Raw genomic sequence first — 54,964 nt, 5'->3', positions numbered from 1 at the left:
TTGAATACTTTGATCGTGCCATAGTGTACCTCCGTATTGTCTCTATTATATCATCTTTTTTCAGACTCTACTTTTTGGGGTACACCTCAAGTAGCCATAGAAAATGCTGCTACCGTGACAGATACTTCCGATGAATTATTGTATTTCGACCATTCTGGCGTAAAAGCCACTGGAAAGCGAACCAGTGAGGGCTTTGTAGTATTAAAGGGTAGCCAGATATCTGCAAAACTTACAAAAAGCTGCCCAGATCCAACATTGCGTAACCGCGAAAAGTATGCGTCCAAAGTAGACGAGAACTTTATGCTTACAGAGGATATTTTATTTACCAGTCCTTCTGCTGCTGCCTCATACATCGGCGGAGCCAGCTTGAGTGGAAATGCCACATGGCGTAACGCACAAGGTGTCACCCTAAAAAACATCGAAGAAAAATAATCTCATGCCAACCGGATTCATTTTCGGTTGGCTTTTCATTTAACCACTCTATTCACTCAACCCTACACAAAATCATCTTGTCAACTCAACACTGCCCATTTTCAACCTGTCAACTCAACCCTTGTTTTCTTTGGGGTAGCAACCTCCGAAAACAAAAAAATCCGAGAGCCGGAAGAATACCTCCATCTCTCGGAAATGCTTTATTTTAAGGCTATTTACACGATTTACTTCTGTACCTTTGACATCAAAACTACCGTCTCAACGGTACTTTCGTTGTCCCAACAAAGTTCCTGTGTCTCTCTGTCTCCAAAATACACCGGAAAACGGAACTTTATGTGCTTCAGGAATCTGCCATCCGGCTGCTCCTGCTCGTAAATGTCCACCTGTTCTACAAAGCTGTTAAGAAATTCTTTCTTCTCCAGATCGGTGAACTTATCATATAGTTTATCAAAATATAAAAGAAATTGATAGACGTTTTCTTCTGATATTTTCTGTTGCTCGATATTCAGCAGGCGGTTCTTAACTTCCTCTATACTGTTCTCCACGCCTTCGATCTCATCGTACAGACGGTATAACCTTGTCTCCATATCCTGATATTTCTTCTCATAAAATTTATCCATAATATCCAGACTGTCCATCTGCTGTCCAAGTCTTGCTTTTGCTCCGGTCAGCTGCCTGTGCTGCTTTTCCAATCCGTCAATCTCTTTTTCTATTTCTTCTGTATCTATTCTTGAACCAATTTTATTCAGAATTGCTTCTTCAAATTTAGGATTCTTCACCAGCTTCCGAATAACTTCTTCCACTGCATTGTTAATCTTCTCCTCACTCCATTGTTTACGATATCCACATTTATGACCATCTACCAGACGACGATGTTTACAGGCATAATAGAAATAATCCTTATATAAGGTTCCATCTTTCTTTTTCTTTCGGTTCACGTTCCCATACATACCGCTTCCACATAGCGGACATCTCAATATTCCAGATAAGATATGCTCATGATCCAGACTATGCGTCTTTTCATATTTCACACCTGTTTTTTCCCGTTTTTGATGTGCCAGCTCCCAATCTGTTTCTGAAATGATTCCTTCATGAATACCATCATGCAGCATATAATTTCCCTGTTTTACAATGCGATATTCATTTCTTGTTCCTGAAACTTTCTCGTTCTTCCTTCGTCCATAAGCCAACTTTCCACAGTATACCGGATTATCCAGAACGCCTTTTATAAAGGAAGAGGCAAATGCGTCCAATGTATTATTCTGTCGTTTTTTCTTTTTATATCCATGCTGGTTCAGCCATGCAGCAATCGCAGAGATTCCCATATTTGTATGAATAAATTTGTCATAAATCAAACGAATAATCTCCGCTTCGTCCTCTGCAATCTGTAATTCTCCATTTACCAATTCATAACCATATGGAGCGAATCCTCCGTTCCATTTTCCTTCCCTGGCTTTCTGCTTACGTCCTTCCATTGTCTGAACAAGGATATTCTCTCGTTCAATCTCTGCCACCGCAGACAGAACAGAAATCATCAGCTTTCCACTATCTTTTGAGCTGTCAATTCCATCTTCTACACAGATCAGATTCACTCCAAAATCCTGCATCCTCTGCAAAGAGTTTAATACATCTGCCGCATTACGACCGAATCTGGAAAGCTTGAACACCAGTACAAACTGTACCTCATCTGTTCCATTCTCAATATTATCCAACATTCTCTGAAATTCCGGTCTGCCCTCTACGCTTTTTCCAGACTTACCTTCATCAGAATACTCATTTACGATTTCCATATTCTGAAATTCCGCATATCTCTTGAGTTTTTCTTTCTGAGCATCCAGACTGTAGCCATCTACCTGCATGGTTGTGGATACTCTGGTATATATATCGCATTTAATCTTTTTATTCTTCATAATCTTCCTCGCAGTATAACTCTGTTTTGTTGTCCCAACCTTATTTTAGTGCTTGTTCCAACTATTTTCAATACTTATTTTCCGTATTGACGCATTTCTTCGCCAATCGTATAATTAAGTTAGATACAGAGCATTTCTGTTATCAAAATATTGCCCGCCCACCATTGGCGACTTATAAATGATTGGCTCGAAAATATTGTTCGCTTACCGGAAGCGTCTAATAAATGTCCGGCTTGAAAATTATTTAGAAAGAATTTCTGTTTTTGATATTGTGTTTTTATCACACATTGCATATACTATAAATACACAAAAAAGCCAAAAAAGAGGAGGTGTTAGTATGGCTACTTCAAGTATTACTCATAATTTTGTCGTATCCAATCCAAATAGCGTAAAGCGTTTTGTCGCAGCAATTGACGAAGCCGACCGTGACCGCACACCAAAGCAGACACTTCCCGGACGTCAGTTAACGAACCCACAGGAAATCTTAGCTTTAATGTCAAAAAGGAAGAAAAAACATGTCTGATAAATATTTTACCGTTAATATTCGGGCATATTTGGATAAAGACGAACCGACATATATCGGAGAGGAAAGTCTTTACGACTTACTCTCCGATTTTTCTTGTCCCAAAAATCCCGATGTTGAATACTTTTTATTACATAATGCAATTGAATTTACGAAAAAAGATCAATCCATCACTTATCTGGTATTTGATGCCGAAGATGCTTCATTGGTTGGCTATTTTTCCCTTACAGTAAAGCCAATCTCTGTCCGGGCCTCAAACATCAGTAAAACAATGGCAAAGAAATTGTCCCGTGTCAGTATTCTGGATGAAGAAACACAATCCTATACCACAGCAGCTTACCTGATTGCACAGTTAGGAAAGAACTATTCTCTTCCAAAAGAAAAACGAATCCCTGGAAACATTCTGCTGGGATTTGCACTGGAAACCATATCCAGTCTCAAATATTCCGTAGGTGGCGTTATGGAGTTTCTTGAATGCGAAGATAATGAATTTCTTCTGAACTTTTATACACAGAATCATTTCAAACCATTTGATACTCGTATTACTGCTTCCCAGAATAATGAGCCACACACTCTGCATCAGCTTTTAAAATTTATTTGATTTAAAAATGCATGAAAAAAGCGACAGTCTGATTTACATTTTGTATTTCAGGAAACTGCCGCTTCTTTTTCTTCCTTATTCTGTTTTTCTTCCTCCAACTCCCGGAGGACTTCTTCGCCGTACTTATCAATCATCCGTACCAGAAAATCAATGCACCGCTCAAATTCAATATTCTGTTGCATAAGCTCCTCCCGTTATTGTTTGTTCTGAGCTTATTTTACAGAACCTGCCTGAAAACCACATTGAATAGAAATTGATTGTAAATTGACACAATTACTTTAAAAATATCCGTATTTTCTTGAATCGAATATATGTTCGTGTTATGATAGATATACTCAATCTTAACTACGAAAGGGGAATTTCTATTGAATCGATGCGATTTTTCTTCTATTAGCACTTGCTTAAAAAATCATATCAGCGAAAGTAATCAAATGAGTCAGCCTGATTTTTTATACGAATTATTTGAAGATTTTATGGATGATCCGGCAAATCAGGATTTTTCAATGGATAACGGTCTGGTTTGCCGCTGGATGACTGGTCAGGCTAAAATCAGTCCTAAAATATCCGCTTACTATTCCAAGCCATCCAATCAGGAAAAATTAGCCCATACCATCCACCAGAATCTTCTTCCACTGATGTCTGACTGTAATATGGCTATACAAGATATTTACACTTTATTCATTCAGGATGACAGCATCTCAGATACGAAAAAGAAAAATCTGACTCCCTTATATAAACCAGCCAGTTCAAGACTGCTGTTTCTTGCAAAACTGATTTCTTTTGGCATGGAACGCCAATTCATCAAACGTAATACCAAAAATCAGAAGCTGCTCGCCGGAGGCGCTTTATCCCCTATTGTGCTGGATTATATTATGGACAGTGAGGTTCCGAAACCATGCCGTCATTTTATCGGAAGAGATAAAGAACTAGAAGAATTATATACCATGCTTGAGGAAAACCGTCATGTTTTTCTTTGCGGAATCGCCGGAATCGGAAAAAGTGAACTTGCCAAAGCCTACGCAAAGCGGTACATAAAGCAATACACCAATATCCTTTATGTAGAATATACCGGCAATCTTCATCAGGACATTACTGACATGGATTTTATTGACGATCTTCCGGAAAGCACTGAACAGGAACGGTTTCAAAGACATAACCGTTTCCTGCGTTCCCTGAAATCTGATACTCTGCTTATCATAGATAATTTTAATGTCACTGCCACACAGGACAGCTTTCTGTCAGTAGTATTAAAATATCGCTGCCAGATTTTATTTACGACCAGAAGTAATCTGAATGAATACTGTACTTTTCAATTAAAAGAAATACAGGATATAAACATTCTTTTCCAACTGACATCTGCATTTTATTCAGAAGCAGACAAGTATCGTTCGACCGTCGAAAAAATCATAGAGACCGTACACTATCATACTTTTGCTGTAGAACTGGCTGCAAAACTTTTGGAAAATGGAATTTCAACTCCAGGTCAGTTATTAGCAAAACTTCAGGAAGAAAGAGCATCTCTCGATAATGAAGATAAAATTAAGATAATCAAGGATGGTCAAAGCAGTAAAGCCACTTATTATAGTCATATCCATACTCTATTTTCACTATATGCTTTATCCCGAAAACAGCAGGATATCATGTGCAATTTGTGTTTTCTTCCTTACACTGGTATTTCTGCCCGCATATTCGCCAAATGGCTGAAACTGCCTACCTTAAATGAAATTAACGACTTGATTGAAACTGGTTTTGTGCAGACAACTACACGTCACACAATCTCCCTGCATCCTATGATTAAGGAAATTGCCCTTTCAGAGACAAAACCATCTGTAAGTAGCTGTCACATATTACTGGATTCTTTACAGAAAATATGTTTAATGCATGGAATGGAAGTAGCTTATTACAAAAAGCTATTTCAAACAATCGGAAATATCATAGAATTGATTGAAAAGAATGATATACCAAAGTATCTGCTTTTTCTGGAAAATGCATTTCCATACATGGATAACTATAACTACCACAAAGGTATGAATGGAATCATTCAGGAACTGACGGGGCTGTTAAGGACAAAAAACATTGGAACCGACTCTGACCGGGCATTATTACTAGATTTTCAGGCAACTCTTGAAACCAAACCTGAAAAAGCAATAAAACTAGAAAAGGATGCACTTGCCCAGATAGAAACTATCACTGCTGACAATGCTCGCCTTGTTTCCAACCTTCATGCCAATCTCGGTGGACTTTACCGCATGAACGCTCATCCCGATCTTGCAAGGGAACACATGGAAAAAAGTATCTCACTGCTTGACCAATTTAACCTGCTTCATATAAATGACAGCATACCTCAGATTGCCAATTATGCAATGTTCCTGACAAAACAGCAGGAACCCGAAAGAGGAATCTCCGAATTACAAAAATTATCCGGCATCATCAAGGAATACCATTCCGATGACTGTCTGGATTATGCCAAAGTACAGGAAACCCTTGGAACCATTTATCTGATGACTGCCAATCTTCCGCAAGCCAAAACACATTTTAAAAGAGCTTTCAAAATATATGAAAAGATCTGGGCTGATGAACCAGAAATGATTGAAGCAAAATATCAGGAAATTCAGGAGTTATATCCACAGATTGGATTTTGCATTGGAAAAAATCTATCCGGTCTTTTAACAAAATAAGCATAATTTACGGCGGGCAACTTGCCCGCCGTAAATCTTTAAATTATGCTTTGATTTTTCCAGAAAATATTTTACTTACTTTGTTTTTTATGAGTATGAATACAATTTTTACTTATTTCCGTATCTGCGAAAACTCTTATAAATAAAAGGCAGTAAGGCTATTGCCATCACTGTATACATTACCATTACAAGCGGAATTTGTCGAAATACACAATTCCCAATCTGATAAATAAGTGGGACTTTTACACTTGCCTGTACATTTGTCAAAATTGTTGGTATCAAATTGAAAAGCGTTGTATACCCAGAAAGTGCCCGTCCTATAAATGGCAATAAGCAATATAAAAAGAACGGAATGCAAACAGCGACACTAATTGTATGCATTTTAGCCGCTACTAACATAGACACTACAGCCGCCAGCATACTGGCTATAAATCCACATACAACTGTCAACAAATAGTATTGTCCATATGACATAATGTAAATACTATACGCCTGATACATTTGATAAGGTGTATTCATACCACTGGTTCCCATAATTCCAAAACAAATCACACTAAGTAATATAATTCCCATACAATAAATCATAACTGTCGTAGCTATTCCTGCCAGTATTTTTGTTTTAACAGCTTTTGTACGTCCATACTTTGTAGAGAAAAATACTGCTTCTGCTTTTGTCTGAAAATCATCTGCAAATATTCCAGCACAAATAAAACCAACTATGATTGCCAGAATAATAGAATACGTTTCTACATACATAATCATAGTATCCCATGAACTATAAGATTCGTATTCTACTGGTAATTTTATTTCATTATATTTCTTTTCCAAGTATTTTTTCTGTACAGAAGTCTTTCCATATTCTTCTGCCATCTTTTCCATATTTTTATGATAAGTGTCATAGAACTCTTGCACATTTTCTTCTGTAATTTGATTCAGAACACTTTCATCATATTCTGCATCCGGTGTTAATACCGATATTATAAAACCCCTAATATCATCTATCGGTTGTAATGTCGTTCCGTAAATCGCATTTTCTTCTGAGGATTGTGTCATCGCATTTTTATTTTGTTCTATAACTTTTCCAAGTTCATCTTCTGTCAATGTACCTTTCCATGCTCGTCTGTTATCTGTAAGTTTTCTTGTTGCCATAATTCCAGTACTAGCATTTCCATTCTCATCCACATAGCGATTACTTGTAACTGCAAATCCACTAAAAATGACAGCAAGTATCAATGCCAATCCGATTGCAAATACATTAATTTTCAGGCAAAAATTTTGATTATCCCGAAAAACCCTTGAAATACAAGCACATTCGCAGGATTTCAGATTGATTTTACTACCAATTTACTACTTTTAACGGATTGCGCCTTGATATGCCGGAACATCTTGCGAGCATGAAACAACCCAATACAAACGCGACGCACTGGCGGCGCGGCACGTCGGCAATCACACAATTTCATATAGCACCGCACTGGCGGCGTTACCTTATCCCAACCGGGAAACAAGGAACGCCGCTATTTTTTTACCCTCATGTTACGCAGTAGGGGCAAAAAGAGTCTTGCTACACAAGGCTTTGCGGGTACGGTTTTCACAGGGTAAGGGATTGATACCTAAACCCTTAAAATCGCTGTTCTACCGCGTAACAAATATGCAGCAAAGGAGTTGATGAAGCTATGGCAGTTTTCCGCGTGGAGAGAAACACAGGATATACGGTTATGAGCAACCACCATTTACGCAACAAAGAACTTTCCCTAAAGGCAAAAGGGCTGTTATCGCAAATGCTGTCCTTGCCGGAGGATTGGGACTATACCCTTGCGGGACTGTCCTATATCAACCGGGAAAAAATCGACGCTATCCGCGAAGCTGTCCGGGATCTTGAAAGAGCCGGATATATTCAGCGTTCAAGGGAGCGCGACGAGAAAGGACGCTTGCGGGGAACTGATTACATCATCTATGAGCAGCCGCCTAACTTGGATTTACCTACATTGGAAAATCCAACATTGGGAAATCCAACATTGGAAAATCCTACGCAGGAAAAACCTACGTTGGAAAATCCAATGCAATTAAATAAAGATATACAAAAGACTGACTTACCAAAAAAAGAAAAATCAAATACGGATTTATCAAGTAACCATTCCATTCCTATCCTTTCCCCTAACCCCTCTCCTTTGAGGGAAGAAACGGCAGAGCCGGAACGGAAAGGAACGGAAGCGGCAGACGCATACAGCGTGTATGAGGAAATCATCAAGGACAATATCGAGTATGAGCATTTTATCAAGCATACCAACATTGACAGGGAACGCTTGGACGAGATTGTGTCCCTTATCCTTGAAACTGTCTGCACCAAACGAAAGACAATTCGTATCGCCGGGGACGATTATCCGGCAGAGCTTGTCAAAGCAAAGTTTATGAAGCTGAACAGCAGCCACATTGAATTTGTCTTTGACTGCATGAAAGAGAACACCACGAAAATCCGTAACATCAAGCAATATCTGAAAGCGGTACTTTTCAACGCGCCCAACACCATTGACAGCTATTACACCGCCCTTGTCAACCACGATATGTACGGCGGCTATTAAAAAACAGGAGGATTTTAATATGACACAGAAAACAGGAGCTTTGATTTTTGATGAAACGGCAGACCGTTACGACATTCGCTTTGACCTTAACGACTACTACGGAGGATTGCATTGTGGGGATTGCCTTGAAGTGTTTGTACGCGGCAAATGGAAGCCGACCCGCATGGAGTACGGGGACAACTGGTATCTTGTCGGTGTGAGGGCTTCGGATTTGAACGGGCTGCGGGTGCGTATCTAAAGGCGGCATGAAAAATGTACGCCTTATTTTTATGCCCCGAAGCGGCACACCACCCTAACCAAACTATGAAAGGAGGGATTTCATGCAAGATGAAGTCAATGAAAAAGTCGTGTCTTTAGCAATCAAAACATCTAAGCTGACCGCCGAAGTGCTGCAAAAGGCTATGAAAGCCCTGCTTGCCAAAGGCAAAGGGCAGCTAACCAAAGCCCCGCATGGGAAAATCACTATGCGGCAGCTTATGAAGCAGGGAGAAAAGGTTTCCAACATTGAGATTACCGACCAAAATATCAAAGCCTTTGACCCTATCGCAAGGAAAAGCGGGCTTGATTACAACGTCAAGAAGATTGAGAACGGCAAGCCGCCGACCTATCTTGTGTCTTTTAAGGGCAAGGATATTGACGTTATGACCGAAGCGTTCCGGGAATTTACCGCAAAGAAATTAGGCAGGGATAAAAAGCCCTCTATCCGCAAGCTGCTTTCCACTCTGAAAGACAAGGCGGCAGCTCTGAACGCACAGAAGGACAAAGTGAAGAAAAAGGACAGGGAGGTATCGCTATGAAGCCGGAACTTAAAAAGCTGCTTATCCTAAATGCCCCCTATCTGCTCTTTGTCTATCTCTTTGACAAAATCGGACAAGCGGTACGCCTTGCGCCGGGGGCTGACCTTTCCGGCAAGGTGCTTTCCCTTGCAGACGGCTTTTCCGCTGCCTTTGCAACCCCGCTTCCGAGCCTTGCCCCTATGGATTTGCTTATCGGTATTGTGGGGGCTGTCCTTATCCGGCTTATGGTGTACTTCAAAGGCAAGAACGCGAAGAAATACCGAAAAGGTATCGAATACGGTTCAGCCCGTTGGGGCAACGCCGAAGATATAAAGCCCTATACCGACCCGGTATTTCAAAATAACGTGCTTCTGACACAGACGGAACGGCTTACCATGAACAGCCGCCCGAAGCAGCCGAAGTATGCAAGGAATAAAAATATCCTTGTTATCGGGGGAAGCGGCAGCGGCAAGACGAGATTTTTTGTGAAGCCCAACTTAATGCAAATGCACTCAAGCTACGTTGTAACTGACCCGAAAGGTACGGTTTTAGTCGAGTGTGGGAAGCTCTTACAGCGCGGCGGGTATCGGATAAAGGTGCTGAACACGATAAATTTTAAGAAATCCATGCGTTATAATCCCTTTGCCTATATCCGCAGCGAAAAAGACATTTTGAAACTGGTAAATACCTTGATTGCCAACACCAAAGGGGACGGGGAAAAAGCCGGGGAGGATTTTTGGGTAAAATCGGAACGGCTCTTTTACTGCGCCCTTATCGGCTACATTTGGTACGAAGCCCCGGAGGAAGAAAAGAACTTCACGACGCTGCTTGAAATGATAAATGCCAGTGAAGCCCGCGAGGACGACCCGGAATTTCAGTCCCCCGTTGACCTCATGTTTGAACGGTTGGAGGAAAAAGACCCGGAACACTTTGCCGTCCGGCAGTACAAGAAATTCCTGTTATCTGCGGGAAAGACACGAAGCTCTATTCTCATTTCCTGCGGTGCGCGGCTTGCCCCTTTTGACATTAAGGAGCTGCGCGACCTTATGGAAACCGACGAAATGGAGCTTGACACCATAGGCGACCGCAAGACCGCCCTGTTTGTTATCATCAGCGACACCGACGATACTTTTAACTTTGTCGTGAGTATTCTTTACACGCAGCTTTTCAATCTGCTTTGCGACAAGGCAGATGATGAATACGGCGGCAGGCTGCCCGTCCATGTGCGCTGTCTGTTAGACGAGTTTGCAAATATCGGGCAGATACCGAAGTTTGAAAAGCTCATAGCCACCATACGAAGCCGGGAAATCTCCGCGTCGATTATCTTACAGTCGCAAAGCCAGTTAAAGGCAATCTATAAGGACAACGCCGATACCATAGTCGGCAACTGCGACACCACCCTTTTCTTGGGCGGCAAGGAGAAAACCACCCTCAAAGAAATGTCGGAAATCTTGGGGAAAGAAACCATTGACAGCTTCAACACTTCCGAGAACCGGGGGCGCGAGGTATCGCATGGGCTGAACTATCAGAAGTTAGGCAAGCAGCTTATGACGGAAGATGAAATAGCGGTTATGGACGGCGGGAAATGTATTTTACAGCTACGAGGGGTGCGCCCGTTCTTCTCTGATAAGTACGACATTACAAAGCACCCCAACTATAAATATCTTTCCGACTATGACAAGAAAAATACTTTTGATATGGAAAAGCATTTAAGGCGCAGACCCGCCCTTGTGAAGCCGGACGAAGTATTTGACTACTACGAAATCAGCGAAAGCGATTTGCAGGAGGACACCGACCATGAATAGACGTATCAGAAAGAAAAAGGACAAGAAAATCACAGAAGCCATAAACGGGCTTGTTTCGATTGCTGAACGACGGGAACAGCAGCGGCAGGCTGCTATCCGGCAGTTTGTGAAACGGTGTGAAGCCCTGTATGAGCAGCAGCGAAAAGAAAGGAGGAATTGACGCAGTAACAAAGAAAAAGACAACTTGCATGATACGCGCCCCTACAAAAATTCCTATCGCCCACACTGACAACTGAATACCGCCGCGCAGCAGACATTTAGGCAGCGCGGGGACTTATGACCGCGGCAGTTTGAAAACTGACCGCCGTTTTTTATGCCCTTTTACGGGCAAGCCGCATTTGCGGCAGAAAGGAGTTTTATGGAATTTTTCAACAGCGCAATCGGCGTATTACAGACTTTGGTTATCGCTCTTGGAGCAGGACTTGGCATTTGGGGCGTTATCAATCTGTTAGAGGGATATGGTAACGACAATCCGGGCGCGAAATCACAGGGCATTAAGCAGCTCATGGCGGGCGGCGGCGTTGCCCTTATCGGCACTATCCTTGTACCTCTGCTTTCCGGCTTGTTCGGTTAAGCGCGGGTAGCTGCCTATGCAGAGCATACTTGACGCGATTAACGAATGGATAAAGGAAATCCTTATCGGAGCGATAAACGGTAATCTGTCAACTATGTTCGGGGACGTAAACGAAAAAGTCGGGACTATCGCAAACGAGGTAGGACAGACCCCGCAGGGTTGGAACGCAAATATTTTCAGCATGATACAGACCCTTTCTGAAAATGTAATCGTTCCGATTGCGGGGCTTGTCATTACCTATGTCCTATGCTACGAGCTAATCAGCATGGTAACGGAAAAGAACAATATGCACGACATAGAAACATTCATGTTCTTTAAGTGGATATTCAAAGCCTTTGTCGCGGTGTTTATCGTAACCAACACGTTCAACATCACAATGGCGGTCTTTGATATGGCGCAGCATATCGTTTCCGGCGCAGCGGGGGTTATCGGCGGCGATACGAATATCGACGTTGCCGAAGCCCTTGCCGCCATGCAGGAGGGGCTTGAAGATATGGAAATCCCCGAACTGCTCTTACTTGTGCTTGAAACAAGCCTTGTAAGCCTTTGCATGAAAATCATGTCCGTACTGATAACCGTTATCCTCTACGGCAGAATGATAGAGATTTACCTTTACTGTTCGGTATCGCCTATTCCATTTGCGACCATGACCAACAGAGAATGGGGACAGATTGGAAACAACTACCTAAAAGGGCTGTTCGCTCTTGGTTTTCAAGGCTTCCTCATTATGATATGTGTCGGTATTTACGCCGTACTGGTAAACGATATGATAATCGCAGACAATCTGCACAGCGCGGTATTTTCCCTTGCCGCCTATACGGTTATCCTCTGTTTTTCCCTGTTCAAATCCGGCACACTGGCAAAATCCATATTCAACGCCCACTAAGGGCAGAAAGGAGGTATTTTCTTGGCGTATGTACCTGTACCCAAAGACCTTTCCAAAGTCAAAACAAAAGTCGCTTTCAATCTGACAAAGCGGCAAATCGTTTGTTTTGCGGCGGCTCTCTTAATCGGACTGCCGCTGTTTTTTTTGCTCAAAGGCAGCGCAGGGACAAACCTTGCGGCTATGGCGATGATTGTCGTCATGCTCCCCTGTTTCCTGCTTGCCATGTATGAAAAACATGGGCAGCCCCTTGAAGTGGTGGTAAGAAATGTCGTTCAGACAAAGTTTACCCGCCCAAAGGAGCGACCTTACAGAACCGAAAACCTATACGCTGTCTTGGAAAAGCAGCGAAAACTTGAAAAGGAGGTATCAGCGATTGTCAAAAGGACAAACAAAAAAGACGCGGGAAGCCGCAGGAAACAGGCGTAAGCTGACCCGCGCCGAAAAGAAACAGATTGCCGAAGCTATCCGAAAGGCAAAGGGGGACGGCAAAGCCCGCACCGCACAGCAGACCATTCCTTACCTTGCCATGTACCCGGACGGTATCTGCAAGGTTACGGAAAAGAGATATTCAAAGTGCGTCGTGTTCGAGGACATCAATTATCAGCTTGCACAGGCAGACGATAAGACCGCCATTTTTGAAAACTGGTGCGATTTCCTCAACTACTTTGACGCGAGCGTGAGCGTGCAGCTTTCTTTCATCAATCAAGGGACGCAGCGGGAACAGGCAGAAAAAGCTATCACTATCCCGGCACAGGAGGACGCTTTTAACTCTATCCGCACCGAGTATTCGGATATGCTGAAAAATCAGCTTAGTAAAGGCAACAACGGGCTTGTGAAGCACAAATACATTACCTTTACCGTTGAAGCCGATAACAAGGCGGCTGCAAAATCAAGACTTTCCCGTATCGAAACCGACGTGTTTAACAATTTCAAGGTGCTTGGCGTAACCGCCCGCCCCTTATCCGGCTATGAACGCTTAAAGGTGCTGCATGGGGTATTCCACCCGGAGGGCGAGCCGTTCTCCTTTTCCTTTGACTGGCTTACCCCGTCGGGGCTGTCTACAAAGGATTTTATCGCCCCGTCCTCTTTCCGTTTTGGCGAGGGCAGATATTTCCGCATGGGGAAGAAAATCGGCGCGGCGAGCTTCCTTGAAATCCTTGCGCCGGAGCTTAACGACCGTATGCTTGCCGACATACTGGACTTGGAAACAGGGGTAATCGTCAATTTACATATCCGCAGTATCGACCAGTCGGAAGCAATCAAGACCATTAAGCGCAAAATCACAGACCTTGACAAGATGAAGATTGAGGAACAGAAAAAAGCGGTTAGAAGCGGCTATGACATGGATATAATCCCGTCCGACCTTGCCACCTTTGGCAGCGAAGCAAAGAACTTGTTGCAGGACTTACAGAGCCGCAACGAGCGAATGTTTCTCCTTACGTTCCTTGTGGTAAACATGGCAGACACGAAGCGGAAACTGGAAAATGATATTTTCGCTGCGGCGGGTATCGCACAGAAATACAACTGCCGCCTGACACGCCTTGACTATCAGCAGGAAGCAGGGCTTTTATCCAGTGTGCCGATTGGGGAAAACCTTATCCCGATACAACGGGGGCTTACCACATCAAGCACCGCTATTTTCATTCCCTTTATCACGCAGGAGCTTTTTCAGACGGGGCAAGCCCTGTACTATGGCTTGAACGCCCTTTCTAACAACATGATACTCTGCGACAGAAAGCAGCTCAAAAATCCCAACGGGCTTATATTGGGAACGCCGGGAAGCGGAAAATCTTTTGCGGCAAAAAGGGAAATGACAAATGCTTTCCTCATTACCGACGACGACATTATCATCTGCGACCCGGAAGCCGAGTATTTTTCCCTTGTGCAGCGTCTTAATGGGCAAGTGATACGTCTTTCCCCTACGGGCAGGGGCATTGACGGCAAGCCCCAGTATGTAAACCCTATGGACATAAACCTTAATTACAGCGAGGACGACAACCCCCTTGCGCTGAAAAGTGATTTTATCCTTTCCCTTTGCGAGCTTGTTATCGGAGGCAAGGAGGGTTTGCAGCCTGTCGATAAGACCGTCATTGACAGGGCTGTAAGAAATGTGTACCGCCCGTTCCTTGCAGACCCCGACCCGGCAAAAATGCCTATCTTGGGCGACCTTTACGACGAGCTGTTAAGACAGCCGGAGCCGGAAGCTGCCCGTATCGCGGCGGCATTGGAGCTGTATGTTTCCGGCAGCCTTAACGTATTCAACCACAGAACCAACGTGGAACTTTCTAACCGCCTTGTCTGCTTTGATATAAAGCAGCTTGGAAAGCAGCTTAAAAAGTTAGGTATGCTCATTGTGCAAGACCAGACATGGAACAGGGTAACGATAAACCGGGCAGAGAAAAAGGCGACCCGCTACTATATGGACGAATTTCACTTGCTCTTAAAAGAGGAACAGACCGCCGCTTACAGCGTGGAGATTTGGAAGCGTTTCCGTAAATGGGGCGGTATCCCAACAGCCATTACGCAGAACGTCAAAGACCTTTTGGCAAGCCGCGAGGTGGAAAATATCTTTGAGAACAGCGATTTTGTCCTCATGCTCAATCAAGCGCAGGGCGACCGTACTATCCTTGCAAAGCAGCTTAATATTTCCCCGCAGCAGATGAAGTATGTTACCCACACCGAAGCGGGCGAGGGGCTTATCTTCTATGGAAATGTGGTGCTGCCTTTTGTAGACCGCTTCCCGAAAGATACCGAGCTTTACAGGGTAATGACGACGAAGCCGGAGGAAGTTTCCGAAAGCGGAAAGTGAGGTGCAGACCATGAAGCAATATAAATCCCGCGATAAAATCACACAGAAAATGACCCGCGACGGGCTTATTGAGGTAAACGAAACACAGCAGACCGCCGAGCGTATCAGTAAACGGGAACAGGACGCGGATTTTCAAAAGTCCCCGGAGCAGCAAGCGGCGCAGGACGGGACGCAGCTTCAAGGTGTAGCGTCCCAAACTTCCCCGTTACCCCACGCACCGGGAGCTTCCCCCGCAAGGGACACCGCCACAGCAGAGCGCGTTATGGAGCATATCGAAGCAGCACAGACCCGCAGAGCCAGTAAAAAAGCGGTACATAAAGCACAGGAGGAAGTTACCGTACAAACAACATCTTCCCGCTTGCAGTTTACCGAGGAAGAACTTGCCGTCCCGGAACTGGAATGCTATATTGAGAAATCAAACAAAGCCGCTGACCGACTGGACGCAGCAAAGGCAGCTATCCCGAAGCAAAAGAAACTGGTTAAGGAGCGCACCTTTGACGAAGCCGCAGGAAAGGCAAAGACCCGACTTCACTTTGAAGAACAGGAAAAACCGATACCCGGCGGCAAAAAAGGAAACCCGCTGTCCCGCCCCGCACAGGAAGCAGGGATTTTCGTCCACAACAAGATACATTCCGTTGAAAAGGACAATTCCGGCGTTGAGGGGGCGCATAAATCGGAGGAACTTGCCGAGCGCGGCGCGAAATACGGGGCGCGGAAGTTAAAACAGGGCTACCGCAGCCATAAGCTGAAACCTTACCGGGAAGCGGCAAAGGCAGAAAAGGCAGCATTTAAGGCAAACGTCAACTTCCAGTATCACAAAACCCTGCACGACAACCCGCAGCTTACTTCTAACCCGCTTTCCCGTTTCATGCAGAAACAGCAGATAAAACGCCAGTATGCAAAGGCGGCAAAGAAAGGAGGGGCAAAAGCCGCAGCGGAAGCCACAAGAAAGACGGCGAAGAAAACCGCCGAGGAAACGAGGAAAGCCGCCGCATTTGCGGCAAGACACCCGGCGGGCATTTTGATTGCAGTTGCCGCGCTGCTTCTCTTTATTATGATTTCCGCAGGGCTGTCCTCTTGCGGGGCTATGTTTTCGGGCTTGACAAACGGGGTGCTTGGCACTTCCTACACATCCGAGGACAGCGACCTTGTGGCAGTTGAAAACAACTATGCCGCATTGGAAAACGGGCTGCAAAGTGAGATTGACAATATCGAAAGCACCCACCCCGGCTATGATGAATACCGCTACGACCTTGACAGTATCGGGCATAACCCCCACGAACTTGCGTCTTACTTGACCGCCCTCTTGCAGAGCTACACCCCGCAGAGCGCACAGGCAGAGCTTGAACGTATCTTTTCCATGCAGTACACCTTGACGCTGACCGAGGAAGTGGAAATACGCTACCGCACCGAAACAAGCACCGACCCGGAAACCGGGGAAACCACCACCGAGGAAGTCCCTTATGAGTATCACATCTTAAATGTGAAACTGACAAACAAGCCGATTTCAGAGCTTGCGGAGGAACTTCTTACGCCACAGCAGCTTGAAATGTACCGGGTGTATTTGGAAACAAGCGGCAACAAACCGCTGATTTTTGGCGGCGGTTCTCCCGACGGAAGCCCGTCCGAGGATTTAAGCGGTGTGGAGTTTGTAAACGGTACGCGCCCCGGAAATCAAGAGCTTATGGAGCTTGCAAAGCAGCAAGTCGGAAATGTGGGCGGCTACCCTTACTGGTCTTGGTACGGCTTTAACAGCCGCGTGGAATGGTGCGCCTGTTTTGTATCATGGTGCTACAATCAAGCCGGAAAAAGCGAACCGCGCTTTGCGGGCTGCGAATGGCAGGGTGTCCCTTGGTTTCAGTCAAGGGGACAATGGGGCGCACGCGGCTATGAGAATATCGCACCGGGCGACGCTATCTTTTTCGATTGGGATTTAGACGGCGTTGCCGACCATGTGGGGCTTGTGCTTGGCAGGGACGGTAGCCGCGTCTATACCGTTGAGGGCAATTCCGGCGACGCCTGCAAGATAAAGAGCTATGACCTTAACTATCAATGTATCAAAGGCTACGGGCTGATGAACTGGTAAAGCAACCCCAAAAAGAAAGGAGAAATGACCTATGGCAAACAATAAAATTGACCGTATCAATAAGGAAATCGCAAAGACCCGCGAGAAAATCACAGAGTATCAGAACAAGTTAAAAGGACTGGAAGTGCAGAAAACCGAAGCGGAAAACCTTGAAATCGTGCAGCTTGTACGAGCTATGCGTCTGACCCCGCAGGAACTGAACGCTATGCTGTCCGGCGGCGGTATTCCCGGCATGACTGCCGCACCCGCAGAAGAAAACGAACAGGAGGAAAATGCAGATGAAGAATAAACTGAAAAAGACCATGACTGCCCTTTGTGCCGCCCTTATCCTTATGGGCGGTTTTTCTGTCCCTGCCTATGCACAGGGCGCAGCCACAGAGCCGCCCGCCGGGGACGCGACCAACGACAGTAATGTAGTTGTGGAGGAAAAAGAGGAAACGCCGCCCCTTACCCCAAAGGGAAACGCTACACTGGTTGACGATTACGGCGGCAATAAGCAACTTATCACTGTTACCACCAAAGGCGGCAACTATTTCTATATCCTCATTGACCGCGCCGCCGAGGGCGAACAGACCGTACATTTCCTAAATCAAGTGGACGAAGCCGACCTTATGGCACTGACCGAAAACGGCGAAGCTGCCAAAAAGCCGGAAATCTGTAACTGTACGGAAAAATGCGAAGTCGGAAAGGTAAACACGTCCTGCCCGGTATGTGTTACCAGTATGACAGGCTGCACAGGCAAAGAACCTACCCCAACACCAACGGAGCAGCCGGAAGAACTGAAAGAAAAAGGCGGCAATCCCGGTGTGGTGCTTGCCTTAGTCCTCTTTGCCCTGCTTGGTGGCGGCGCAGCGTTCTACTACTTTAAGTTTCTAAAGCCGAAGCAGAATGTAAAGGGCGATACCGACCTTGAAGATTTTGAATTTGAGGACTACGACGAGGACGAGCCGGAAGCAGATACCGGGGAAACTCCCGAAGATGAAGAAACGGAGGAAGAAACCCTATGACCCTGTTTACCAACAATCCCTTTGAAAAGATGATGATACAGAAACCGAACGGGCGGCGTGATAATGCGCCGCCTGTTCCTTATCCCCCTGCTTGTGCTTCCTGCCCTTACAAGGGACAGTCCCCTTGTGTGGGGTACTGTCTGAAACAGGTACAGGAGAAAAAGAAAACCGAGCCGGAACGCTGAAAGGAGGAACTTATATTTGATTTTAGTTATCGCAGAAAAGCCCAGTGTGGCACAGACAATCGCTGCCGTACTGGGGGCAAAGGAAAAGAAAGACGGATTTCTCACAGGAAGCGGCTATATCGTTTCTTGGTGCGTGGGACATTTGGTAGGGCTTGCGGAAGCTGCCACCTACGGGGAACAATATAAAAAGTGGAGCTATGACAGCTTACCGATTTTGCCGCAGGAATGGAAGTACACCGTTGCTTCTGACAAGGAAAAGCAATTCAAAACCCTAAAAGAGCTTATGCACCGGGCAGACGTTTCCGAAGTCGTCAATGCCTGCGACGCGGGGCGCGAGGGCGAACTCATTTTCCGCTTTGTCTATGAAATGGCGGGCTGCAAGAAACCTATGCGCCGCCTTTGGATTTCTTCTATGGAGGACAGCGCAATCAAAGAGGGCTTTTCCCGTCTGAAGAACGGCGAGGAATACGACGCGCTCTTTGCTTCCGCATTGTGCAGGGCAAAGGCTGACTGGTTAATCGGTATCAATGCCACCCGCCTTTTCTCTGTCCTTTACAATCATACCTTGAACGTGGGACGCGTACAGACCCCGACCTTAAAAATGCTTGTTGACCGGGACGCAGCGATTACCACATTTAAGAAAGAAAAATACTACCATGTGCGCCTTGTCTTATCCGGCGCGGAAGCTGCAAGCGAAAAACTATCTGACCGTTCCGAAGCTGACAAGCTGAAAGCTGCTTGCGAAGTGTCAAAAGCAGTCTGTGCTTCCCTTGTGAAAGAGAAAAAGACCGCAGCCCCGCCGAAGCTCTTTGACCTTACTTCTTTACAGAGGGAAGCAAACCGCCTGTTCGGTTATACCGCAAAGCAGACCCTTGACCTTGCACAATCTCTGTATGAAAAAAGACTTCTTACTTATCCGAGAACAGACAGCGCATTTCTGACCGACGACATGAGCGACACAGCGGCGGGCATTATCAAGCTGCTTTGTGGGAAATTTTCTTTTATGGCGGGAAAAGACTTCACGCCGGAGCTTGGAAAGGTGCTGAACAGTAAAAAGGTATCAGACCACCATGCCATTATCCCGACTATGGAGCTTGCAAAGACCGACCTTGCCACGCTGCCGGAAAGCGAAAGGAATATCCTTACCCTTGCCGGGGCGCGTCTGCTCATGGCGACCGCTGCACCGCATACCTTTGAAGCGGTTACAGCAGTTTTTGAATGTGCCGGACAGTCTTTTATCGCAAGGGGAAAAACGGTGCTGTCCGACGGGTGGAAAGAGATTGACCGAAGATACAGGGCAGCCTTAAAGAACAAGCCCGAAACGGACGACGCAGACAGTGACACAGAAAAGACCCTGCCGCCATTTACCGAGGGACAGACCTTTGAAAATCCGACGGCAAAGGTAACGGAGCATGACACAACACCGCCAAAACCTCACAACGAAGCGTCGCTGCTCTCTGCTATGGAGCGCGCCGGAAGTGAGGACACCGACCCGGACGCAGAACGCAAAGGGCTTGGAACTCCCGCCACCCGCGCCGCCGTCATTGAAAAACTGGTAAAGGGCGGCTTTGTGGAGCGAAAAGGCAAGCAGCTACTTCCCACAAAGGACGGTATCAATCTTGTGTGTGTCCTGCCGGACACCTTGACAAGCCCGCAGCTTACCGCAGAATGGGAAAACAATCTGACGCAGATTGCCAAAGGCAAGGCAGACCCCGCCGCATTTATGGAGGGTATCGAGGATATGGCGCGGGAACTGGTAAAGACCTATCCGTTTCTTTCTGATGATAAAGCGCAGATGTTCAAGCCGGAACGGGAAGCGTTGGGAAGCTGCCCCCGCTGCGGTTCTCCTGTCTATGAGGGAAAGAAAAACTACTATTGCAGCAATAAGGAATGTAGCTTTACCATGTGGAAAAATGACCGTTTCTTTGAAGAACGAAAAGTAACCTTTACCCCCAAAATTGCCGCTGCACTCTTACAATCCGGCAAAGTAAATGTGAAAAAGCTCTATTCCCCAAAGACGGGCAAAACCTACGACGGAACTATCGTATTGGCTGATACAGGCGGGAAATATGTCAACTACCGCATTGAACTGTCGAAGAAGAAATAACTGAATAGCAAGCATAGGAAAAGAGTACCCTTTTCCGTAAAATCCCTGCTTTCTCTACCGAGAACGGCGGGGATTTTTGCTTGTTGGGAAGTTTCCCAAACCCTCTGTTTTATGGAGGGTTTTACCCTCTGAAACCGAAGAAAGGAGGTTACACATGGCAAGTTTACGGGACACCGTAAAGGACTATCAAGAAGAATTAAGGGACGGTATCGCTTGGGTGGCGTTTTGGAAAACGGGACGTTCTTGGAACGCCGAATATTTCCACCTTGAAATGAGCGACTACATTTACCCGGAGGACAGAAGCCGCATGGAAGAAATCAAACAGGCTGACCCTGCCGCCGTTGTGGTAAACGGCTATTATTCCGGCTATCTTGGCGAGGATATGAACCTTGACGAGCTGACCGCCGGGGTGCGCCGCCACTACGAAAACGGATATAGCAATATCGGGGAATTTATCGAAGCCCACGACGACAGGCTGCCGCCGGAGCTTATCGAGGAAGTAAGAGCCGCCGCCCACGCTGCGGGGCTTCCTTTCTCTGAAAAAGCCTACCGGGACGGCGAAGAACCCGACCCCTATATTTTTGACGGGAGCATGAGCATGGAGGACTACGAACTTATGCACCGTATGATTGAAAACGAAAGGAGCGAACGCATGGTAGAAACGATTTTAAGCGGGTATCTTTCTAATCTTGGAAAGTACACCGAGGGCAGACCTGCGGGCGAATGGGTATCATTCCCCACGACTGCCGAGCATTTGAAAGAAGTCTTTGACCGTATCGGGATAGACGGCAAAAACTACGGGGAGCTGCATATCACAGAATACCAGTCCTCTATTGCAGGACTGGCAGGAAAATTGACCGAGCTTGAAAGCCTTGACGAACTGAACTATTTGAGCGAACTTTTGAAAATGCAGTTTGACGACGACCGGGAAAAATTTGTTGCAGCTATGGAATACGGCGACCATACAAGGGACTTGCAGGATATTATCAACCTTGCACAAAACCTTGATTGTTACTGGCTTTACCCGTCCGTACAGAGTGAGGAAGATTACGGGCATTATCTGATTGAAGAACTGGACGAGTTGGAGCTGCCCGAAGAAGCAAAAAAATATTTCATGTATGAGGAATACGGGCGGGACGCTGCTATCAATGACGGGGGCAGCTTTACCGAACAGGGCTATATCTACAATAACCGCAACACCTTTACACAGTGGTACGACGGGCGCGACGTGCCGGAGGAATACCGGGTAACGCCGCAGCCGCCAGTACAGGAAAAGGAACAGGCAGACCTTGACGCTTCCGCAGCCATACAAACCGCCGCCACAGAGCAGCCCCCGGTTCTCCCGATTATCCTATCTTCTGAAAAGCCCGCCGATAAAATGAAAGAGATTACCGACCGACTGGAACAGGGAATTTTAGGACTGTATGAAAGCGACCGTTACGCCGATTATCTGCGTACCATGTCAAAATTCCATGATTACAGCCTTAACAATACAATCCTTATCGCCATGCAGGGCGGCAATCTTGTGAAAGGCTATAAACAATGGGAAAAGGAATTTGACCGCCATGTAAAGCCCGGAGAAAAAGCTATCAAGATACTTGCACCGTCCCCGTTTACCGTCAAGAAGCAGGTGGAAAAAATCGACCCGGACACCCAAAAGCCTGTTTTCGATAAGGACGGAAAACCTGTTACCGAAGAAAAAGAAATCAAGATACCCGCTTTTCGTGTAGTATCTGTCTTTGATATTTCACAGACCGAGGGAAAAGAACTTCCTGCCCTTACCTATGAGCTTACGGGCAACGTGGAACAATACAAGGATTTTTTCGCTGCCCTTGAAAAGACTTCCCCGTTTGCTATGGGATTTGAAGCACTAAGCGGCGGCGTAAAAGGACGCTGCAATTATGAGGAAAAGCGTATCTTCATCAACGAGGGCATGGACGAATTGCAGAATATCAAGACCGCAATCCATGAAATCGCCCACGCCACGCTGCATGATACCGCCCTTGCCATGCCGGAACGCCCCGACCGCCGCACCCGCGAGGTACAGGCGGAAAGCGTCGCCTATGCGGTCTGCCAACATTACGGGCTTGATACGTCGGACTATTCTTTTGGGTATATCGCCGGGTGGAGCAGCGGAAAAGAACTTGCAGAACTGAAAGGCTCTCTTGAAACAATCCGCAGCACCGCCGCAAATCTGATTGATACCATAGACGGACATTTTGCAGAAATCCAAAAGGCACAGGATAAGGAACAGACCACCGAACAGGCACAGCCCGCACAGGAAGCCGCCAAACAGCCCGAAACAAAAGCAGCCGCGCCGGAGCTTCCCGAAGAAACAGCCCCGGTACAGGAAAAAGAAGCACAGCCGGAACAGGCTGCACCCGCCGCCCCTTATTATACTATCAATGAAGCTGCCGCCAAACGTGCAAAGGATATGAACAGTTTTTCCGATTATAAGCAAGGCAGCGCGACGGCTGAATACAGGCACTATGTAGATGAAGCCGTACAACTTGCAGAAAGGCAGAAACAGCGGGTAGACCCGATGTACCATGAGAAAATCGACAGCCTGCTTGACACCTATGCCCGGAAACTGGCGGCGAACATGAATAAAGGCTATGAGATTGACGCGCGTGTTCCCTCTATCCTGATTGCGGGCGGCTCTAACTTCCCCACAAGGAAGAAAGAAAAGCAGAACGCAGCCCGCGACAGCAATTACCGGGAATGGCAGGACATACAAGGGCTTCTTGATAAAATCCGCAGTACCGGCATGGGCGGTATCAGCGCAGACGACCCGCAGGCAGTACAGAAGTTAGAAAAGAAACTGGAAAGCCTTGAAAAATCACAGGAAACCATGAAAGCCGTAAACGCCTACTACCGCAAGCATAAGACCCTTGACGGCTGCCCGCATTTACCGCCGGAGGAACTGGAAAAATTGAAAGCAGACATGGCGAGCAGTTGGCATTTGGAGGACAAGCCCTTTGCGACTTGGGCGTTATCCAACAACAGCGCAGAAATCCGGCGCGTGAAAGACCGTATCAAATCCCTTTCACAGCAAAAAGAAATCGGTTTTGTAGGTTGGGAATTTGACGGCGGCAAGGTGGAAGCAAACACCGAAGCGAACCGACTGCAAATCTTCTTTGAGGATAAGCCGGACGAAGCCACGCGGGAAGCCTTAAAAAGTAATGGCTTCCGTTGGTCGCCAAAAGCCGGGGCATGGCAGCGGCAGCTTACCAGTAACGCCTACTATGCGGCTGATTATGTGAAAGCGATTGCTCCCCTTACCGGGGAAAAGCCTACCGAGTTACAGCGGGCGCATATCCGGCAGCAAAAGGTAGCTGCACAGGAACAACCCGCACAGGAGCAGCCGGAGCAGGAAGCCCCACAGGACAAAGACACCTTTTCCATTTATCAGATAAAAGGCGGGGACGAAACAAGGGACTTGCGTTTTGAGCCTTACGACCGTCTGATTGCCGCCGGACACCGGGTAGACCCGAAAAACTATGCCCTTGTCTATTCCGCACCTCTTACGCCGGGGACTTCCCTTGAAGATATTTACACCCGCTTTAATATCGACCACCCGAAAGATTTTAAGGGACACAGCCTTTCTGTTTCCGACGTAGTGGTGCTTCATCAGAACGGGCAGGACACCGCCCACTATGTAGACAGCTTCGGTTATAAGAAAGTGCCGGAATTTTTGCAGCCGGAAAACTATCTGAAAACTGCCGAGCAGACCACCGAGCAAAACTACAACATGATTGACGGGCAGATAAACAACACCCCGACCGTCGCAGAATTGGAAGCAAAGGTAAAGACAGGAGAAACCATTTCCCTTGTTGACCTTGCGGAAACTGTCAAGGCTGACAAGGAACGTGGCAAGGCAGCAAAAACGGAAAAGAAGCCCTCTATCCGGGCGCAGCTTAAAGCAGCGAAAGAACAGACACCGAAGAAACAGGCAAAACAGAAAACACAGGATTTGGAAAGGAGCTGACGCATGAATAAGTTTGAAAACGTGGATATTTTCGCTTCTCTTGACGCTATCATGCGGCAGAATACAGGATTTTTCCAAAGTGATTTTGACATTGACAAGGAGATTATCGCAAAAGCAGCGGCAAGCCCTAACAGAGAGGATAAGACGCTGCTATGGTTTTGCCGCCCGTCCGGGACGCATTGTTTTAAGGAGCGCGACGTGTTCCTAAAGGATACCGCCGCCCACAATACATGGTGTTTTTACAAAGAGCAGACCTGCGACCGCGTTCTTGCCTATGCCGTCGAGCTGACGGGCAGGGAGCGCGGGAAAATCAAAGGCAATCTTTATGAGCTTGACTATGCAAGGCAGTATGAGCGCGTTAAGGACAATGCGCTTGCCGCCGACACAGTCAAGTTGATTTATGAGCATGGGACAAGGGAGATACCCGCCGGACAGCATTTTAACGGAAATCCCGATACTTCTTTAGGGAAGTTTGAACACTTTGAAGCAGTACCCAACGACCCGGACGCGCTACAATTCCTTTTACGGGAAGAAAAGCAAAAACGGGATAAACTGACACCGGGCGACTTCAAGGAACATACCGCCGCCCTGCGTGCTGGGCTGATTGAAGCCGAAGCGCGGCGCATTGTGCAGGAAATGAAGCGCAGGGACACGCCCAATAGCCCTAATAGGACACATTTCATGGTGGAGCTGTCCCCGACATTTATGCAGCTTGCGTCCTCTAAGGACACCGACCGTCTGTTTTCCATGTTGCCCTATAAGACACTTTCCTTTTCCAAAATCGAGGGCAGACATGGAACATACGCCTTGATTGATAAAAATGAAAACCGGGGCACAGATATTCGCAGGGTGCGCCCCTCAATCCGGGCGCAGCTTGCCGCTGACAAAAGAAAAGCCGCCCCGAAAAAGGCGGCTGTAAAATCAAAAAATCACGAATTGGAGGTATGAGCATGATTAGACTGACAGTTGAAGAAACAAACCTGTTGAGCATTTACAATGAGGACGGCAAACGTGGGCTTACAGAAAACATCAACGCTGCGCTGCCGTTCATGGACGAGGATATGCGGGAACTGGCGAAACGCACCCTTGCGAAAATCGCACCTCTGACAGAAAATGAGTATGCGGAGCTTGCTATTTTCGCCGCTGATGAGGTATGACCGGGATAAAGCGGCTTACACCACCCCAAAGCCGGAAAGTCAACAGCCTTATAAAAAAGGAGTGCTGCAACTGCGATAACGGACACTGTATTTTACTGGACGACGGGGAGGAATGTGTCTGCCCGCAGCTTATTTCCTATTCGCTTCTTTGCAAATGGTTTCAGACCGCCGTATTGCCCCTTGATAAGCTGCTGTATGCAGAGCTTTTCAAGACCGAGGATAAAAAGCGTTGTACCGAGTGCGGAACTTCTTTTGCGTCCACCTCTAACAGCGTCAAATACTGCCCGGACTGCCGGAAGCGTATTACCCGCAGACAGGCAGCGGAGCGCATGAGAAAACGGCGCGCCCTTGTTACGTAGTAGGGGCAAAAAAAGCCTTGATTTACGGGGCTTTCAGTGCTTGAAAATGACGCGGCAAGGGTTTTATACCTTATCCCCTAAAAATGACGTTCTATTGCGTAACAGATACCAAAAACGCACCTACATAAAACAGGGCGCGGACAGTCTTTTGTTGGCTGTCTGCGCCCTGTTCTTTTACTTTATTCGTGCAGTTCTTCTATATCCTTTATTCGGTTTTCCAATAGGATATACAGCTCTCCATTCTCTCCCCTTATAACCAGAGTATCATTTTCATCGGAATAAGTTCCATATTCCACACATTCTATATATCCGATAAGTGTATTTCCGTCCTCAAAAGTAATTTGGATTTTACTGTCTGCGTTAATATAAGTTTCTACGCCATAACTGCCATTTTCTAATGTTATTCTGTAACATGGTGTAATACCAACCATTTTCATAATTATTCCCGTTCCTTTCCTTTCTTCCGTTCCGGCTCTTTGCCTTGCCGCAAAATATTGTCTATGTTCTGTTTGATAACGTCGTATTCCTTGACCTGTTTTTTCAGCTTGCCATAATCAGCGTAAAGGGCTTCTTTTTGCGCTTGTAGTTTCCCGTATTCTTCCTGCATGGCGGCAAGATTGGGGAGTTTAGTAACGCCCGCCGCTTTCAGTGTCTTTACTGCCGCTTCATGGAGTATCAGACTGCTTTCCTGCTTTGCCCGGTATGCGTCCTTATCCTTTGCCCTGCGGTATGCTTCATAGACAGGTTTTGTCTTTTGGTAGGTAGTAACGTGCTTCATCAGCACCGCCATATCTGCAAGACGCTTTTCCACGCTCTTTAATGCGTCTGCTGTCTTTTCATTTTCCGCATTTACTTCCTCAATCCGGCTGACTAAATCTGCGTACTGCTCAATCTTATGTTCTGTCAAGAAATTCATAGTCTTTGCAGCCAGTTTCAGATTATGGATTTTCGCCCACTGTTCATAGCCCCGGCTCTCTTGTGCCTTGATACTGTTTTCAATGTCAATAAGCAGCGATACGCCGCGCTGCTCTTTGGGAGCTTTCGCTGCCTTTGTGCGTTTGCCCTCTATCCGTTCTCTTATGGCTTCCTCTGTATAATCTGTACCGAGAGTTTTCAGACGGGTAAAGCGTTCCTGTCCGGGAGCGCGGCAGGAGATATATTTTCCCGGCTTTATCTCATAACCCGCTGCCTGTAACCGCTGCAACAATTCTTCAAAACTTGCTACTTGGGGGATAAGCGTATCAACGGCAATTTTCAGCTTGCCTTTCCAACTTGTACCGACCTTTTCCGCTTGATATTCTGCATAGCTTTTTCCCTTGCTGCCTTTGCCCGGAACGACAACAGACAGCCCGTTTTCCCGGCACAGCTTATCGCTCATGTTCCGTATGCCGTAGTAACTGCGCTTATTGGAATTGTACTTATGGTAGTCAACAAAATTGACCGCACAAAAAATGATATGGTTATGGATATGCCCTTTGTCTATGTGGGTAGTTAAGACGTATTCATGCTGTCCCTTTGTTACCGCGTCGGCAAGCTGCTTTCCGATTTCGTGGGCTTTCTCATAATCTACTTCTCCCGGCTCAAAGGACTGTATCAAATGGTGGGCGAGATTGTTTCCCTTATCTATGGCTTGTGCAAGCGTAAATCCAAACTCAATATCTGCCGTTTCATAGCTGCACCCAAAGGAGGACACAAGCATTTTCCCGTCTGTTTTATCCGGGTTTTGGATATAGTCAAGGGCTTTGCTCAACGTGCTTTTAATAGGCTTAATCTTTGTAACCGCCATATCTCCGCAAGCACCCCCTTTATTTCCTCTATGTCCTCTTGGTAAACGCTGCCTGTCGCATTGACACGCTTTGCAATCTGATTGATGTTGACCCCGATTTTCTGTATCTCTGCTGTCATGCCTTTTATATCGCTATGGTCTGTCTGAATGATATACCCGTCAATGGCAATCTTGCGAAGATACGCCGCCATGTTCCGGGTAGGGACAAGCTTCATTTTCTGTTCAATCAATGCCCTTTCTTCCTCTGTTACATAGAATTTGATTTGTATTTTTCTTTTGCGTCCGTTCATGCAATCGCTCCTTTCCATTCCGAGGGTTTGGGACACTTCCCAACAAGCAATTTTCAACCGACGCACCGCAGGACGGGAGGGCGAAAATACGGAAAAGGGTACTCTTTTCCTATGCTTGCTACGAAACTTTATCCCTTACTACCTACAACACCGGGAACGGCAAATTTGACGAACTTTCCCAAAAGAAAAACGCCGCAATCTGCGACGTTTCAATCACTCTATATAAACAAAAACGAGAGAACTTTATTCCCCCGTTTCGTCGTTGTTGGCTTCCTCTATTCCTTTTGCAGTAGCAGACAGGATTTTCAAATCTTTTTCGCTCATACCGTCAAGCATAGTATCGAGCTGACGGCGGCGCGTGGATTTCTCCTGTTCCCGTTCCGGGAAAAAGAACTGGTCTACTGATACATCAAGCAGGGTTACAAGCTCATATAAAATCTGTAAACTTGGGTGCTGCCCGCTGTTCTCAATGGACGCGATATATCGGGGCGCAATATTCAGCGTATCGGCTAACTGATTGCGTGATATTCCCTTTGCTTTTCTTGCTGCTTTAATGGCTTGCCCGAAAGCCTTAAAATCAAATTTTTCTTTGTTCTGCTTCATAGTCATTTCACCCAACTACATTGTATATTTCATCTTCCTTTCGAGATATGATTACACACAGCACATTATTGACTGAAATAGAGCATATCATATACTTGATATTATTCGGCTATCCGAGTATAATTATACTGGTAAAATTTGAGGAAAGGGCGTTTTGATTATGGAATATATGTCTTGTCCCGAAGCGGCAAAGAAATGGGGAATTTCTGAAAGACGAGTACAGATACTTTGTAGCGAAAATCGCATACCGGGCGTTTCAAAACTGGGGTATATGTGGCTGATACCAAAAAACGCGGAAAAACCTTTTGATATGAGAAAGAAACAACATAAAATGCAGATACAATAAACAAACAAATAAACCTTACAACAACTGTAAGTGGTGTGGTTGCTTCTTATGCAGTAAAATTATATTCGTAAGATAAGCGTAAGCAAAAAATGTGAGGTGTGAGATATGAATGATACAAAAAAACTATTAGAAGTACGCGACTTGCACAAAGCATATTCCAAAGAGGGGGTTCCAACAAAAGCACTAAACGGAATTACCTTTGATGTTCTGAATGGCGAATATTTGGGAATTATGGGAGCCAGCGGTTCTGGAAAAACAACATTGTTGAATTGTATTGCTACGGTCATTAAACCAACCTCTGGACAAATTTTACTTTCAGGTGCCAATATAAGCTCTTTTGATGGCACGAAGTTGGCTGAATATCGTGGCAACAAGATTGGTTATCTATTTCAAGATTTTGCTTTACTTGATAATCTAACTGGTAAAGAAAATATTATATTGCCTTTATCAATTCATAATATTGACATTGTTACAGCGGAAAAAAAGCTAAAAGATATAGCAGATTTTCTTGGAATTACAGACGTTCTTTCTAAATTTCCGTCACAAATGTCGGGCGGTCAAAAACAACGCGTAGCTGCTGCACGTAGTTTGATTTCTGACCCCGATATTATTTTGGCTGATGAACCTACAGGTGCATTAGATACAAAATCAGCACGTTTACTCATGGAGAAGTTACAGGAAATCAATCTTAGGCGTGGACGCACAATCCTAATGGTCACGCATGACCCTAACGCCGCGAGTTTCTGTTCTCGTATTTTGTTCATTCAAGACGGTGTTATTTTCCATGAGTTACGTCGTAAAATTCCAAATGAAACACAGGAAGATTTTTATGCACGTATTTTACAAGTGATGGCTCAAATGGGGGGAGGAAGTGCAAATGTTCTTTAATCTCACATGGCGAAACGCCAAACGGAGCCGTAGCGAAAACCTAATTTATTTTCTGACAATGATAACAGCCGTAGCAATGTTTTATATAGTGCTTTCTCTTGGACAACAGGACGTAATACGTTTTTTAAGTGAAATTGAGAGCGACGCAGTAGAACGGTTGCTTACTAATCTTTTACCGACGGTTTATCTTTGTGCTTTATTATTTGTGTTCTTTCTCGTAGTATTTGCAAACAAATATCAACTTGAATGTCGTAGTCGAGAACTGGGGCTTTATTTGATGTTTGGAATGACAAAGATTAAATTATTTATTCAAATAATGACAGAGGGGCTAATCACGTCGTTTTTAGCTCTTTTAGGAGGGCTTGTATGCGGTGGCTTTTTATCCGAAGCTATAAGTCTTACAACCGCGCGTTTAGTAGGGCATGGTATCATTACACACCAATTAAGTTTTTCTGTAAGTGCCGCTATTTTCACATCGTTAGGCTTCTTGATTATTCAGTTTGTAGCATTGTTTGTTCTATGCGGAAAGCTGTTCCGTAAAGAGCTACATCAACTTGTTTATGGAGAGATGGCGAAAAAGCAACGCACAGGGAATCCATATGTAAGTTTCGTATCGTTTGCTATAGGCACCGTAATTTTGCTTGTCGCGTACTGGATTGTTGTAGAGCATTTTATGGCTGCGAGTGGGGCAATGCTGCTTATTGCCGTTTTACTTGGAATTATCGGAACAATTCTATTTATTCGAGGACTTGCAAGAATTTTGAGTATATGGGCAGCTTCTATAAAACACAAAGCCACAAGAGGACTTTATGTATTTACTTTACGGCAGTTGCATGAAAATGTCGTTAATAAATATATTTCAATCAGCGTAGCGTCCATTCTGATGATGCTTACTATTATGTTAATTACCGACGGCTCAGTGCGCATAATGTCATATGGAAGTGAATTGACACGAGGTACTTCTGTTTATGACTTTACTGTAATGGGCAACGACCAAATTGTTGAGAAGTATCTTTCCAACGAACAAATTCGTCCTTATGTATCAAATCTGAACCGTATGGAAATAGGAAATATAAAATCCACTGCTTCGGATGGGATAAGTTCTCCTGTTGATTGGTCGAAATTTAGGAAACAAATCGTGCAGCATTTACCTCAAGATGTAGTAGACCCTGCCACACAAGAAGATGGTATGTATAGTTTTGGCTCCGACCAACCTGCTGCCTTAAACCTTTTAGGTCTTATTGATACTGGTAGTTCTTCTCCTTATTTGCTTCCTGTATCTTCCTATAATCGGTTATTGGATGCCGCGGGAGAAAAACAGATTAGCCTTGGGAACAATGAAGTTGTCTATTATCTCAACCCAGATTTTTTAGGTAATGCTCAAGATGAAACGGTTACACTGTTAAATCAAATTGCAGCAGACGCACAGGCGAATAATGAAGCGTTGCTTTCTATCAACGAAAGACCATTTTATCTTGTTCCCTCTGTACCGATGAAAGGGTTGACCGCAGATGAAAATATCAAGATTATAACTGCATTGATTGTTTCAGATGAGATATATTCAGAATTTGTAAATTCAGACACTTGTATGGTTTATTGGAACTTTTGTATTCCTAATGAACTTGTTGAAACAAAAGGTTTAATGTTACCGATTATGGAAGCTCGTGATTTGTTAAAACCATCTGGTCTATATTACGAAAGCTATCTTAATAATTTTGGGCGACAATTATTTTATGTTATTTCCGGAAGTTATACAACACTATACATGGGATTTATGTTTTTGATTATTGCGTGTGCATTACTTGCCCTGCAATTCTTGACGCAAATGCAAACTACAAAATCAAGGTATCTAACACTCTCTATTTTAGGAGCACGACGTGAACAAATTAAGCGTTCTATCAACCAACAAGTATTATGGTATTTCCTGCTTCCTCTTATATTAGCGTGTATCAGCGGAGCAGTAGGGATATATGCCATGCAGCTATATTTATATTCAGGAGCGGCACACCTTGAACAGTCCTATCCTCTTTTAATTGCTATGGCTGTTATTGTTGTTCTTGTTATGGTAATTTACGGTGTGGCTGTTGCTCGAACAGCTAATCGTGAAATAGGAAAGCTCAATTACAAGCCCAATTCTTAACAGGCTTATAAATATTATGGGAAAGGAGGCGGACATATTGGCAAAGATAGTTGTGGTTGAAGATGATGTTTATATGCGAGAAGAACTGTTGAACTTATTAGAAAAATCGGGATATGATACGATTGGATTATCGGATTTTGAAAACGCAGTATCAGAAATAGCAGCATATTTTCCCGACTTAATTTTGCTTGACATCAATCTTCCCTTTCGTTCGGGTTTTGAAATATGTAAAGAGTTGAAAGCTAAACAGATTGGTACGGTACTCGTATTGACTGCAAGAGATAAATTGCAGGACGAACTGCACGCATTAGACTTGGGGGCTGATGACTATTTAACAAAACCTTGTAATATGTCACGTTTACTTGCCCGAATTAAAAATCTTCTTCGACGTAAAGAAGAACAGGTACAGCAAGGGTTACTTGATGGAGGTGGTTTTTTACTTGACCCGAATACCTTTACAATTTATGTAGGGAATAGCTCTTACCTTATGCCACCGAACGAAGGAAAAATATTACTTGCTCTCTTGAAAAATAGCCCTAAGATTGTTTCTAAAAAAGAATTATGCATTAGACTATGGGGAACAGAAGAATTTATAGACGAAAATGCATTACAAGTAAATTTTACTCGGCTGCGAAAAACGCTTCGTGAATTTGGTCTTGAAGAACGTATAGAAACAGTGCGCGGTCAAGGCTACCGCTTGAAAGAGCAGGTGCGCTTATGAATAAGTTGAAAATACTTTTAATCTATATTTCCTCTAACCGGGTATGGATTATTACACTTGCCTGTTTGGACTTGTTCTTTATATTTCTTGCTTGGTTGGCTAACCCTGATTATTTTATAAATTATGCTGCATTGATAATTTTTGTGTCATTTGCCGCACTTGCTATTCCTCTTGCTATATCAATCAGAAAACGTAACAAGGCAGACGCTATTTTTCGGCGTTTTCTATTAGAGCCGGACGATACCAACGAATACTTACTGTGTGAAGCTGTTCCCGCTGTAATACGCCCTCTTATCTGTGAATTGGGAAAACATTTGAGGACGCAGCAAGAATATATCAACGAACAGAAAATTACAGTTACAGACTATGAACACTATGTTGAAAATTGGGTGCATGAAATCAAAAAACCACTATCCCTTATGACCTTGCTACTGGATAATCGAAAAGATGAAATGTCCCCTTTGGTTCATACTCGTATGCTTTATGTACGCGACCATACCCGACAGGATATAGAACAAATTCTATACTTTTCAAGGCTTGGGGCTACACATAAGGATTACTCTTTTGAGTCGCTTTCAATTCTTGGAACTTGCCGTGAAGCAGTTGAAGATAATTTAACGCTTCTTGAAGAAGCCGGATTTTCTATTGAATATACCGAAAACGATTATCAAGTGATTTCTGACAAAAAAGGTCTGATGTTCATTTTAGGACAGATAATCAGTAATAGTGTGAAATATGTGGGAAACAACCTTGCCCCACGGCTCATATTTTCCATAGCTGATAGTATGAATAGTGAACAGATTTCTTTATCTATCAAAGACAACGGCACAAGCATACCATTGTCTGACTTACCCTTTGTTTTCGACAAGGGGTTTACCGGAGATACGGGCAGTTACCTTAGTCGTTCTACAGGTATGGGCTTATACCTTGTTCAGAAAATGGCAACTGACTTATTTATCACGGTGGAGCTTAAAAACAATTCATACGGTGGAACAACCGTAACCTTGACGTTTCCAAAAGTGTAACGTCTATTTGGGAGGTAGTGAAATGCAGTTACAGAATGAAATAGTAAAAAAGCACACGCCAATAAAAAGCTTGCTCATTGATTGGTTAATTATATTTGGAACGTATCTTTTTATCCGCATATTCTTTGCCCTCTTTGGGCTTCATCAGAATATTGTCCTCTTGGGCTGTTGCCTTGCGATATTGCCCTATCTTTTTGGGGCGTTATATTTACAGAAATCCCACAAGCAATGTCAATTATGGCTTGCTGCATTGGCTATTTTAATACCGTCGGTCGTTGAAAAAGCAGCAATATATTTATTTGGTGCGTACTTATACAATTTAAGACCGATAAATGTTGTAGGAGTTATGGAAGCGATTAAGAGTAACGCACCATATACAAACTTCATTAAAAATCAATCAGCACAGAATTTAATAAATCTATCATATTTTAATTGGACATATATTCTATGCAGTATAGCTATTTCTGTTTTGGTTATCCTGCTTTTACATAAGACAAAACAAAAAAGTAATAAAGGATAATGAGAAATTTTTGAAATTGACATAGTATAGAACATCTGCCGGACGACGGCAAAGAAAAAAAGCCGTCGCAACGCAGACAGGTTTTCACGCGCCTATTCTATTTCGGCGGCTTTGATTTTCAGAGCCGCCGTTTCTTTTTATCTATCTAAATTCTAACGATAACTCTCCTACTAGATAAAGACATGGCGGTATCAAGGAGGTATCGTCATGTCCTTTTTCCTATGCCCTAATAGACTGTTATCAAAAAAAGCCATTACCCGCCAACGGGTTATTCTGGCTACATAGATGAACTCACAAATCATACATATACTTTTGATAATTCCTTTGCGCCTGTCTGCAATTTGCAGACGGGCGCATTTTGTATTTTATCAAAAAACTTTTTCAAAAAATTTCTAAAACCAACGTCCATTTTGAAGTGCGTTGGTTTGAGGGTTTACGAAAGGGGACATTTCAAACTCCACCGCTTTCGCGGCAGCGAAAGGAGGTGAGAACATGAACGAGCCTATTCGTACCCAATGGCAAATCCGTTGTGCTTTTAACGGCTTTTGCAAACTGGCGTTGAAGCGAGAAGCTATGAATGCCCACAGGGACACAAAGCAGCGACAATTACGCGAGGTTACTTTTTCTGACCTGTCGCCACTGGAAGAAAAACAGCTCTACGTCTGCGACGAGTATTTTGCAGATGATGAAGCAGAACAGTCTTTCGTTGTCGGCGGCAAAGAAATTACTGCGAAGCTGCTTGCCGAAGCCCTGCACAGTTTGCCGGAAGAAAAGCGGGAAACCGTACTGCTGTATTATTTCTTTGACATGAGCGAACGCGAGATTGCAAAGTTTTGTAATCTGTCAAGGACAACGGTACAGTCCCGTCGGACAAGCTCAATGAAGCTGTTAAAACGCTATTTGGAGGAAAAAGCCTATGACTGCACAGATTAGTAAATCAGAACAGGACGAACGCGGCTTGTTGCCTTACCCGGTAATCATAGCCGCTACTAAGGGCGACCCGGAAGCTATGAACATTGTCGTACAGCATTACGAAAGCTACATAGCGTCCCTGTCTATGCGAAAGCTGCGTGATGAGCGCGGAAATATCTATTGGGGCATAGATGAGGATATACGCGACCGCTTGCGTTCGCGTCTTATGCGGGCTGTCCTTTCATTCAAGGTTTGAGATAACCACAAGCAGCGTCCCCCTTTCCGCTGCCTGTTGACTTGACCTTACTTGCTCTTTGACAAAGAAAGCGACGCAAGATAACGGCGACGCAGTATAGGGCAAATCGGATACGTCCTTTTTGCGTTGAGCCATACGGCAGGTGCGCCATGACGCTTTTCTTCTATTGGAGAAAGTCGAGCGACCACCACCACGCCGGGGAACAAGTGTAGCGGCTTGTGGGCGACGACACGCACTAAGGGTAGACAAGCCTTTATAGCCATAGTCCGAGCGTTAAAAGCGTCGCAGGCATTGGGTAGAGCTGCCTTAACGGGCAGGGGTGGAACTCCCGCGAGGTTGTGCTAACAGCCGTCCGATTAAAGCCCCTTTTACTATTCACTTTTCCTAATATTGAAAGGGGGACGATACTATGAGTAACGCCGACGTGCCTATTTGGGAAAAATACACGCTTACGATAGATGAAGCAGCTAAATACTTCCGTATCGGAGAAAACAAGCTGCGTAAATTAGCCGAGGAAAATCCTGCCGCCGGGTGGGTTATTATGAACGGCAACCGTATTCAAATCAAGCGCAAACAGTTTGAAAAAATGATTGATACCATAGACACAATCTGATAGTGAAATTGAGCCTTGAATGTGCTATAATGGGATAAGCATATCAAGGCTCTTTCCGTCTTGGAAAGGAGCATTGAAAAATGTCAAAGAAAAGACGTGACAGCAAAAATCGAGTTTTGCGGTCGGGAGAGAGCCAGAGAAAAGACGGAAGATATGCTTACAAATATATAGATACCTTTGGTAATCCGCAGTTTGTGTATGCGTGGAAGTTAGTACCTACGGACAAGACCCCTGCCGGAAAGCGTGAGGATATATCCCTACGAGAAAAGGTAAAAGAGATACAGAAAGACCTTGACGACGGGATAGACACCATAGGCAAGAAAATGACGGTCTGCCAACTTTATGCAAAGCAGATACGCCACCGGGGAAATGTAAGGTACAATACGAAAAACGGACGCAAGCGGCTGATGAAGCTACTGGAAGAAGATAAACTTGGGGGCTGCCCGATTGACAGCGTGAAGCTGTCCGACGCGAAAGAATGGGCAATCCGCATGAAAGAAAAAGGAATTTCCTATAAGACTATCAGTAATGACAAGCGTTCCTTGAAAGCTGCCTTTTACACAGCGATACAGGACGATTGCATAAGGAAAAATCCTTTTGACTTCCAGTTAAACACTGTCATTGAAGATGATACAGAACCAAAGGTTCCGCTAACACCAGCGCAGGAAGAAAGTTTTTTGTCCTTTGCTCAAAATGACAAAGTTTATCAGAAGTATTATGATGAGCTTATTATTTTGCTTGGGACAGGGCTTCGTATCTCTGAACTTTGCGGGCTGACCGATACTGACATTAACTTTGAGAATAGGATAATCAATGTAGACCACCAACTTTTAAGAAGTGCGGAAACAGGATATTACATTGAAACACCAAAAACGAAAAGCGGTATTCGTCAAATTCCAATGAGCGAAAAAGTATATGAAGCATTTAACCGAGTGCTGAAACGGCGCAGGGGTGCAAAAGCTGTTACTATTGACGGTTACAGCAACTTCCTTTTCCTCAACCGGGACGGCTACCCGAAAACAGCTACCAATTATGACGGTATGTTTAGGGGGCTTGCAAAGAAGTACAACAAGTACCATGAGGAAGCTCTACCGAAAGTAATGACACCGCACACCTTACGTCATACGTTCTGTACCAACATGGCAAATGCCGGAATGAACCCGAAAGCATTACAGTACATTATGGGACATTCCAACATTACTATGACGCTGAACTATTACGCACACGCTACTTTCGACAGCGCAAAAGCTGAAATGCTGCGGATAGCAGCTTAGTAGTAAATCAAGGTTTTACTACTTCTTTACTACTTTTGAAAGCAAAAACCTAAGCGGATATAAAAATATATGTGAGTTTCTTCCGATACGAAAAATGCCGGAAAAGCCTGTAAATACGGGCTATACCGGCATATAAGAACTTCTAAAAAGATAATCAAAATTCATATCTAATTTTCTTTGAAAAAATTCGTTTTAATTCTAATTTAAGCATCTCGTTTTTCCTCCGATTTTTCTCCAAAATAAAATAGAAATGCATCTTCCAGATTTTTTTCTACAGCCACAGCATCTTCTGTTGGCTTTTCTATTGAAATAATTCTAAGCTCTGCTCCGGTTTTTGTTGTTTTTATATTTCCAACCAAATATTCATTCATATATTTGTCTATCATATTTCTCGAAACATTACATTGCCATACCTTTTCTTTCATAGAAGATACTAAATCTTCCGCAGTACCTGCATAAAAAAGTTCTCCATCTTTCATTAACATAATGTTATTCGCAATGTATTCAATATCCGATACAATATGTGTAGACAAAAGCACCAAACGTTCTTCCGACAATTCACTAATTAAATTACGAAAACGTATTCTTTCATTCGGGTCTAATCCAGCGGTAGGTTCGTCCAGGACAAGAATTTGCGGATCGTTTAACATCGCCTGTGCTATTCCTACACGTCTAACCATTCCTCCAGACAAATTCTTCATTTTTCTTTTACTAAATTTTTCCATTCCTACTTGATTTAATAATTGCTTCACTTTTTTTCTGGCAAACGGCATTTTTAACCCTTTTATAGAAGAAATGTACATCATATAATCATATACGGTCAAATCTGGATAATATCCAAAATCCTGTGGTAAATATCCCAGAACTTCTCGGTATTCACCTCCTAGTTTCCATATATCTTTACCATTCCATAATATTTGTCCTTCTGATGGTTGAACAATCGTACAAAGCATACGCATTAATGTGGTCTTTCCTGCTCCATTTACTCCAAGCAGTCCATAAATTCCTTTTTCCATAACACAATTCACTTTATTAACAGCATTTACTTCTCCGTATTGTTTTGTTACATTTTTAAATTCTAATTTCATACGTGTAATCCTCCAAAATTTTTTCATCAAATACTAATGACTTCTGAACACAAAAAACAAAATATACAAAAGTCAATATCAGCATAGCCACCCATACCGGAGTTACAATTTTCTGATAAATAACATCATTTGCAACAATCATCATCCATAAACCAACCCATACCAGACAGGAAAGCACTGCTATATATTCTGATTTTTCCCATCTGCTGTACAATACACGAAAACATATACAACATGAAACATTTACCGGAAGCAAAAAATTAACCACCAAATCACTTAACGAGAGTATTGTTGTTTGATATGCAATTGCCAAAAACACCATAACGATCACCAGATCCACTACTCCAAACATTAACATTCTTGCTGTACAAATCTGACGCAGTGTGTAATAAGACGCCTGCTCAATCTCAATCGCACCATTTCTTCTGTTTTTCCAAATTTCCGGGATAATCAGAACCACAAATATTGTGGCAGATATTCCCATAATCCTCATCATATCTTTTATGTCTGACGTATAATTACTCAACCATATCCATAGACACATAAGAACACAACCTTGTAAAATCCACCATCTTTTTTTTATGAATTTTGTCTGCTCATACAAAAATTCAAAATAAGATGTTCTATGCGATTGTTTCGATAAAACCGACTCTGACAAAATATTCTGACATGCTTTTACTGTTTTGTTCTCTGCTTCAGCCCTTACATACTTTTCTTCAATCTCCTCTTTATATTCCTTTATTTGTTGCTTATAATTCTTCATCTTTTTTCACCTCCAACTCTTTCATTAAAAGTTCTTTTGCTCTTCCGATTCGATATTTTACAAGAGAAAGTTTGATATGAAGTAATTCTGCAATTTCTCTTTGCTTCAATTCCTGAAAAAAATATAAAACTGCCGTTTCTCTAATTTCTTCCGGTAACTTTCTCACTGCCTGTTCAATAGTTAATCGGACTCCTAGCTCTTCTACATGATTTTTACTACAGTCCTCTGATTTTAGCAGTTCCTCTGATGGAATATCTTTTTTCTTTTTGTAATAATTTTTAACGGTATTTCCGGCAATTGTATAAAGATAATTCTTAACTTTTCCATATTCTTTATATCTATATAAATTGGAAAAGAAACGTGTAAACACTTCTTGTGTCAAATCCTCTGCCTCATAGGGATCATTGATATGTAGCAAACAATATTGATATATACTTGAGTAATATTTTTTGACCAGTTTTTCACACGCATCTTCATCTCCTGCTCTTGCTAGATGTACTAACAAAGAATCAGTTTTGTATTCCATTCGCAAATTTGCCTCCCTCTGTTTTCTAAATAATATAACAATCCTACTATAAAAAAAGTTAGGATTTTCTTTTGTTTTTATTTATATTTTTCTAAATATTCTTCCAAACATAAATTTTCTTCTTTCATTATTTTAGCGACAGTCGTTCCAACATAACGGTAATGCCATGGTTCATTACTAATTCCTGTTATATCCGTTTTATCTTCCGGGTAACGTTTTACAAACCCATATTTATATGCATTTTCGTCTAACCATTGATATACTTTTTCAGAAGAACATTTGTCGGTATCCGCATTAATATCAACACTCAGTCCTAATTGGTGTTCGCTTGTATCGGGAATTGCAACATATTTCTCGGCTCTTTTTTTTGCTTCTTTCGCAGAATATCCTTGTTTTTCATATTCATTGATTTTCTCGTCCATAATTTTTTGTTGTTCTTCTGTTGTTCGATATCCTTCTCTAACAAACAGTGCCAGCCCCTCAGCTCTTGCATCATTAAACATTTGTTGTAATTCTGGATAAATCCGTGAATCTACTTTTTTACCATTCGATAATTCTGTCAATTCTACTTGATAATTATTTGGAATATAATGATTTCGATCGACCAAAATAAGATTCCATTCACCCGAAGTGTCTGCAAAGGACTTTTCTGACTGCAAAATTTTCGGTAATGTTAATTCTCCAACCTGCACATCGATTTTTATTGTTCTCCACATTACAACGGTTATTATGATAGTCATTAAAAGAATGAATACTCGTAAAATATTCTTTCTTCTACGATTGCTGTATCTTCTTTTGTTCATTTTCTCTCCCACACTTTCATTATCAAAATATTTCTACTTTTAATATAATTAACAACCAAAATGACAAAAGAGTTAGTATCTAAACTTATTTATCAATAAAAAGTTTATTTTTTCTCAATTCCAGCTCAATTTCCCCTCAATGCCTTTTTCCTCCGATTTTCGTATGCTTATCCCACAGCAGAGCAGTACCACACCGGTACGACCTGCTGAATCAATCAATACGAAAACGGAGGTATTTTTTATGCGAGAACTCAGAAACACAAAAATCATTGCTGTAGATCATGGCTACGGCAATATGAAAACAGCAAACACCGTCACCCCAACCGGCATCAAAGCCTATGAAACTGAACCGATCTTCACCGGGAATATTCTGGAATACAACGGCATTTACTACCGGATCGGCGAAGGACACAAAGAATTTATCCCGGATAAAGCTATGGACGAAGAATATTATCTTCTGACACTAATGGCTATTGCAAGGGAACTGAATGTCTTTTCCATCCGTGAAGCAGATGTTCATCTGGCTGCCGGACTTCCTCTCACATGGATCAGAAATCAAAGAGAAGCTTTTCGTTCCTATCTGCTCCAGAATCCAGAAGTCCATTACCTTTTTAACGGCAAAGAGTATCATCTCCGCTTTGTGGGATGCAGCCTTTACCCACAGGGGTATCCGGCTATCGTAAACCAACTAGGAAATTTCAAGGGAACCAATCTCCTTGCAGATATCGGAAACGGAACCATGAACATTCTGTATGTCAACAATAAGAAAGCGCAGGAGAGCCGATGCTGGACAGAAAAACTTGGTGTAAACCAGTGCATGATTGCCGCAAAGAACGCTGTTCTGGACAAATTCGGAGTGAAAATTGAAGAATCCACAGTAGAACAGATTCTGCGGTTTGGAACAGCTGACATTTCAGCACCATATCTGGATTGTATCAGTTCTATTGCCAGACAGTATGTGGCAGAACTTTTTTCCACGCTCCGCAAATATGAATACAATCCTGACCTGATGCGCCTGTATGTGGTTGGCGGCGGTGGATGCCTGATCCGTAACTTCGGAACGTATGACAAATCACGAGTCACAATCATTGATGACATCTGCGCCACTGCCAAAGGTTACGAATCTCTGGCTTATATGAGCCTGAAAAGGAGGGGATAAACTATGCAGAACAATATCCGCAACACAAACCTGCGCTTTAATCTGGACAAAGAACAGCAGCGGAGAGCCTGGGAATATTTACAGACGATGGACAGGCAGGATTTTAAATCTTACAGTCAGGTAATCTCTCTTGCACTGGTAGATTATTTTGACCGCTACTATCGCACACAGGCTGATCCTTATCTGGAAACAAGAGAACGGGAAGAACTTTTTGTGAAACAGATTGTAGATGCAGTGGAAAACAGTCTGAAACAGGCATTGCCACTTTTTCTTTCTGGACTGACTGCAGGCATGGTGCAAAGGGAGCCCCAAATCAGGGCGTCCTTTCCAGCACCTGAAAATTCACAGCCAGATAGTGATGTAGACTGGGATTTTCTTGGAGAATAAACCCTTTTGATTGGAGGTGAACACATGACTGACTTTCTGACAGCAGACACCAACCTGCCATCTTATATGATGTTTCCCCGTTTCCTTCTGGACATGGAAATAAACGAAACTGCCAAAATGCTTTATATTATCCTGCTCGACCGGGCAAGGCTTTCCCAGAAAAATGAGGGCTGGTCAGATACAGATGGTCATGTGTTCATTTACTTTACGATTGAAGCACTGGCAGAAGTTCTCCACAAAAGCCAGATGACTGTTAAAACTGCTCTGGCAGTACTGGAAAAACAGGAGCTTATCTTCCGAAAACGGCAGAGACCCGGACAGCCTAATCGGATTTATGTAAAACTCCCAAAAGAAACCATCCACTATACAGACAGATTTCTTTCCCTAAGACAGACAGAAAACTGTCCTATTGACAGACAGGATTCTTTCCCTGATACAGACAGAAAACTGTCTGGTAATAAGAAAGAGATAAAAAAGAACAATTTAGAAAAAAGAGGGAGTAAGGATCCACTCTCACCCTATGGAAAATTTCAAAATGTTTTTCTGTCAGAAAAAGAGCTTGAAGATATCCGGCAGACAATCCCTGACTGGCAGGATTATATTGAACGCTTATCCGGTTATATGGCTTCTACCGGAAAGCAATATCAGAACCATGCAGCTACCATCATCAGTTGGGCAAGACAGGATCATCCTGCTTCCCGGCAAAGGAATTACGAAAGTGAGGAATACGAAACACTATGACAAGATTTACAGAAAAAGAAAATGCTATAACACCAAACAGAGAACTTCAGCCTGATGAATATTTTAACGAAACAGACCACCTGATCTACTGTTCCAAATGCAATACGCCAAGACAATGCCGGCATGAATTACAGGGAAAGGTTCTTATTCCTTCCATCCGCTGTAAATGCCAGCAGGAAATCTTTGAGCAGGAAGAGGCCCAGAGAAAACTTCATGAAAAACAAATGGAAATAGAGCATCTTAAAACCAGCGGCTTACAGGACAAAGCACTCTATGACTACACTTTTGCCAGGGATAACGGCATCAATCCGGAAATAAAACTGGCACACAATTATGTAAGCAACTGGGAAGAGATGAAAGCAAACGCTTCCGGACTTCTCATCTGGGGTGATGTCGGTACTGGAAAATCTTTTTTTGCAGGCTGCATTGCCAATGCCCTTCTGGAAAAAGGCGTTCCTGTACTGATGACCAACTTTTCCCGGATTCTGAATACCCTTACCGGAATGCATTTTGAAGACAGAAACCAGTTCATCAACAGCTTAAACCGCTACAGTCTTCTGATTATTGATGATCTCGGAATTGAGCGGAACTCTGACTTTGCACTGGAACAGGTATTCAATGTGATCGACAGTCGTTACCGCAGTAAAAAGCCTCTGATCATAACGACCAATCTCACTTTATCCGAGCTGAATAACGCCGCTGATATCGCACACAAACGAATTTATGACCGTATTCTGGAGAGATGTATTCCTGTCCGTATCAATAACCGGAATATTCGTCAGGACAATGCAACAGCTAATTTAAAACAGGCAAAAAAATCCTGTTGAACAATCATGCTCCGAACCAGAATTGACTCGAAGAAGTATAACACAATGATTACTTTTCACTGACAGTGGTACTACTTTCTTTCCTCATTTATTACCAGAAATATGCCACTGTCAGTTATCTAAAACCATAGTACCAAACCAAAAGATTTTAAAACCAAAACTGCCCGGATACGGGCATAAAAAGGAGGTGCCAGATATGGCAGATAAAAGAATCATGACACCGGAAGAAAAAGCACTTTTACAGGCAAGACACCGCCAGGAAGAAGCCGAAGCAAGAAATCGCAAAAAAGAACGTGATGCCAGAACACACCGATTAGTCCAGGAAGGAGCCATTCTGGAAAGTATTGTTCCCCATATTAAAGAAATGGATTTAGATTCCCTGAAACGGGAGCTGATGATCCGGCTACGGGGAATGTAAACGCACAAGTTCTACTCCCGAAGGGCGCACTTACTCACCACCTGATAAATCAGGCAGTGGTATCCCCTTCGGGGCTCGTGCGCTCTGCCGAGGGCTTTATCCGCTGTTGCAGGCAACATCGAAAGGAGGTGCCAGATATGGCAATTTATCATATGCAAGCCAAAGTCGTCAGCCGTGGTTCCGGTCGGTCTGCTGTTGCTGCTTCTGCTTATATGAGCTGTAGCCGCATGTACAATGATTATGACGGCATCCAGCATGACTATACCAGAAAGCAGGGGCTGATCTATCAGGAGGTGATGCTTCCTCCAATGGCTCCATTGGAATGGAATGACCGGGAACAACTCTGGAATGCTGTGGAAGAAAACGAAAAGACCAAAGACAGCCGACTTGCAAGAGAATTTGTTGTCGCACTCCCTGTTGAGTTGGATAAAGACAGCAATATTTCTCTTCTTCAGGATTTTATTAAAAAGAATTTTGTAGATATGGGGATGTGTGCTGATTTTGCCATTCACGATACAGATGGGCACAATCCCCATGCACACATTCTTCTTACTGTCCGACCACTAAATGAAAATGGAACATGGCAGTATAAAACAGAAAAAGAATATCTCTGTATCAAAAATGGGGAAGAAAAAGGATTTACTGCTTCTGAATTTAAAACTGCTCAGAAACAGGGATGGGAAAAGCAATATCGCTATAAAGTTGGGAAAAAGAAAGAATATCTGACTTCCTCTGTTGCACAGGAAAAAGGATATGAACGGATTGATAAACACCCCAAGAGCAGCCGATATGGCAGACAGAATCCTATTTCCGAACAATGGAACAGTGATGAACAACTTTGCATCTGGCGGGCAAACTGGGCAGATGCCGTAAATAAAATGCTTGCACGTAATCAGATAAATGCTACCATTGATCACCGCAGCTTTGCAGATCAGGGAATCACCGAACAGCCAACCATCCATGAAGGCTACATTGCCCAGAATATGGAAAAGAAAGGCATAATATCAGACCGCTGTGAAATCAACCGACAGATTCGTGCGGATAACAAAATGCTCCGAGAATTAAAAGCAAATGTAGCAAAACTGGCTGAAGCTGTAGAAAAGTCTGTTCCGATAATTGCAGAAACATTGGAAGCAATCCGAAGTCACATGATTTTTACACAATATCATTTGCTCCACAATGAGATGCAAAAAGAAGTGATCCATGACTGGATGAATCATTTTAATCCAATACTGAATAAATATAATGCTGTTAAGAAGAAACTCAAAGCGAAAGTTTCGGAACGGAAAGAACTGAATGTGCAAAAGGATAAAACCAGTATTTTGAATCCCATCCAGCATATAAAATTGAATCAACAGCTTACCACTGTTACCGAAGAAATTGAAGAACTGAAATCACGGAAAGAGCAGCTAATCTTCCAGGCACAATGCACTACCGATAAAGATATGATGAATCTATCCAAGAAATACGACCAGATGAATAAAAATCTGGATGTCCTGGATTCTCAGGACACCTCGCTCAAAAAACAGCTTGAAAAAGACGCCACTGCTTTCCGGGAAGAAAAATTTCGTCCTGAGCCAGAACAATATACCAAATTACTGGATACCAGAATCCAGATACGTCCTGATTTCCGGGATAAGCTGATTGAACAACTCAAAGGTACTTTCGGTAAATATTACGACTATCACCGTCGTGATATTGCAGCCAATGAGGTGGATTATCTCAATGTGGAAGATCCTGATGTTTTCTCCCATCGTGCATGGGAACTTGAATATCAGAGGAAACAAGAGATGCGACGAAATCAGCCTGTTCGATCTAAGAAAAGGTCATATGATATGGAATTATAATTTCCTTATCGGGTAGGAGGTAAATAATTATTTTATTTACCGTCCTCCCACACCACCTGGCATACGGTTCCGTACCAAGGCGGTTCCTTAGTTTTCATAGACTACCAGATAATAGTCAAGCATGGATGTATATCCCAGCCTGACTATTATTTTATTTGTGATTACTGCATTTAGCACCTGTGCCATTCTCCAATAACCTTTCCTACTGCACGCAAGTTCCTTTGCTTTCCAATGTTCCAAGCCCAAGGCTTTTAACATTCGGTATTTTGTTTTGATTTTCTTCCATTGTTTCCAATAGACCGCTCGGATTCTGCGCCTTGCCCATTCATCTGTTGTTTTGAGAAGTCCTTTCATATCTGCAAGTCTGAAATATTCCACCCATCCTCACACATACTCTTGATACTTCTTTTCTCGTATCTCGTTGCTAATGCCCTTGTTTCTGTCAGTAAGTTCTCTGATTTTATTTTTCATCTTGACTACCGACTTTGGGTGTACTCTAAATCTGCATTTACCTTTGTATCTATAAAAGGTATATCCAAGGTATTTGACTTTGCTGATGTGAGCCACCTCTGTTTTCTTCCGATTTACTTTCAGGAATAGTTTTCCTTCTATAAATGGGATGATGTTCTTTAAGGTTCTTTCCGCACTTTTTCTGCTCTTGCAGAAAATCATACAATCGTCTGCATATCGGACAAATCTATGTCCTCTGCGCTCAAGTTCCTTGTCCAACTCATTTAACATTACATTGCTAAGCAACGGACTAAGCGGACCTCCTTGTGGCATACCTACCTCTGTACTTTCAAACATTCCATTTGCGATTACTCCTGCGTTAAGATATTTGTGTATCAGGGATATAACTCTGCCATCTTTGATGGTTCGTGCCAAAACCTCGATTAGCTTACTCTGGCTTACTGTGTCGAAGAATTTTTCCAAGTCCATATCTACCACATATACATAACCGTCGTTTACATTCTTCTGGCACCGTCTAAGAGCATCATGTGCTCCTCTTTTCGGTCTGAAACCAAAACTGCTTTCTGAGAATTGCTCCTCATAGATTGGCGATAATTCCTGTGCGATTGCCTGCTGTATAACTCTATCAACAACCGTAGGAACTCCTAACTTTCGGAACTCGCCCTTTGTTTCCTTGGGTATTTCTACCCTTCGAACCGGGTTCGGTTTATATTTTCCTTCCCTTATCTCTTGGATTAAGGATTCCTGGTTTTCTCTAAGGAAGGGCAGAAGTTCATCCACCTGCATACCATCGATTCCACCATTCCCCTTGTTTCTTTTGACTTGTTTATAGGCATTATTAAGATTGTCTTTTCGCAAAATCATGTCCAAAAGATTGTTCGTCCAATAGTCTGTGATGACACCGCTCTTTTCAGTAATCTTTGAGTAGTCGAACACTTCTGCATACTCTTTCTGTTCCGCAGATACCATTTGCAGATAGTCCTCTATATGAAGTTGTCTGTTCTTAAATCTACTTTCAGTTACATTCATTGCTTGTGTCTCCTAAAGTTCAGCCCTTCGCCAGTGTTTGCAACCACTGGTTTACTATGGCTTCTGCTGACTTCTCGCCATTCGTTGTTACTGACGGATTTCATACTCTGTTTCCATCCGCTGACGAGACCTCCCTTGGTACCACACGTCACTTTCTCTCCATACATCTGCCACATATACTATAGTTAATTCCGAGTAGTTATTGGACTTTAGTTTGTTTAGCAACCTTATCCTTAACCATAGCCTCATGTGATTTCTGTTCGTCAGACCAGAGATTTGCCTACACCTTCCTTCAGATTCCACCTCACGATGGACACCCTTGGTGTTCGGCTGTATCCTTCCCACTACTAGGGTGGATTAGGAACTTTCATCCATTAGCGACGTGCGCCGCAAGGCGCACTAAAAAGAGGCGCATGGATCAGCAAATCCATACGCCTAATTGATACCTTGTTTCTATTCCTTGCGAATTCTTTCAACAACACTTTCCCGACTCATCTTTTCAAACTGATACTTTGGTATCACATACGCAATCCCAACCAAAATTGGAATCATAAGCACACATGGCACTATCGTAAGATGTAGCCGGAAGAAAAATGCCGTACCGAGCGTATTTATTAAAATCTGCTTTGCTCCAACCGCAACTAACAATACTGCAATCATAAATGCGCCTCCCAAATATAGGAATCCCTCAGCCACTAGCATTTTCGATATCTGTTTTTTCGTCATTCCAACAACTTCCAAAAGTGCCAGTTCTTTTTTTCTGCTAATTACAGAAGTTGCTGTTGTATTAAAGAAATTCATAATGCCAATAAAGGCTAAAATAACGACAAGAAAACTACCGATCATATAATATTTACTGACAAACCGCCTAAAGCTCGCCTTCATATCCAATACAGAAAAAACATTTATCATATCATTTTCTTTCAAAACATTTTTATCAATGTATTCTTTTACTTGCTTATCCTCGCCCTTCTTGGCATCAATAGTAGCATACATTGCTGATTGATTTTCTGTCTGGGTGATATACTCTTCTTCTGGGACCATTACTGTAACATAAACAGAATCTGCATACGGATAATCCAGGGAATATGGCATCATAGCTTCTCCGATCACCCCATAATCTTTCTGTTTTCCGTTTCCGTACTCCATTTTAAAAGTTTCGCCAGACTGATAATAAGAAACTGGTTGTTCTGTATATTTATCACTATAGTCCACAATCACATAATCCCCACTTTTAAACGTATCCCAGGAACATTTTTCCCCTTTCCATTCTAACATATCAAACACCGCTTCACTAATTCCGAGGAAATGAACCTTTACAGTATTATCCGCTTTTGTTTCCTCCCAGATTTGCTTTTCATAATCTGTCCAGTTTTCTTTGTTTTTTTCTGCCAATGTCTCCCACGTTTTCAAAAGTGCCGGTTCCATCTTATGTCTTTCTTCCGAATAATACACATATCCTGTTTTCTCACTTTCCGGACACTTATTCAGAATCTCTTTGATTTCAGGTGTAATACCATTGAAATTTGTATTCGATAAAGTGTCGGTCATCTGATCCAGTTGAAAATCAGATGCTAAAAATATATTCCGGTAAGACTCAAAATCATATCCCTGCACCAACATCACAATACAGTTGACCACTACCATAGAAAGAGCGATAGAAAACATAACAATCAATCCCTTTTTCCAGTTATGGAACACATTTTGAACTGCCATTCCCCACCAGGTTACAGAAGTATTCTTTTTTATTTTCTTCTGTGACTGCTCTCCTTCTGCCAAATGTAGGGCTTCCACAGGCGAAACTCTTTCCACCATTTTACAAGCCTGTAGACTGGATAAATACACCGTTAAAAGTGTCAGAAGTGCTGCTGCAAAAAAAATCAAAGGATTAGCTGATACTACTGTCTGTGCAGTCTTTCCTGCCTGTGCACTGATTTGGGCATCTGCTGTCAGAGACGGCGACATACAAAAACCTGCAAGATAACCGAAAATCAATCCGATTGGAATCCCCACTGCTGACAATTTCCATGCCTGCATACGTACAATTTTTTTCAATTGTTTTCCTGTTGTTCCCACGTTCTTCAATAATCCATAGGCTCTAATATCCGTTTTCACGGATATATTAAAAATATTATAAATAATTAAGTAACCAGCCAATATCACAAACAGTACCATTACAATAAGGGAAGTGAATGAAAATGAATCTTCTTCAAAAAGATTATATGCCGGATTGATCTCCAATCCTGTCCCTGCTTTCGTAAATCCTGCTGTCTTAGATATATTTTCTGTTTTCTTTTCCAGATTCCAAAGATTCTTGTACCAGACAGAATACTCCTTTCCCCCATTATAGATACCATTTTCTAATTCTTTCTGTGTAACAGGATAACAATTCTCCTTCGCATAGGCTTCAGATACCCAGACCATCTGACCTAAAACAGCCTTATCACCCTGCCAAAATCCACATATCTGGAATGTATCTGTTTTGTATTGTTTCAGCATTGGATTTACTTCCCACGTCAGCGTGACTTCTTCCCCAATCTTTGGTGTAACTCCCAATGCTTCCAGTACCAAGCTGCTGACTGCTACTTCATTTTCCTTCTCTGGCAGTCTTCCTGTAGTTGGCAGACAATTAAAGCTTTCTGCCATATTTTTATCTGCATATCTAACTTCTACTGAAAAGCCAAAATGTTTATCTCTTCCTGCTCCCAGAAAAATGCCTGTTCCATATCGTTCCACCTCATCACTTTGTTCTATTGTTTTTTGCAATCTCTCCGCATCTTCTTCTGACAAATTCTGCGCAATAGCATGGGATGAATCCATAAATTGCTTAATTTCCGTTGCTCTTTTGGAAAGTATCATGGATACGCTCCCCACAAAGAGGCTTGTAAATAACAGTGATGTCAACATGATTGCAATAACAGCAATAATATTTCTTGCTCGGTTCATTTTCATAAAACGTTTCGTCAATAATCGTAACGTTTCTTTATTCTCTACTTTTACCATATAAACGCCCTCACTATACCAAACCACTGTCTGAAACAATTTTTCCGTCTTCAATCTGTAAAATCCTGTCAGCCATCTGGGCAATCTCCTCATTGTGAGTAATCATTACAATCGTTTGATGAAAACGCTTACTGGTGACTTTTAAAAGTCCCAATACATCCTGACTCGTTTTTGAGTCCAGATTGCCTGTCGGTTCATCTGCCAGCAAAATAGCAGGTTTTGCCGCTAATGCTCTTGCGATTGCCACCCTTTGCTGCTGACCCCCTGACAGTGCACTTGGAAGATTTTCCAGTTTTGTCCGAATGCCCAGTGTATCTATGATTTCATTTACATAGCCTTTTTCAATCTTTTTTCCATCCAGTTTTACAGGAAGAACAATATTTTCCCATACATTCAGCATCGGAACCAGATTATACTGTTGAAATACAAATCCAATATTTCTACGCCTAAAAATAGTAAGCTCTTCATCTGTCATATGGCTTAAATTCTGTCCGTCAACAATGACCTGACCGGATGTTGGATTATCCAAACCACCAATGATATGAAGCAATGTAGACTTTCCACTTCCAGAGGTTCCAACAATCGCTACAAACTCCCCTTTTTCTACTTCCAGGTTTATACCATCAAGAGCCCTGACTTCTGTTTCTCCCTGCCCATATATTTTTCGTAAATTTACTGCTTTTAATATATTCATGCCATCCTCCCGTCAAAAAAGCCTGTATTGATCTTTACAATACAGACTTTATCATAACAATGTCTCCATCTGGTTTCTGAAATATCACAGTTTTGATACTATTCCTTCTTTGCTATCGGAAGAAACACAGAAAATGTAGAACCCTTTCCTCTCTTTGATGTCACTTTTATATACCCCTTTTGTGCCTGAATGATCTCTCTTGCAAGGAATAAGCCAATTCCTACTCCTGGCTGGTCTGCCACTGACAGACTCCGATAAAACCTTCCAAATATCTTTGGTATTTCTTCTTTTTCTATTCCAATGCCATCATCAATGATATCAATCTTTACAAAAAAAGAATACTGCTCGACTTTTATCTGAACATTTCCCCCACATGCTGTGTATTTAATCGCATTGTCTACAATATTTCCGAGTGCCTCCACAGTCCATTTTGAATCACATCGAATATGCAAATCCGTGTCACATAGGCTCAGAGTAATATTCTTCTCCCTTACTTTTACGTTAAACTGTTGCTGTATAGATTCAAGCATCTGCTTAATAGTAGTATCCTCCGAATGTACTGCGATAATTCCACTCTCCATCCGTGATAATTTGACCAATGATTGTATCAAAAAATCTAATTTCTCTGTTTGCTCCAAAATGGTAGCTATTTCCTCCTGATTTTCATTACTCACTTCAGAGAGTATTTCTCCATAGATTTTCAGATTTGAAATAGGAGTCAGTGTCTGATGCGCAATATCTGAAATAAGTTTTTGTATCACTTCTTTCTGTTCCTGTTGATTTTTTCCTGCCAGAAAGCTACTGTCTATATATTGTTTCATGCTGTTTTCAAGAGCAGAATACTTTTCTTCTGATATTTCTGTCCGTTCCAGTTCTCCATCTATTGCACAGTCCAGCATTTGCTGCAGCCGGTTCAAAAGCTTTTTTTCTTTCTGATAAAAAAAGCTGTACCAAAAAACTCCGCTCAGGACAAATATAACTACAATCAACATAATTGTTTCTATCATCCATTCACCGCCCATGTATAACCAATTCCATAAACCGTCTTGATATATTCAGGCTTCTGCGTATCATCTTCTAATTTGTCTCTGAGGCGTTTGATTGCAACAGTCAAGGCATGGGCATCCACAAACTCTGTATCTCCCTGCCATACCTCGTCAATCAGATATTCCCGTTTCAATACTTTTCCTCTGTTTTCACACAGCACTCTAAGGAGCTTTTGTTCTGTCTTACTAAGTTCAATAGGTTCTCCATCTTTGAAAAATTCCATTTTATCGAAATAGAACTCAAATCCATCAAGCTCCATAGAATTCTTAGCTGCTGCCTCTTTATTTCTAAGCTGCACAGACACTCTTGCACGCAAAACCATCAAACTAAACGGTTTCGTAATATAATCATTTGCCCCTGCTTCCAATCCTGTCACAATATCCACTTCCATGTTATTTACTGTAAGCAGAATAATCGGCACCTGACTGTTTTTCCTTATTTCTCTTACAAAATCAATCCCATTCCCATCCGGCAAGTTCACATCTAATAAAACTAATGTAATGTCTTCCCTGTTTAGAATCGCTCTCGCTTCCTGCAAAGTTCTGCACTGATAAAAGAAATAAGCATCATTCTTTAAAGCCAGACGGATTCCATCATTTAATTTTTTGTCATCTTCAACAATCAGTAACTTTTCACTCATATTTTCTCTGCTTTCTTACAAATTACGCTAATTGTATCATTGCCAGTTTTATAAATCAAATCATTAAATCAAAATCTCCGACAGAATTTATTTTATAAACAGCAAAAAGCTCCCGAAGGAGCTTTCCACACTTTAAATATAGACCAATTCTTTTAACACAATCTCTTCTACCATATTACGAATACCATTTACCGCTCTGACCCATTCCATCTGGTCACAAGCTTTCAATTCTTCCGTAATGCCCTGCCTCTCCATCATCTGACGCACCAGAATATCCATTCTCTCCTGTGCTTCATCGTCCACAGTATTCAGATGTTCTGTCAGTCTGTCTTCCAACATATACAGTGAATACATTGCCGGACGATGCTCTTTCAGATACGTTTTTCGCATCATTCCATATTTCCCATAATGCGGTTCTTCATCTGTACTGACAAGATTCGGATAGTAAATTCCGTCTGCGCCAAGTGTGTAGGTTCCACCCATTTTTTCAAATGTGCTTTTCATGTGTTATTCCTCCTTGAAATCAGCAATGTCCTTAGATCATCGCAAAATATTTCAGGGCAGCCTTAATTGCTTCTTCTTTCTCTTTCGGACACTGTGGCACTTTTGGATTTTCTGTCTTTGGCAGATTATAGTTCTCTCCTACTTCGATTCCACATTTCCTTTTGATTTGAGAAATATATAAATTTGAAACCTTCAAGCCAAATTCTTTCAGCACATAATCTTTGATTTCCTGATAGGTTGCTTTCAACTCGGCACTTGTAGCATCCAGCTCGTCCAAGTCTAAGTCGATCTCTATCGTGTCATCCGGCTTTTGTTGGGACAAAAGAACAACCGTCTCAACGTGTCCCGTCCAAGGAAACATGTCTACCGGTGTTGCTTCGATGAATCTGTAACCTAAGTCGCCGAGCAGTTTTATGTCTCTGGCAAGGGTTGCGGCATCGCATGAGATATAGACTATACGATCCACTCCGGAGTTTGCCACTGCTTCGAGAAGTTCAGGTCTGCATCCGGCTCTCGGAGGATCGAGTATCGCGATTTCTGCCGAGTGTATCAGCACGGCAAGCTCAGGATCGATCCTGCCTGGATTATCTGCGCCATCTGCATTCACTGTATTTTCTGTTCGCTCTGCACTGTCCACATTCTCTGAGCTTTCGATACTTTGAGCTGCCTTCATGTACTGCGGCAGGATCTCTTCTGCTTTTCCGCAGATATATCGTGCATTGACGATATTATTTATGACTGCGTTCCTGTTCGCATCGATCACTGCTTCTTTCACCGATTCGATCCCGACTACTGCTTTTGCTGCATCCGCACAGTAAAGACCTATGGTCCCTATCCCGCAGTAAAGGTCGAGCACTACCGGTTTATCCTCATTATCCTGCTGCCCGGCACCATCCATGATCCCGTCCGCCTGCGCTTCTGCAGCTGCTGCATTTCCTGCCTGCCCGGCATCCGTATCGAACCCGCAGTATTCTCTTACCTTGTCATAAAGCCGCTTCATCTGCACCGGATTCACCTGATAAAAGCTCATCGGGGATATTTCAAACTCCAGGTCACCGATGCGATCGACGATCACCGGCTTTCCGGCGACGACCACGTTCTTGTCACCCATTATGTCAGGCCCCGCTCCGGCCTTCGGCCTCCGCGCCGCCTTCGACCCGCCACCGGACCTGCTGCCCCGC

General features: G+C 43.2%; 53 protein-coding genes and 1 pseudogene. 36 read left to right on the top strand and 18 right to left on the bottom strand.

The features are described 5' to 3' along the window. The first annotated feature begins 36 nt into the window (after window positions 1-36). Window positions 37-432 (top strand): DUF4357 domain-containing protein, encoded by a 396-nt coding sequence (locus OCV59_RS10715; protein ID WP_147594435.1) that lies wholly within the window; start codon window positions 37-39, stop codon window positions 430-432. Between the two features lie 224 nt (window positions 433-656). Here the strand turns inward: OCV59_RS10715 and OCV59_RS10710 are convergent, their stop codons facing one another. Further along, on the bottom strand, window positions 657-2,342 hold the full coding sequence (locus OCV59_RS10710) for a recombinase family protein (protein ID WP_147594434.1): 1,686 nt from the start codon (window positions 2,340-2,342) through the stop codon (window positions 657-659). A 337-nt stretch (window positions 2,343-2,679) separates the two neighbouring features. Between OCV59_RS10710 and OCV59_RS10705 the strand changes: the two genes are divergently transcribed. Then, window positions 2,680-2,865: a hypothetical protein gene (locus OCV59_RS10705; protein ID WP_014080774.1), complete on the top strand. Its 186-nt coding sequence runs from the start codon at window positions 2,680-2,682 to the stop codon at window positions 2,863-2,865. Then, entirely contained in the window at window positions 2,858-3,466 is a 609-nt protein-coding gene (locus tag OCV59_RS10700) for a hypothetical protein (RefSeq protein WP_055056667.1), read from the top strand. Before OCV59_RS10705 ends, OCV59_RS10700 begins: the two co-directional genes overlap by 8 nt. Window positions 3,467-3,513: 47 nt before the next feature. On the opposite strand, the gene OCV59_RS10695 is transcribed toward OCV59_RS10700, so the two are convergent. Next, complete coding sequence (locus OCV59_RS10695) at window positions 3,514-3,648, bottom strand: hypothetical protein (protein WP_004844681.1); 135 nt, start codon at window positions 3,646-3,648, stop codon at window positions 3,514-3,516. A 249-nt stretch (window positions 3,649-3,897) separates the two neighbouring features. On the opposite strand from OCV59_RS10695, the gene OCV59_RS10690 reads away from it, so the two are divergent. Further along, window positions 3,898-6,144 carry a tetratricopeptide repeat protein gene (locus OCV59_RS10690; RefSeq protein ID WP_147594433.1) on the top strand — a complete coding sequence of 749 codons (2,247 nt, stop codon included), beginning with the start codon at window positions 3,898-3,900 and terminating at the stop codon, window positions 6,142-6,144. Window positions 6,145-6,252: 108 nt separating this feature from the next. On the opposite strand, the gene OCV59_RS10685 is transcribed toward OCV59_RS10690, so the two are convergent. Beyond that, window positions 6,253-7,383 carry an ABC-2 family transporter permease gene (locus OCV59_RS10685; RefSeq protein WP_262584347.1) on the bottom strand — a complete coding sequence of 377 codons (1,131 nt, stop codon included), beginning with the start codon at window positions 7,381-7,383 and terminating at the stop codon, window positions 6,253-6,255. A 434-nt stretch (window positions 7,384-7,817) separates the two neighbouring features. Between OCV59_RS10685 and OCV59_RS10680 the strand changes: the two genes are divergently transcribed. From OCV59_RS10680 to OCV59_RS10595, 17 genes are all read left to right on the top strand, one after another. After that, the gene (locus tag OCV59_RS10680; protein ID WP_147594431.1) at window positions 7,818-8,723 is read left to right on the top strand and encodes a DUF6017 domain-containing protein; all 906 of its coding nucleotides are present in this window, start codon (window positions 7,818-7,820) and stop codon (window positions 8,721-8,723) included. A 19-nt stretch (window positions 8,724-8,742) separates the two neighbouring features. Beyond that, entirely contained in the window at window positions 8,743-8,961 is a 219-nt protein-coding gene (locus OCV59_RS10675) for a DUF5348 domain-containing protein (protein WP_002610290.1), read from the top strand. Between the two features lie 82 nt (window positions 8,962-9,043). After that, entirely contained in the window at window positions 9,044-9,520 is a 477-nt protein-coding gene (locus OCV59_RS10670; protein WP_002610294.1) for a PcfB family protein, read from the top strand. Further along, window positions 9,517-11,304 (top strand): VirD4-like conjugal transfer protein, CD1115 family, encoded by a 1,788-nt coding sequence (locus OCV59_RS10665; protein ID WP_003529196.1) that lies wholly within the window; start codon window positions 9,517-9,519, stop codon window positions 11,302-11,304. Before OCV59_RS10670 ends, OCV59_RS10665 begins: the two co-directional genes overlap by 4 nt. Then, window positions 11,297-11,464, top strand: coding sequence for a hypothetical protein (locus OCV59_RS10660; protein ID WP_002610319.1), 168 nt, complete (start codon window positions 11,297-11,299; stop codon window positions 11,462-11,464). The genes OCV59_RS10665 and OCV59_RS10660 overlap by 8 nt, the downstream gene beginning before the upstream one ends. Window positions 11,465-11,662: 198 nt before the next feature. Continuing rightward, window positions 11,663-11,878 carry a Maff2 family mobile element protein gene (locus OCV59_RS10655; RefSeq protein ID WP_002610321.1) on the top strand — a complete coding sequence of 72 codons (216 nt, stop codon included), beginning with the start codon at window positions 11,663-11,665 and terminating at the stop codon, window positions 11,876-11,878. Between the two features lie 16 nt (window positions 11,879-11,894). Next, complete coding sequence (locus OCV59_RS10650) at window positions 11,895-12,764, top strand: VirB6/TrbL-like conjugal transfer protein, CD1112 family (RefSeq protein WP_002610323.1); 870 nt, start codon at window positions 11,895-11,897, stop codon at window positions 12,762-12,764. A gap of 21 nt (window positions 12,765-12,785) precedes the next feature. Continuing rightward, the gene (locus OCV59_RS10645; RefSeq protein WP_003529188.1) at window positions 12,786-13,190 is read left to right on the top strand and encodes a PrgI family protein; all 405 of its coding nucleotides are present in this window, start codon (window positions 12,786-12,788) and stop codon (window positions 13,188-13,190) included. Continuing rightward, the gene (locus OCV59_RS10640; RefSeq protein ID WP_002610325.1) at window positions 13,138-15,573 is read left to right on the top strand and encodes a VirB4-like conjugal transfer ATPase, CD1110 family; all 2,436 of its coding nucleotides are present in this window, start codon (window positions 13,138-13,140) and stop codon (window positions 15,571-15,573) included. Before OCV59_RS10645 ends, OCV59_RS10640 begins: the two co-directional genes overlap by 53 nt. 49 nt (window positions 15,574-15,622) lie before the next feature. Continuing rightward, window positions 15,623-17,659 carry a C40 family peptidase gene (locus OCV59_RS10635; protein ID WP_117605126.1) on the top strand — a complete coding sequence of 679 codons (2,037 nt, stop codon included), beginning with the start codon at window positions 15,623-15,625 and terminating at the stop codon, window positions 17,657-17,659. 31 nt (window positions 17,660-17,690) lie between these two features. Continuing rightward, window positions 17,691-17,948, top strand: coding sequence for a DUF4315 family protein (locus OCV59_RS10630; protein ID WP_055153476.1), 258 nt, complete (start codon window positions 17,691-17,693; stop codon window positions 17,946-17,948). After that, window positions 17,938-18,666, top strand: coding sequence for a DUF4366 domain-containing protein (locus tag OCV59_RS10625; protein WP_002610332.1), 729 nt, complete (start codon window positions 17,938-17,940; stop codon window positions 18,664-18,666). Before OCV59_RS10630 ends, OCV59_RS10625 begins: the two co-directional genes overlap by 11 nt. 201 nt (window positions 18,667-18,867) lie before the next feature. Beyond that, window positions 18,868-20,958 (top strand): DNA topoisomerase 3, encoded by a 2,091-nt coding sequence (locus OCV59_RS10615; protein WP_002610336.1) that lies wholly within the window; start codon window positions 18,868-18,870, stop codon window positions 20,956-20,958. A 154-nt stretch (window positions 20,959-21,112) separates the two neighbouring features. Beyond that, the gene (locus OCV59_RS10610; protein ID WP_147594430.1) at window positions 21,113-24,946 is read left to right on the top strand and encodes an antirestriction protein ArdA; all 3,834 of its coding nucleotides are present in this window, start codon (window positions 21,113-21,115) and stop codon (window positions 24,944-24,946) included. A 3-nt stretch (window positions 24,947-24,949) separates the two neighbouring features. Next, the gene (locus OCV59_RS10605; protein ID WP_055153478.1) at window positions 24,950-25,894 is read left to right on the top strand and encodes a hypothetical protein; all 945 of its coding nucleotides are present in this window, start codon (window positions 24,950-24,952) and stop codon (window positions 25,892-25,894) included. 2 nt (window positions 25,895-25,896) lie between these two features. Next, window positions 25,897-26,103, top strand: coding sequence for a transposon-transfer assisting family protein (locus tag OCV59_RS10600; protein ID WP_002610341.1), 207 nt, complete (start codon window positions 25,897-25,899; stop codon window positions 26,101-26,103). Beyond that, a complete protein-coding gene (locus OCV59_RS10595; protein ID WP_002610343.1) occupies window positions 26,100-26,462 on the top strand; it encodes a cysteine-rich VLP domain-containing protein in 363 nt (120 codons plus the stop codon). Before OCV59_RS10600 ends, OCV59_RS10595 begins: the two co-directional genes overlap by 4 nt. Window positions 26,463-26,641: 179 nt before the next feature. On the opposite strand, the gene OCV59_RS10590 is transcribed toward OCV59_RS10595, so the two are convergent. The 4 genes from OCV59_RS10590 to OCV59_RS10575 form a co-directional block, all read right to left on the bottom strand. Beyond that, complete coding sequence (locus OCV59_RS10590; RefSeq protein WP_002610344.1) at window positions 26,642-26,899, bottom strand: hypothetical protein; 258 nt, start codon at window positions 26,897-26,899, stop codon at window positions 26,642-26,644. A gap of 2 nt (window positions 26,900-26,901) precedes the next feature. After that, a complete protein-coding gene (locus OCV59_RS10585) occupies window positions 26,902-28,248 on the bottom strand; it encodes a relaxase/mobilization nuclease domain-containing protein (protein ID WP_002610346.1) in 1,347 nt (448 codons plus the stop codon). Further along, a complete protein-coding gene (locus OCV59_RS10580) occupies window positions 28,209-28,538 on the bottom strand; it encodes a plasmid mobilization protein (RefSeq protein WP_002610348.1) in 330 nt (109 codons plus the stop codon). The genes OCV59_RS10585 and OCV59_RS10580 overlap by 40 nt, the downstream gene beginning before the upstream one ends. 243 nt (window positions 28,539-28,781) lie before the next feature. Beyond that, a complete protein-coding gene (locus OCV59_RS10575) occupies window positions 28,782-29,141 on the bottom strand; it encodes a helix-turn-helix transcriptional regulator (RefSeq protein ID WP_286439335.1) in 360 nt (119 codons plus the stop codon). 451 nt (window positions 29,142-29,592) lie between these two features. On the opposite strand from OCV59_RS10575, the gene OCV59_RS10565 reads away from it, so the two are divergent. The 9 genes from OCV59_RS10565 to OCV59_RS10525 all read left to right on the top strand — a co-directional run bounded on the left by OCV59_RS10565 (window position 29,593) and on the right by OCV59_RS10525 (window position 37,836). Further along, complete coding sequence (locus OCV59_RS10565) at window positions 29,593-30,375, top strand: ABC transporter ATP-binding protein (protein WP_002610352.1); 783 nt, start codon at window positions 29,593-29,595, stop codon at window positions 30,373-30,375. Then, the gene (locus OCV59_RS10560) at window positions 30,365-32,515 is read left to right on the top strand and encodes an ABC transporter permease (protein WP_002610354.1); all 2,151 of its coding nucleotides are present in this window, start codon (window positions 30,365-30,367) and stop codon (window positions 32,513-32,515) included. The genes OCV59_RS10565 and OCV59_RS10560 overlap by 11 nt, the downstream gene beginning before the upstream one ends. Window positions 32,516-32,552: 37 nt before the next feature. After that, window positions 32,553-33,236 (top strand): response regulator transcription factor, encoded by a 684-nt coding sequence (locus OCV59_RS10555; RefSeq protein ID WP_008727270.1) that lies wholly within the window; start codon window positions 32,553-32,555, stop codon window positions 33,234-33,236. Further along, entirely contained in the window at window positions 33,233-34,261 is a 1,029-nt protein-coding gene (locus OCV59_RS10550) for a sensor histidine kinase (RefSeq protein WP_002610358.1), read from the top strand. The genes OCV59_RS10555 and OCV59_RS10550 overlap by 4 nt, the downstream gene beginning before the upstream one ends. Window positions 34,262-34,283: 22 nt before the next feature. After that, a complete protein-coding gene (locus OCV59_RS10545; protein ID WP_002610362.1) occupies window positions 34,284-34,781 on the top strand; it encodes a hypothetical protein in 498 nt (165 codons plus the stop codon). A gap of 492 nt (window positions 34,782-35,273) precedes the next feature. Beyond that, entirely contained in the window at window positions 35,274-35,714 is a 441-nt protein-coding gene (locus OCV59_RS10540) for an RNA polymerase sigma factor (protein WP_002610364.1), read from the top strand. Then, complete coding sequence (locus OCV59_RS10535) at window positions 35,698-35,949, top strand: helix-turn-helix domain-containing protein (protein WP_002610366.1); 252 nt, start codon at window positions 35,698-35,700, stop codon at window positions 35,947-35,949. The genes OCV59_RS10540 and OCV59_RS10535 overlap by 17 nt, the downstream gene beginning before the upstream one ends. Window positions 35,950-36,358: 409 nt before the next feature. After that, window positions 36,359-36,562: an excisionase gene (locus OCV59_RS10530; protein ID WP_002610370.1), complete on the top strand. Its 204-nt coding sequence runs from the start codon at window positions 36,359-36,361 to the stop codon at window positions 36,560-36,562. 80 nt (window positions 36,563-36,642) lie between these two features. Continuing rightward, entirely contained in the window at window positions 36,643-37,836 is a 1,194-nt protein-coding gene (locus OCV59_RS10525; RefSeq protein ID WP_002610375.1) for a site-specific integrase, read from the top strand. 203 nt (window positions 37,837-38,039) lie between these two features. Here OCV59_RS10525 and OCV59_RS10520 read toward each other — a convergent pair whose 3' ends face one another. The 4 genes from OCV59_RS10520 to OCV59_RS10505 form a co-directional block, all read right to left on the bottom strand. Further along, a complete protein-coding gene (locus tag OCV59_RS10520; RefSeq protein ID WP_147594429.1) occupies window positions 38,040-38,924 on the bottom strand; it encodes an ABC transporter ATP-binding protein in 885 nt (294 codons plus the stop codon). Continuing rightward, the gene (locus tag OCV59_RS10515; RefSeq protein WP_147594428.1) at window positions 38,908-39,687 is read right to left on the bottom strand and encodes a hypothetical protein; all 780 of its coding nucleotides are present in this window, start codon (window positions 39,685-39,687) and stop codon (window positions 38,908-38,910) included. Before OCV59_RS10515 ends, OCV59_RS10520 begins: the two co-directional genes overlap by 17 nt. Then, window positions 39,674-40,213, bottom strand: coding sequence for an RNA polymerase sigma factor (locus OCV59_RS10510; RefSeq protein WP_005348545.1), 540 nt, complete (start codon window positions 40,211-40,213; stop codon window positions 39,674-39,676). The genes OCV59_RS10515 and OCV59_RS10510 overlap by 14 nt, the downstream gene beginning before the upstream one ends. Window positions 40,214-40,290: 77 nt before the next feature. After that, complete coding sequence (locus tag OCV59_RS10505; RefSeq protein ID WP_226911820.1) at window positions 40,291-41,016, bottom strand: M15 family metallopeptidase; 726 nt, start codon at window positions 41,014-41,016, stop codon at window positions 40,291-40,293. Between the two features lie 163 nt (window positions 41,017-41,179). On the opposite strand from OCV59_RS10505, the gene OCV59_RS10500 reads away from it, so the two are divergent. The 6 genes from OCV59_RS10500 to mobQ all read left to right on the top strand — a co-directional run bounded on the left by OCV59_RS10500 (window position 41,180) and on the right by mobQ (window position 46,395). After that, window positions 41,180-42,175, top strand: a complete 996-nt coding sequence (locus OCV59_RS10500; protein ID WP_449495054.1) for a ParM/StbA family protein — start codon at window positions 41,180-41,182, stop codon at window positions 42,173-42,175. Window positions 42,176-42,178: 3 nt separating this feature from the next. Next, on the top strand, window positions 42,179-42,562 hold the full coding sequence (locus tag OCV59_RS10495; RefSeq protein WP_117549567.1) for an adenylate cyclase: 384 nt from the start codon (window positions 42,179-42,181) through the stop codon (window positions 42,560-42,562). Between the two features lie 24 nt (window positions 42,563-42,586). Continuing rightward, entirely contained in the window at window positions 42,587-43,303 is a 717-nt protein-coding gene (locus OCV59_RS10490) for a replication initiator protein A (protein ID WP_147594427.1), read from the top strand. Continuing rightward, window positions 43,300-44,130: an ATP-binding protein gene (locus tag OCV59_RS10485; protein ID WP_147594426.1), complete on the top strand. Its 831-nt coding sequence runs from the start codon at window positions 43,300-43,302 to the stop codon at window positions 44,128-44,130. Before OCV59_RS10490 ends, OCV59_RS10485 begins: the two co-directional genes overlap by 4 nt. Window positions 44,131-44,326: 196 nt before the next feature. After that, window positions 44,327-44,548 carry a DUF3847 domain-containing protein gene (locus OCV59_RS10480; RefSeq protein ID WP_005362330.1) on the top strand — a complete coding sequence of 74 codons (222 nt, stop codon included), beginning with the start codon at window positions 44,327-44,329 and terminating at the stop codon, window positions 44,546-44,548. A 137-nt stretch (window positions 44,549-44,685) separates the two neighbouring features. Beyond that, window positions 44,686-46,395 (top strand): MobQ family relaxase, encoded by a 1,710-nt coding sequence (gene mobQ, locus OCV59_RS10475; RefSeq protein WP_147594425.1) that lies wholly within the window; start codon window positions 44,686-44,688, stop codon window positions 46,393-46,395. Between the two features lie 87 nt (window positions 46,396-46,482). Here mobQ and ltrA read toward each other — a convergent pair. From ltrA to OCV59_RS10440, 7 genes and pseudogenes are all read right to left on the bottom strand, one after another. Beyond that, window positions 46,483-47,895: pseudogene (ltrA, locus tag OCV59_RS10470) on the bottom strand (group II intron reverse transcriptase/maturase). Between the two features lie 453 nt (window positions 47,896-48,348). Beyond that, a complete protein-coding gene (locus tag OCV59_RS10465; RefSeq protein ID WP_147594424.1) occupies window positions 48,349-50,898 on the bottom strand; it encodes an ABC transporter permease in 2,550 nt (849 codons plus the stop codon). 13 nt (window positions 50,899-50,911) lie between these two features. Further along, a complete protein-coding gene (locus tag OCV59_RS10460) occupies window positions 50,912-51,592 on the bottom strand; it encodes an ABC transporter ATP-binding protein (RefSeq protein ID WP_005362338.1) in 681 nt (226 codons plus the stop codon). A 98-nt stretch (window positions 51,593-51,690) separates the two neighbouring features. After that, window positions 51,691-52,599 carry a sensor histidine kinase gene (locus OCV59_RS10455; protein ID WP_005362341.1) on the bottom strand — a complete coding sequence of 303 codons (909 nt, stop codon included), beginning with the start codon at window positions 52,597-52,599 and terminating at the stop codon, window positions 51,691-51,693. Further along, complete coding sequence (locus OCV59_RS10450; RefSeq protein ID WP_005362343.1) at window positions 52,596-53,279, bottom strand: response regulator transcription factor; 684 nt, start codon at window positions 53,277-53,279, stop codon at window positions 52,596-52,598. Before OCV59_RS10450 ends, OCV59_RS10455 begins: the two co-directional genes overlap by 4 nt. A 132-nt stretch (window positions 53,280-53,411) precedes the next feature. After that, window positions 53,412-53,783 carry a TnpV protein gene (locus tag OCV59_RS10445; RefSeq protein WP_119637245.1) on the bottom strand — a complete coding sequence of 124 codons (372 nt, stop codon included), beginning with the start codon at window positions 53,781-53,783 and terminating at the stop codon, window positions 53,412-53,414. Between the two features lie 31 nt (window positions 53,784-53,814). Further along, window positions 53,815-54,964 (bottom strand): class I SAM-dependent RNA methyltransferase (locus tag OCV59_RS10440; RefSeq protein WP_147594423.1); only part of this gene is annotated, 1,150 nt, incomplete at its 5' end.

The sequence above is a fragment of the Brotomerdimonas butyrica genome, from assembly GCF_025567305.1.
GTDB lineage: Bacteria > Bacillota > Clostridia > Peptostreptococcales > Anaerovoracaceae > Lentihominibacter > Lentihominibacter butyricus.
Note: the sequence above shows the minus strand (reverse complement) of the source record. Positions and strands in the feature narration are given on the sequence as shown.

What these genes read in the sequence shown, in the direction of transcription:
- OCV59_RS10710 (WP_147594434.1), bottom strand. Translation starts at nt 2,342, where the DNA reads ATGAAGAATAAAAAGATTAAATGCGATATATATACCAGAGTATCCACA.
- OCV59_RS10705 (WP_014080774.1), top strand. Translation starts at nt 2,680, where the DNA reads ATGGCTACTTCAAGTATTACTCATAATTTTGTCGTATCCAATCCAAAT.
- OCV59_RS10700 (WP_055056667.1), top strand. Translation starts at nt 2,858, where the DNA reads ATGTCTGATAAATATTTTACCGTTAATATTCGGGCATATTTGGATAAA.
- OCV59_RS10695 (WP_004844681.1), bottom strand. Translation starts at nt 3,648, where the DNA reads ATGCAACAGAATATTGAATTTGAGCGGTGCATTGATTTTCTGGTACGG.
- OCV59_RS10690 (WP_147594433.1), top strand. Translation starts at nt 3,898, where the DNA reads ATGAGTCAGCCTGATTTTTTATACGAATTATTTGAAGATTTTATGGAT.
- OCV59_RS10680 (WP_147594431.1), top strand. Translation starts at nt 7,818, where the DNA reads ATGGCAGTTTTCCGCGTGGAGAGAAACACAGGATATACGGTTATGAGC.
- OCV59_RS10675 (WP_002610290.1), top strand. Translation starts at nt 8,743, where the DNA reads ATGACACAGAAAACAGGAGCTTTGATTTTTGATGAAACGGCAGACCGT.
- OCV59_RS10670 (WP_002610294.1), top strand. Translation starts at nt 9,044, where the DNA reads ATGCAAGATGAAGTCAATGAAAAAGTCGTGTCTTTAGCAATCAAAACA.
- OCV59_RS10665 (WP_003529196.1), top strand. Translation starts at nt 9,517, where the DNA reads ATGAAGCCGGAACTTAAAAAGCTGCTTATCCTAAATGCCCCCTATCTG.
- OCV59_RS10660 (WP_002610319.1), top strand. Translation starts at nt 11,297, where the DNA reads ATGAATAGACGTATCAGAAAGAAAAAGGACAAGAAAATCACAGAAGCC.
- OCV59_RS10655 (WP_002610321.1), top strand. Translation starts at nt 11,663, where the DNA reads ATGGAATTTTTCAACAGCGCAATCGGCGTATTACAGACTTTGGTTATC.
- OCV59_RS10650 (WP_002610323.1), top strand. Translation starts at nt 11,895, where the DNA reads ATGCAGAGCATACTTGACGCGATTAACGAATGGATAAAGGAAATCCTT.
- OCV59_RS10635 (WP_117605126.1), top strand. Translation starts at nt 15,623, where the DNA reads ATGACCCGCGACGGGCTTATTGAGGTAAACGAAACACAGCAGACCGCC.
- OCV59_RS10630 (WP_055153476.1), top strand. Translation starts at nt 17,691, where the DNA reads ATGGCAAACAATAAAATTGACCGTATCAATAAGGAAATCGCAAAGACC.
- OCV59_RS10625 (WP_002610332.1), top strand. Translation starts at nt 17,938, where the DNA reads ATGAAGAATAAACTGAAAAAGACCATGACTGCCCTTTGTGCCGCCCTT.
- OCV59_RS10610 (WP_147594430.1), top strand. Translation starts at nt 21,113, where the DNA reads ATGGCAAGTTTACGGGACACCGTAAAGGACTATCAAGAAGAATTAAGG.
- OCV59_RS10605 (WP_055153478.1), top strand. Translation starts at nt 24,950, where the DNA reads ATGAATAAGTTTGAAAACGTGGATATTTTCGCTTCTCTTGACGCTATC.
- OCV59_RS10600 (WP_002610341.1), top strand. Translation starts at nt 25,897, where the DNA reads ATGATTAGACTGACAGTTGAAGAAACAAACCTGTTGAGCATTTACAAT.
- OCV59_RS10595 (WP_002610343.1), top strand. Translation starts at nt 26,100, where the DNA reads ATGACCGGGATAAAGCGGCTTACACCACCCCAAAGCCGGAAAGTCAAC.
- OCV59_RS10590 (WP_002610344.1), bottom strand. Translation starts at nt 26,899, where the DNA reads ATGAAAATGGTTGGTATTACACCATGTTACAGAATAACATTAGAAAAT.
- OCV59_RS10585 (WP_002610346.1), bottom strand. Translation starts at nt 28,248, where the DNA reads ATGGCGGTTACAAAGATTAAGCCTATTAAAAGCACGTTGAGCAAAGCC.
- OCV59_RS10580 (WP_002610348.1), bottom strand. Translation starts at nt 28,538, where the DNA reads ATGAACGGACGCAAAAGAAAAATACAAATCAAATTCTATGTAACAGAG.
- OCV59_RS10575 (WP_286439335.1), bottom strand. Translation starts at nt 29,141, where the DNA reads ATGAAGCAGAACAAAGAAAAATTTGATTTTAAGGCTTTCGGGCAAGCC.
- OCV59_RS10565 (WP_002610352.1), top strand. Translation starts at nt 29,593, where the DNA reads ATGAATGATACAAAAAAACTATTAGAAGTACGCGACTTGCACAAAGCA.
- OCV59_RS10560 (WP_002610354.1), top strand. Translation starts at nt 30,365, where the DNA reads ATGTTCTTTAATCTCACATGGCGAAACGCCAAACGGAGCCGTAGCGAA.
- OCV59_RS10550 (WP_002610358.1), top strand. Translation starts at nt 33,233, where the DNA reads ATGAATAAGTTGAAAATACTTTTAATCTATATTTCCTCTAACCGGGTA.
- OCV59_RS10545 (WP_002610362.1), top strand. Translation starts at nt 34,284, where the DNA reads ATGCAGTTACAGAATGAAATAGTAAAAAAGCACACGCCAATAAAAAGC.
- OCV59_RS10540 (WP_002610364.1), top strand. Translation starts at nt 35,274, where the DNA reads ATGAACGAGCCTATTCGTACCCAATGGCAAATCCGTTGTGCTTTTAAC.
- OCV59_RS10535 (WP_002610366.1), top strand. Translation starts at nt 35,698, where the DNA reads ATGACTGCACAGATTAGTAAATCAGAACAGGACGAACGCGGCTTGTTG.
- OCV59_RS10530 (WP_002610370.1), top strand. Translation starts at nt 36,359, where the DNA reads ATGAGTAACGCCGACGTGCCTATTTGGGAAAAATACACGCTTACGATA.
- OCV59_RS10525 (WP_002610375.1), top strand. Translation starts at nt 36,643, where the DNA reads ATGTCAAAGAAAAGACGTGACAGCAAAAATCGAGTTTTGCGGTCGGGA.
- OCV59_RS10520 (WP_147594429.1), bottom strand. Translation starts at nt 38,924, where the DNA reads ATGAAATTAGAATTTAAAAATGTAACAAAACAATACGGAGAAGTAAAT.
- OCV59_RS10515 (WP_147594428.1), bottom strand. Translation starts at nt 39,687, where the DNA reads ATGAAGAATTATAAGCAACAAATAAAGGAATATAAAGAGGAGATTGAA.
- OCV59_RS10510 (WP_005348545.1), bottom strand. Translation starts at nt 40,213, where the DNA reads ATGGAATACAAAACTGATTCTTTGTTAGTACATCTAGCAAGAGCAGGA.
- OCV59_RS10505 (WP_226911820.1), bottom strand. Translation starts at nt 41,016, where the DNA reads ATGAACAAAAGAAGATACAGCAATCGTAGAAGAAAGAATATTTTACGA.
- OCV59_RS10500 (WP_449495054.1), top strand. Translation starts at nt 41,180, where the DNA reads ATGCTTATCCCACAGCAGAGCAGTACCACACCGGTACGACCTGCTGAA.
- OCV59_RS10495 (WP_117549567.1), top strand. Translation starts at nt 42,179, where the DNA reads ATGCAGAACAATATCCGCAACACAAACCTGCGCTTTAATCTGGACAAA.
- OCV59_RS10490 (WP_147594427.1), top strand. Translation starts at nt 42,587, where the DNA reads ATGACTGACTTTCTGACAGCAGACACCAACCTGCCATCTTATATGATG.
- OCV59_RS10485 (WP_147594426.1), top strand. Translation starts at nt 43,300, where the DNA reads ATGACAAGATTTACAGAAAAAGAAAATGCTATAACACCAAACAGAGAA.
- OCV59_RS10480 (WP_005362330.1), top strand. Translation starts at nt 44,327, where the DNA reads ATGGCAGATAAAAGAATCATGACACCGGAAGAAAAAGCACTTTTACAG.
- mobQ (WP_147594425.1), top strand. Translation starts at nt 44,686, where the DNA reads ATGGCAATTTATCATATGCAAGCCAAAGTCGTCAGCCGTGGTTCCGGT.
- OCV59_RS10465 (WP_147594424.1), bottom strand. Translation starts at nt 50,898, where the DNA reads ATGGTAAAAGTAGAGAATAAAGAAACGTTACGATTATTGACGAAACGT.
- OCV59_RS10460 (WP_005362338.1), bottom strand. Translation starts at nt 51,592, where the DNA reads ATGAATATATTAAAAGCAGTAAATTTACGAAAAATATATGGGCAGGGA.
- OCV59_RS10455 (WP_005362341.1), bottom strand. Translation starts at nt 52,599, where the DNA reads ATGATAGAAACAATTATGTTGATTGTAGTTATATTTGTCCTGAGCGGA.
- OCV59_RS10450 (WP_005362343.1), bottom strand. Translation starts at nt 53,279, where the DNA reads ATGAGTGAAAAGTTACTGATTGTTGAAGATGACAAAAAATTAAATGAT.
- OCV59_RS10445 (WP_119637245.1), bottom strand. Translation starts at nt 53,783, where the DNA reads ATGAAAAGCACATTTGAAAAAATGGGTGGAACCTACACACTTGGCGCA.